This window comes from Bacillus sp. LBA3-1-1.1 (genome assembly GCF_040676495.1).
Classification (GTDB): domain Bacteria; phylum Bacillota; class Bacilli; order Bacillales; family Bacillaceae_G; genus Bacillus_A; species Bacillus_A nitratireducens.
On the sequence record NZ_JBEGIB010000018.1, the window covers coordinates 1 to 57526 of the forward strand.

At 35.4% G+C, this 57526-nt stretch carries 61 protein-coding genes and 8 pseudogenes (1 of these 69 cut by a window edge); 48 read left to right on the top strand and 21 right to left on the bottom strand.

The features are described 5' to 3' along the window. From MRBLBA3_RS14795 to MRBLBA3_RS14875, 17 genes and pseudogenes are all read left to right on the top strand, one after another. The coding region (locus MRBLBA3_RS14795; protein WP_363381862.1) for a gamma-type small acid-soluble spore protein at positions 1-210 on the top strand (210 nt) is incomplete at its 5' end. Positions 211-395: 185 nt separating this feature from the next. After that, positions 396-1553, top strand: a complete 1158-nt coding sequence (locus MRBLBA3_RS14800) for a phage portal protein (RefSeq protein ID WP_414646011.1) — start codon at positions 396-398, stop codon at positions 1551-1553. Beyond that, positions 1543-2325 (top strand): head maturation protease, ClpP-related, encoded by a 783-nt coding sequence (locus MRBLBA3_RS14805; RefSeq protein ID WP_363381864.1) that lies wholly within the window; start codon positions 1543-1545, stop codon positions 2323-2325. The genes MRBLBA3_RS14800 and MRBLBA3_RS14805 overlap by 11 nt, the downstream gene beginning before the upstream one ends. 19 nt (positions 2326-2344) lie before the next feature. Continuing rightward, complete coding sequence (locus tag MRBLBA3_RS14810) at positions 2345-3502, top strand: phage major capsid protein (protein ID WP_363381866.1); 1158 nt, start codon at positions 2345-2347, stop codon at positions 3500-3502. 12 nt (positions 3503-3514) lie between these two features. Further along, positions 3515-3808 carry a hypothetical protein gene (locus MRBLBA3_RS14815; RefSeq protein WP_363381867.1) on the top strand — a complete coding sequence of 98 codons (294 nt, stop codon included), beginning with the start codon at positions 3515-3517 and terminating at the stop codon, positions 3806-3808. A 1-nt stretch (position 3809) separates the two neighbouring features. After that, complete coding sequence (locus MRBLBA3_RS14820; protein WP_363381869.1) at positions 3810-4160, top strand: phage head closure protein; 351 nt, start codon at positions 3810-3812, stop codon at positions 4158-4160. A gap of 1 nt (position 4161) precedes the next feature. Continuing rightward, a complete protein-coding gene (locus MRBLBA3_RS14825) occupies positions 4162-4506 on the top strand; it encodes an HK97 gp10 family phage protein (protein WP_363381871.1) in 345 nt (114 codons plus the stop codon). Further along, complete coding sequence (locus tag MRBLBA3_RS14830; protein ID WP_363381873.1) at positions 4503-4832, top strand: hypothetical protein; 330 nt, start codon at positions 4503-4505, stop codon at positions 4830-4832. Before MRBLBA3_RS14825 ends, MRBLBA3_RS14830 begins: the two co-directional genes overlap by 4 nt. Then, positions 4833-5429, top strand: coding sequence for a major tail protein (locus tag MRBLBA3_RS14835; RefSeq protein WP_363381875.1), 597 nt, complete (start codon positions 4833-4835; stop codon positions 5427-5429). It begins immediately after the preceding gene. A 4-nt stretch (positions 5430-5433) separates the two neighbouring features. Further along, positions 5434-5796 (top strand): hypothetical protein, encoded by a 363-nt coding sequence (locus MRBLBA3_RS14840; protein WP_363381877.1) that lies wholly within the window; start codon positions 5434-5436, stop codon positions 5794-5796. Positions 5797-6026: 230 nt separating this feature from the next. Further along, positions 6027-7235 (top strand): annotated as a pseudogene (locus MRBLBA3_RS14845) (hypothetical protein); the annotation flags it as partial. A gap of 260 nt (positions 7236-7495) precedes the next feature. Further along, positions 7496-9895, top strand: a pseudogene (locus tag MRBLBA3_RS14850) (DUF2207 domain-containing protein); the annotation flags it as partial. 41 nt (positions 9896-9936) lie between these two features. Beyond that, positions 9937-11418 carry a distal tail protein Dit gene (locus MRBLBA3_RS14855; RefSeq protein ID WP_363381879.1) on the top strand — a complete coding sequence of 494 codons (1482 nt, stop codon included), beginning with the start codon at positions 9937-9939 and terminating at the stop codon, positions 11416-11418. Beyond that, entirely contained in the window at positions 11415-14450 is a 3036-nt protein-coding gene (locus MRBLBA3_RS14860; RefSeq protein WP_363381881.1) for a phage tail spike protein, read from the top strand. Before MRBLBA3_RS14855 ends, MRBLBA3_RS14860 begins: the two co-directional genes overlap by 4 nt. Before the next feature lie 58 nt (positions 14451-14508). After that, the gene (locus MRBLBA3_RS14865) at positions 14509-14745 is read left to right on the top strand and encodes a hemolysin XhlA family protein (RefSeq protein ID WP_016079283.1); all 237 of its coding nucleotides are present in this window, start codon (positions 14509-14511) and stop codon (positions 14743-14745) included. Continuing rightward, positions 14745-14984, top strand: coding sequence for a hypothetical protein (locus MRBLBA3_RS14870; RefSeq protein ID WP_016079284.1), 240 nt, complete (start codon positions 14745-14747; stop codon positions 14982-14984). Before MRBLBA3_RS14865 ends, MRBLBA3_RS14870 begins: the two co-directional genes overlap by 1 nt. Next, positions 14981-16033, top strand: coding sequence for an N-acetylmuramoyl-L-alanine amidase (locus tag MRBLBA3_RS14875; RefSeq protein ID WP_098010035.1), 1053 nt, complete (start codon positions 14981-14983; stop codon positions 16031-16033). Before MRBLBA3_RS14870 ends, MRBLBA3_RS14875 begins: the two co-directional genes overlap by 4 nt. A 45-nt stretch (positions 16034-16078) precedes the next feature. Here the strand turns inward: MRBLBA3_RS14875 and MRBLBA3_RS14880 are convergent, their stop codons facing one another. From MRBLBA3_RS14880 to MRBLBA3_RS14895, 4 genes are read right to left on the bottom strand one after another with little or no spacing between them, the layout of a single operon-like run. Further along, positions 16079-16381: a contact-dependent growth inhibition system immunity protein gene (locus tag MRBLBA3_RS14880; RefSeq protein WP_016079286.1), complete on the bottom strand. Its 303-nt coding sequence runs from the start codon at positions 16379-16381 to the stop codon at positions 16079-16081. Positions 16382-16393: 12 nt separating this feature from the next. After that, entirely contained in the window at positions 16394-18076 is a 1683-nt protein-coding gene (locus MRBLBA3_RS14885) for an RNase A-like domain-containing protein (RefSeq protein WP_016079287.1), read from the bottom strand. Further along, complete coding sequence (locus MRBLBA3_RS14890; RefSeq protein ID WP_000076133.1) at positions 18073-18435, bottom strand: DUF3958 family protein; 363 nt, start codon at positions 18433-18435, stop codon at positions 18073-18075. Before MRBLBA3_RS14890 ends, MRBLBA3_RS14885 begins: the two co-directional genes overlap by 4 nt. 40 nt (positions 18436-18475) lie before the next feature. Beyond that, the gene (locus MRBLBA3_RS14895) at positions 18476-18751 is read right to left on the bottom strand and encodes a TIGR04197 family type VII secretion effector (protein WP_197218987.1); all 276 of its coding nucleotides are present in this window, start codon (positions 18749-18751) and stop codon (positions 18476-18478) included. A gap of 262 nt (positions 18752-19013) precedes the next feature. On the opposite strand from MRBLBA3_RS14895, the pseudogene MRBLBA3_RS14900 reads away from it, so the two are divergent. Next, positions 19014-19349 (top strand): annotated as a pseudogene (locus MRBLBA3_RS14900) (N-acetylmuramoyl-L-alanine amidase); the annotation flags it as partial. A 147-nt stretch (positions 19350-19496) separates the two neighbouring features. On the opposite strand, the gene MRBLBA3_RS14905 reads toward MRBLBA3_RS14900, so the two are convergent. The 4 genes and pseudogenes from MRBLBA3_RS14905 to MRBLBA3_RS14920 form a co-directional block, all read right to left on the bottom strand. Then, on the bottom strand, positions 19497-19979 hold the full coding sequence (locus tag MRBLBA3_RS14905) for an antitoxin YezG family protein (RefSeq protein WP_363381885.1): 483 nt from the start codon (positions 19977-19979) through the stop codon (positions 19497-19499). Next, positions 19924-20163, bottom strand: a pseudogene (locus MRBLBA3_RS14910) (hypothetical protein); the annotation flags it as partial. The pseudogene MRBLBA3_RS14910 and the gene MRBLBA3_RS14905, both read right to left, overlap by 56 nt. Positions 20164-20349: 186 nt before the next feature. Next, positions 20350-20835, bottom strand: a complete 486-nt coding sequence (locus MRBLBA3_RS14915; RefSeq protein ID WP_363381886.1) for a DUF7018 domain-containing (lipo)protein — start codon at positions 20833-20835, stop codon at positions 20350-20352. A gap of 212 nt (positions 20836-21047) precedes the next feature. Continuing rightward, positions 21048-21375: pseudogene (locus MRBLBA3_RS14920) on the bottom strand (helix-turn-helix domain-containing protein); the annotation flags it as partial. Positions 21376-21401: 26 nt separating this feature from the next. Between MRBLBA3_RS14920 and MRBLBA3_RS14925 the strand changes: the two are divergent. Then, a pseudogene (locus MRBLBA3_RS14925) lies at positions 21402-21719 on the top strand (N-acetylmuramoyl-L-alanine amidase); the annotation flags it as partial. A gap of 163 nt (positions 21720-21882) precedes the next feature. Here the strand turns inward: MRBLBA3_RS14925 and MRBLBA3_RS14930 are convergent. Beyond that, positions 21883-22407, bottom strand: coding sequence for a DUF7018 domain-containing (lipo)protein (locus MRBLBA3_RS14930; protein ID WP_016079046.1), 525 nt, complete (start codon positions 22405-22407; stop codon positions 21883-21885). A gap of 221 nt (positions 22408-22628) precedes the next feature. Then, positions 22629-23459, bottom strand: a complete 831-nt coding sequence (locus tag MRBLBA3_RS14935; protein WP_363381888.1) for a helix-turn-helix domain-containing protein — start codon at positions 23457-23459, stop codon at positions 22629-22631. Between the two features lie 677 nt (positions 23460-24136). Between MRBLBA3_RS14935 and MRBLBA3_RS14940 the strand changes: the two genes are divergently transcribed. From MRBLBA3_RS14940 to MRBLBA3_RS14950, 3 genes are read left to right on the top strand one after another with little or no spacing between them, the layout of a single operon-like run. Then, a complete protein-coding gene (locus tag MRBLBA3_RS14940; protein ID WP_001102616.1) occupies positions 24137-24460 on the top strand; it encodes a PadR family transcriptional regulator in 324 nt (107 codons plus the stop codon). Beyond that, a complete protein-coding gene (locus MRBLBA3_RS14945) occupies positions 24453-24995 on the top strand; it encodes a DUF1700 domain-containing protein (protein WP_363381890.1) in 543 nt (180 codons plus the stop codon). Before MRBLBA3_RS14940 ends, MRBLBA3_RS14945 begins: the two co-directional genes overlap by 8 nt. Positions 24996-24998: 3 nt before the next feature. Further along, a complete protein-coding gene (locus tag MRBLBA3_RS14950; protein WP_363382389.1) occupies positions 24999-25799 on the top strand; it encodes a DUF4097 family beta strand repeat-containing protein in 801 nt (266 codons plus the stop codon). A gap of 103 nt (positions 25800-25902) precedes the next feature. On the opposite strand, the gene lexA is transcribed toward MRBLBA3_RS14950, so the two are convergent. After that, on the bottom strand, positions 25903-26523 hold the full coding sequence (gene lexA / locus MRBLBA3_RS14955; protein WP_128853760.1) for a transcriptional repressor LexA: 621 nt from the start codon (positions 26521-26523) through the stop codon (positions 25903-25905). A 141-nt stretch (positions 26524-26664) separates the two neighbouring features. On the opposite strand from lexA, the gene MRBLBA3_RS14960 reads away from it, so the two are divergent. The 13 genes from MRBLBA3_RS14960 to MRBLBA3_RS15020 all read left to right on the top strand — a co-directional run bounded on the left by MRBLBA3_RS14960 (position 26665) and on the right by MRBLBA3_RS15020 (position 41233). Beyond that, a complete protein-coding gene (locus MRBLBA3_RS14960) occupies positions 26665-27321 on the top strand; it encodes a YneB family resolvase-like protein (protein WP_000991795.1) in 657 nt (218 codons plus the stop codon). A gap of 45 nt (positions 27322-27366) precedes the next feature. Next, positions 27367-27606 (top strand): DUF896 domain-containing protein, encoded by a 240-nt coding sequence (locus MRBLBA3_RS14965; protein ID WP_001139098.1) that lies wholly within the window; start codon positions 27367-27369, stop codon positions 27604-27606. A gap of 731 nt (positions 27607-28337) precedes the next feature. Further along, a complete protein-coding gene (tkt, locus tag MRBLBA3_RS14970) occupies positions 28338-30338 on the top strand; it encodes a transketolase (RefSeq protein ID WP_000019764.1) in 2001 nt (666 codons plus the stop codon). A 156-nt stretch (positions 30339-30494) separates the two neighbouring features. Continuing rightward, on the top strand, positions 30495-30935 hold the full coding sequence (gene sirA, locus MRBLBA3_RS14975) for a sporulation inhibitor of replication protein SirA (protein ID WP_000860649.1): 441 nt from the start codon (positions 30495-30497) through the stop codon (positions 30933-30935). Between the two features lie 78 nt (positions 30936-31013). Further along, a complete protein-coding gene (locus MRBLBA3_RS14980; RefSeq protein ID WP_001132292.1) occupies positions 31014-31235 on the top strand; it encodes a YneF family protein in 222 nt (73 codons plus the stop codon). Between the two features lie 124 nt (positions 31236-31359). Continuing rightward, a complete protein-coding gene (locus MRBLBA3_RS14985; protein WP_363381893.1) occupies positions 31360-33111 on the top strand; it encodes an ABC transporter ATP-binding protein in 1752 nt (583 codons plus the stop codon). Further along, positions 33111-34874 (top strand): ABC transporter ATP-binding protein, encoded by a 1764-nt coding sequence (locus tag MRBLBA3_RS14990; protein WP_363382392.1) that lies wholly within the window; start codon positions 33111-33113, stop codon positions 34872-34874. The genes MRBLBA3_RS14985 and MRBLBA3_RS14990 overlap by 1 nt, the downstream gene beginning before the upstream one ends. A 200-nt stretch (positions 34875-35074) precedes the next feature. Next, positions 35075-36121 carry a GH25 family lysozyme gene (locus MRBLBA3_RS14995; RefSeq protein ID WP_001181407.1) on the top strand — a complete coding sequence of 349 codons (1047 nt, stop codon included), beginning with the start codon at positions 35075-35077 and terminating at the stop codon, positions 36119-36121. Between the two features lie 219 nt (positions 36122-36340). Continuing rightward, positions 36341-37375 carry an NERD domain-containing protein gene (locus tag MRBLBA3_RS15000; protein ID WP_000456950.1) on the top strand — a complete coding sequence of 345 codons (1035 nt, stop codon included), beginning with the start codon at positions 36341-36343 and terminating at the stop codon, positions 37373-37375. A 172-nt stretch (positions 37376-37547) separates the two neighbouring features. Continuing rightward, on the top strand, positions 37548-38117 hold the full coding sequence (locus MRBLBA3_RS15005; RefSeq protein WP_363381896.1) for a hypothetical protein: 570 nt from the start codon (positions 37548-37550) through the stop codon (positions 38115-38117). Between the two features lie 220 nt (positions 38118-38337). Then, positions 38338-40065, top strand: a complete 1728-nt coding sequence (locus MRBLBA3_RS15010) for an S-layer homology domain-containing protein (protein WP_363381898.1) — start codon at positions 38338-38340, stop codon at positions 40063-40065. A gap of 157 nt (positions 40066-40222) precedes the next feature. Next, positions 40223-40369 carry a BC1881 family protein gene (locus MRBLBA3_RS15015; RefSeq protein WP_000836278.1) on the top strand — a complete coding sequence of 49 codons (147 nt, stop codon included), beginning with the start codon at positions 40223-40225 and terminating at the stop codon, positions 40367-40369. A 108-nt stretch (positions 40370-40477) separates the two neighbouring features. Then, positions 40478-41233, top strand: coding sequence for a sulfite exporter TauE/SafE family protein (locus tag MRBLBA3_RS15020; protein WP_000974642.1), 756 nt, complete (start codon positions 40478-40480; stop codon positions 41231-41233). A gap of 310 nt (positions 41234-41543) precedes the next feature. On the opposite strand, the gene MRBLBA3_RS15025 is transcribed toward MRBLBA3_RS15020, so the two are convergent. Next, complete coding sequence (locus tag MRBLBA3_RS15025; protein ID WP_000624199.1) at positions 41544-41744, bottom strand: DUF3903 domain-containing protein; 201 nt, start codon at positions 41742-41744, stop codon at positions 41544-41546. Positions 41745-41883: 139 nt separating this feature from the next. On the opposite strand from MRBLBA3_RS15025, the gene MRBLBA3_RS15030 reads away from it, so the two are divergent. Continuing rightward, on the top strand, positions 41884-42297 hold the full coding sequence (locus MRBLBA3_RS15030; protein ID WP_000832852.1) for an NUDIX hydrolase: 414 nt from the start codon (positions 41884-41886) through the stop codon (positions 42295-42297). A 13-nt stretch (positions 42298-42310) separates the two neighbouring features. On the opposite strand, the gene MRBLBA3_RS15035 is transcribed toward MRBLBA3_RS15030, so the two are convergent. Together MRBLBA3_RS15035 and MRBLBA3_RS15040 are read right to left on the bottom strand one after the other, a co-directional pair. Then, the gene (locus MRBLBA3_RS15035; RefSeq protein WP_000578967.1) at positions 42311-42988 is read right to left on the bottom strand and encodes an LrgB family protein; all 678 of its coding nucleotides are present in this window, start codon (positions 42986-42988) and stop codon (positions 42311-42313) included. Beyond that, a complete protein-coding gene (locus MRBLBA3_RS15040) occupies positions 42985-43350 on the bottom strand; it encodes a CidA/LrgA family holin-like protein (RefSeq protein WP_000872360.1) in 366 nt (121 codons plus the stop codon). Before MRBLBA3_RS15040 ends, MRBLBA3_RS15035 begins: the two co-directional genes overlap by 4 nt. Before the next feature lie 152 nt (positions 43351-43502). Here MRBLBA3_RS15040 and alsR point away from each other — a divergent pair, with 152 nt between their 5' ends. Beyond that, complete coding sequence (gene alsR / locus MRBLBA3_RS15045) at positions 43503-44408, top strand: acetoin biosynthesis transcriptional regulator AlsR (protein WP_000423231.1); 906 nt, start codon at positions 43503-43505, stop codon at positions 44406-44408. A 63-nt stretch (positions 44409-44471) separates the two neighbouring features. Here alsR and MRBLBA3_RS15050 read toward each other — a convergent pair whose 3' ends face one another. Then, entirely contained in the window at positions 44472-45071 is a 600-nt protein-coding gene (locus tag MRBLBA3_RS15050) for a histidine kinase (RefSeq protein ID WP_363381901.1), read from the bottom strand. A gap of 174 nt (positions 45072-45245) precedes the next feature. On the opposite strand from MRBLBA3_RS15050, the gene MRBLBA3_RS15055 reads away from it, so the two are divergent. The 3 genes from MRBLBA3_RS15055 to MRBLBA3_RS15065 all read left to right on the top strand — a co-directional run bounded on the left by MRBLBA3_RS15055 (position 45246) and on the right by MRBLBA3_RS15065 (position 47763). Continuing rightward, positions 45246-45803 (top strand): ABC transporter permease, encoded by a 558-nt coding sequence (locus MRBLBA3_RS15055; RefSeq protein WP_363381903.1) that lies wholly within the window; start codon positions 45246-45248, stop codon positions 45801-45803. A gap of 108 nt (positions 45804-45911) precedes the next feature. Continuing rightward, on the top strand, positions 45912-46823 hold the full coding sequence (locus MRBLBA3_RS15060; protein WP_363381905.1) for an ABC transporter ATP-binding protein: 912 nt from the start codon (positions 45912-45914) through the stop codon (positions 46821-46823). Then, on the top strand, positions 46816-47763 hold the full coding sequence (locus MRBLBA3_RS15065) for an ABC transporter permease (RefSeq protein ID WP_000482781.1): 948 nt from the start codon (positions 46816-46818) through the stop codon (positions 47761-47763). The genes MRBLBA3_RS15060 and MRBLBA3_RS15065 overlap by 8 nt, the downstream gene beginning before the upstream one ends. Before the next feature lie 22 nt (positions 47764-47785). Here the strand turns inward: MRBLBA3_RS15065 and MRBLBA3_RS15070 are convergent, their stop codons facing one another. Continuing rightward, positions 47786-48946 carry a M20 peptidase aminoacylase family protein gene (locus MRBLBA3_RS15070; protein WP_363381907.1) on the bottom strand — a complete coding sequence of 387 codons (1161 nt, stop codon included), beginning with the start codon at positions 48944-48946 and terminating at the stop codon, positions 47786-47788. An 88-nt stretch (positions 48947-49034) separates the two neighbouring features. Beyond that, positions 49035-49943 (bottom strand): EamA family transporter, encoded by a 909-nt coding sequence (locus MRBLBA3_RS15075; protein WP_000947052.1) that lies wholly within the window; start codon positions 49941-49943, stop codon positions 49035-49037. Between the two features lie 322 nt (positions 49944-50265). Here MRBLBA3_RS15075 and MRBLBA3_RS15080 point away from each other — a divergent pair, with 322 nt between their 5' ends. The 3 genes from MRBLBA3_RS15080 to MRBLBA3_RS15090 all read left to right on the top strand — a co-directional run bounded on the left by MRBLBA3_RS15080 (position 50266) and on the right by MRBLBA3_RS15090 (position 51736). Beyond that, a complete protein-coding gene (locus MRBLBA3_RS15080; RefSeq protein WP_309442985.1) occupies positions 50266-50415 on the top strand; it encodes a peptidase T in 150 nt (49 codons plus the stop codon). Between the two features lie 16 nt (positions 50416-50431). Beyond that, complete coding sequence (gene ccdA, locus MRBLBA3_RS15085; protein WP_001152684.1) at positions 50432-51139, top strand: cytochrome c-type biogenesis protein CcdA; 708 nt, start codon at positions 50432-50434, stop codon at positions 51137-51139. 90 nt (positions 51140-51229) lie between these two features. Then, positions 51230-51736, top strand: a complete 507-nt coding sequence (locus MRBLBA3_RS15090) for a CcdC family protein (RefSeq protein WP_001028637.1) — start codon at positions 51230-51232, stop codon at positions 51734-51736. A gap of 62 nt (positions 51737-51798) precedes the next feature. On the opposite strand, the pseudogene MRBLBA3_RS15095 reads toward MRBLBA3_RS15090, so the two are convergent. Beyond that, positions 51799-52467: pseudogene (locus MRBLBA3_RS15095) on the bottom strand (DUF11 domain-containing protein); the annotation flags it as partial. A gap of 1 nt (position 52468) precedes the next feature. Here MRBLBA3_RS15095 and MRBLBA3_RS15100 point away from each other — a divergent pair. After that, positions 52469-52825, top strand: a pseudogene (locus MRBLBA3_RS15100) (hypothetical protein); the annotation flags it as partial. Positions 52826-52855: 30 nt separating this feature from the next. Here the strand turns inward: MRBLBA3_RS15100 and MRBLBA3_RS15105 are convergent. Together MRBLBA3_RS15105 and MRBLBA3_RS15110 are read right to left on the bottom strand one after the other, a co-directional pair. Then, positions 52856-53296 (bottom strand): DUF2621 domain-containing protein, encoded by a 441-nt coding sequence (locus MRBLBA3_RS15105; protein ID WP_000889392.1) that lies wholly within the window; start codon positions 53294-53296, stop codon positions 52856-52858. Between the two features lie 103 nt (positions 53297-53399). After that, positions 53400-53696 (bottom strand): hypothetical protein, encoded by a 297-nt coding sequence (locus MRBLBA3_RS15110; RefSeq protein WP_000262392.1) that lies wholly within the window; start codon positions 53694-53696, stop codon positions 53400-53402. 244 nt (positions 53697-53940) lie between these two features. Here MRBLBA3_RS15110 and MRBLBA3_RS15115 point away from each other — a divergent pair, with 244 nt between their 5' ends. Continuing rightward, complete coding sequence (locus MRBLBA3_RS15115; protein WP_242399292.1) at positions 53941-54528, top strand: AAA family ATPase; 588 nt, start codon at positions 53941-53943, stop codon at positions 54526-54528. Next, the gene (locus tag MRBLBA3_RS15120) at positions 54525-55097 is read left to right on the top strand and encodes a DJ-1/PfpI family protein (protein ID WP_363381913.1); all 573 of its coding nucleotides are present in this window, start codon (positions 54525-54527) and stop codon (positions 55095-55097) included. The genes MRBLBA3_RS15115 and MRBLBA3_RS15120 overlap by 4 nt, the downstream gene beginning before the upstream one ends. A gap of 13 nt (positions 55098-55110) precedes the next feature. Here the strand turns inward: MRBLBA3_RS15120 and MRBLBA3_RS15125 are convergent, their stop codons facing one another. Beyond that, positions 55111-56058 (bottom strand): class I SAM-dependent methyltransferase, encoded by a 948-nt coding sequence (locus tag MRBLBA3_RS15125; protein WP_363381916.1) that lies wholly within the window; start codon positions 56056-56058, stop codon positions 55111-55113. Between the two features lie 197 nt (positions 56059-56255). Between MRBLBA3_RS15125 and hutP the strand changes: the two genes are divergently transcribed. Continuing rightward, positions 56256-56696, top strand: a complete 441-nt coding sequence (gene hutP, locus MRBLBA3_RS15130) for a hut operon transcriptional regulator HutP (protein WP_000926519.1) — start codon at positions 56256-56258, stop codon at positions 56694-56696. A 103-nt stretch (positions 56697-56799) separates the two neighbouring features. Beyond that, positions 56800-57526: the start of a histidine ammonia-lyase gene (gene hutH, locus MRBLBA3_RS15135; RefSeq protein ID WP_363381919.1), read on the top strand. The gene runs 791 nt beyond the window's last position; the window shows 727 of its 1518 coding nt (coding positions 1-727); it begins with the start codon at positions 56800-56802; its stop codon lies off the right edge, out of view.

Sequence of the window (57526 nt, forward strand, 5' to 3'; positions counted from 1 at the left end):
GGTACAGAATTTGCAACTGAAACAGGTGTACAAGCAGTAAAACAAGCGAACGCACAATCAGAAGCTAAGAAAGCGCAAGCTTCTGGCGCTCAAAGTGCAAATGCTAGTTATGGTACAGAATTTGCAACTGAAACAGATGTGCATGCTGTGAAAAAACAAAATGCAAAATCAGCTGCAAAACAATCACAATCTTCTAACCCAAATCAGTAATGAAAGAAAAAACACTTCTCTAATTCGAGAGAGGTGTTTTTTCTTTGTGTGTATGTAATCGTAATGAAAATAAAGTGAACGGCAACAATCTATCTACAAGTAAGGGTATCTTACAACAGTTAAAATACCCTTGGGTTTATAGGTAAAGCCCTTTCCTAAAAAACCTAACTTAATCATACGAGGGGGTGGTAACCATTGGATGGTTGGATGCGGTGTTTAAAAGAAATAGTGAAGTAGGATTTATGTTTGATGTGGAAATGTTTATCGAAAAAGCAAACAGAGTCCATATGAAGAGACTAGCGATTGATACCTGTATATCTTTTTTAGGAAGAACAATTAGTCAGTCGGAATTTAGAGTGAAAAACGGTGAAACATTTGAAAAGGATGAACTATATTACCGATTAAATGTTAGGCCGAATAAGAATATGACAGCAAGTACCTTTTGGGAAAAGTATATTTACAAGCTCATTTATGATAATGAAGCCTTAATTATACAGGCTGATGATGGTGATCTACTTATTGCTGATGACTTTGAGCATAACGAATATGCTGTTTTTGAAGATACTTTTACGAATGTCACCGTAAAAGATTATCAGTTTAAGAGAAGCTTTAAGCAAAGTGAAGTCATTCATTTAAGATATCGGAATGACAAGTTATCACCGCTTATTGATGGTCTTTTTACTGACTATGGTGATTTATTCGGTAGGATATTAAGTTCTCAAAAGCGTAAGAATCAAATTCGCGGAACAGTTGATATGGACATGCTTGCTGCAAAGAGCAAAGAACACCAATCAAAGCTTCAAGAGTTCATCGATAACATGTATAAAGCAATTGGAGAAAAAGACGTTGCTATCATTCCACAACAACCTGGATTCAAATATGCTGAAACATCAGGTGGAGGAAACTCTGGTCAAAGTGTGGATGAAATCAACAAAGTAACTAATGGCTTTTTAAATCAAGTAGCAATGGCTTTTGGTATTCCAACGGCTTTATTGTATGGAGAAATGGCCGATGTAGAGAAGCAAACGAAGAATTACATGCTTTTCACAGTGAAACCTTTATTAAAAAAGATTTCAGATGAAGCAAACGTGAAATTCTTTGAAATGAATGAGTATCTTGAAGGACAAAAGATTGAAGTTAAAGCTGTTTCTTATCAGAACATATTCGACCTTGCGACAAGCATTGATAAACTTATTTCTTCTAGTGCATTTACAGGTAATGAAATGAGATTGGAAGCTGGATATGAAGCTTCCAATGATCCGAACTTGGATAAACATTATATTACGAAAAATTACGCTAAAATGAATACAGGCGAAGGAGGTGAGAAAGTAAATGACAGTTAAACTTGATATTAAAGGGCCAATTATTTCGAGTGATGAAGCTTGGATTTATGAATGGTTTGAAATGGATGCAACAAGCCCAGGCATGGTTGTAAAAGAACTTACTAATGCCAATGGTGATGATTTAATCGTATCAATTAATAGTCCTGGTGGTTATGTACACGAAGGATCAGAGATTTATACAGCATTAAAAAACTATCCAGGCCAGGTTGAGGTTCAAATTGTTGGTTTGGCTGCAAGTGCGGCTTCAGTCATTGCAATGGCTGGTGATAAAGTTCGAATTTCTCCAACTGCACAAATTATGATTCACAATGCTTCTATGTGGAATGGTGGAGATCATCGTGACATGGAAAAGGCTGCTGAGATGTTGAAAACAACAGATCGAGCAATCGTAAACGCCTATGTCATTAAAAGTGGTAAATCTGAAGAGGAACTACTTAATATGATGGCTGAAGAAACATGGATGGGGCCACAACAAGCATTAGAAAACAACTTTGTGGATGAAATCATGTTTATGGATAATTCAGTTAAAATGACTGCTTCAGGTTCCGTTTCTGCTATGATTCCACAGAAAGTAATCGATGGTTTTAGAAACGGAACACTTAATAAAGGTAAAACTGAAGGAATTACAAAAGAAGATTTAAACACTGCGTTATCAGGGTTGAAAAGTGAAATCCTGAATGATTTACAAACTAATACAGAACCAAAACCAAAAGAGCCAAATCCAAAACCTGTTAAAAACAGTGGGATTAAAGGGCTCTTTTTAAAATTATAAAAATTGGGGGAAACACATAATGACGATTAAATTTAATAAATCTGAAGCATTTAGCAAAGCAAAAGCAAAATTAACGGTTGCTTTAACGAACGCTGAAAGCACAGAACAAGAACAAACATCAGCATTTGAGAATTTCTTTGATGCACTACAAACGGATGTAGCGAACTCAGTTCGTGAGCAAGTAAACAATGATATGCTTGATCGTTCCATTCTGCAGCAACGTGGCCAAAACGTTCTAACTTCAGCAGAAACAAAATTCTTTAACGCTGTTGTGCAAGATGGTGGATTCAAAGATGATTCTATTCTTCCTAAAACTACACAAGAGCGCGTGTTTGAAGACTTAGTAACTGAGCATCCATTATTAGAAGCTGTAGGGTTACAAGATTTAGGAGCAGTGACGAAGTTTATCTATTCTGATGCAACTAAAGCTTATGTATGGGGGCCTTTATTCGGTGAAATCAAGGGTCAAGTAAATGCAGCATTCCGTGAAGAGCAAATTGGTCAACTTAAATTAACTGCATTCGCGGCTATTCCAAATGATATGTTAGAACTTGGGCCAGAATGGGTTGAACGCTATGTTCGAACTTTATTAGTAGAATCTTATTCTGTTGGTTTAGAATACGGTTTTGTTAATGGTACTGGGGTAAATCAACCAATCGGTTTAATGAAAGATTTTAACTCTACTACAAATGCAGTAACAGACAAAAAGTCATCTGGTACATTAACATTTGCTCCATCTGAAAATGGTGTAGTAATTGCTGATGAGCTTTATGAAGTAGTAAAAGCTTTATCTGTTGATGGTAAAGGGAAATCTCGCAAAGTATTAAATAAAATTGTGATGGTTGTCAATCCTGTGGATGCAATCGGTGTACAAGCACGTAATACAATTCAAACGGCAACTGGCCAATGGGTAATGGCATTACCTTATAACATTCAAACTGTAGAATCTGAAGAAGTGCCAGTTGGTAAAGCATTATTCTTTGTGAAGGGTCAATATCTTGCTGCAATTGCTGGTGGATACAAGCTTAAATCGTTTGATCAAACATTAGCAATTGAAGATGCTACGCTTTATACAATTAAACAGTTTGCTAATGGTAAACCAAAGGATAATAAAGCGGCAATTGTTTATGACTTAAAGATTTCATTTACACCACCAACACCACCAGCAACTAAATAAGGAATGATGTGAATGGACACAGTAATTTCAAATGAAATATTGCAAGAATTCAAAGATAGGATGCACTTAGGTGATGATGAAGATGATAACCTAAAACGCATCCTATCTACATCTAACAAGGCGTTACTTAGGGTTTGTGGGGATTATGATTTAAATAATAACGAGGAGTTCAAGGAATTAGTCTTTGAACGCTCTCGTTATGTTTATAATGATGCTCTTGAGTATTTTGATAAGAATTTTTTAAGCTATATTAATAGTTTGAGTGTAGATAAAGCATTAGAAGAAATTAAGTTGGACGGTGAGTAAAATGCGTCCTTTTCAATACAAAAAACCATTAAATACAGGTGATCTTAGGAATCGAATTATCATTGAACAACCTGTAGTAATAAAAGATGAATTAAACCAAGTAATCGAAACGTCTTGGCAGGAATTAAAAAAAGCCTGGGCGATGATAAAAACGGTGAAAGGGTCTGAGTATATCGAAGCTTCAGCTTCACAAGCTACTCGAATTTATCGTTTTGTAATTCCTTATACATCGGGCATTACAGAAGAAATGCGGATTAAAACGAAGGATCGTATCTTTGACATTATCGAACCGCCAATGAATGATGATGAAATGAATCAAACATTGACCATTATCGCAAAGGAGCATACTTAATATGAATGATTTTGCGAGCGATCTTGCTAGAGAATTACAAAGATATGCAAATGTTGTGGAAGACAAATTAGAAAATGAAATTGAAGAAATAGGGGATATTGCTGTAGGTAAATTAAAGCAAGGTAGCCCTAAAAAAACGGGTGCTTATCGTAAAGGCTGGCGCAAGAAAAAGGAAGGTAATGGCGTTGTTCTTCATAATACACAAGGACAACTAACACATCTTTTAGAAAATGGACATGCGAAAGTTGGTGGTGGACGTGTTCCAGCGCAAGTGCATATCCGCCCAGTTGAAGAATATGTAAATGACGAATTGCCAAGACGTATCGAAAGGGCGGTTCAACAATGACATTAGGTGAATTAATAAAAATTCTTGAGGCTACAGGTTATCCTGTGGCTTATTCACATTTCACAGCAACACCAAGCAATCCAGTTCCAGTGCCACCTTATATATGCTTTATTGTGGATGGCTCATCAAACTTGATGGCTGATAACAAGGTCTATCACAAGATTAATGATTTAAATATAGAGCTTTATACAACAAAAAAAGATTTAGTTGCGGAAGCAAAACTTGAAAAAGTCCTAGACGATCATGAAATAACTTATGACTCGTATGGGATTTTTATTGAATCTGAGAAATTATTTCAAAAAATATATGAAACGAGGTTGATGTAGATGAATAAAGAAAATAAAGTTACGTTTGGTTTGAAGAATGTACATTATGTCCCAATTGATATTCAAGATTTTTTAGTGAAGTTTGGTACTCCAGTTCCATTACCTGGTGGAGTTGAATTAACTTTTGAACCACGCGGTGATTTAATTGAGTTCTATGCAGATGACATGCTTTACTATGCAGCAAGTAATAACCAAGGTTATGATGGAACGCTATCCATTGCGACTATTCCGGAGCAATTTGCTATCGATGCATTAGGTGAGCAATTAGATGAAACAGACGGTGTATTAAATGAGTTAGCTGATGCCAAAGGAAAATCATTTGCGTTACTATTTGAATTCGATGGCGATGTAAACGCGACTCGACATGTTATGTATAACTGTGCAGCAAGTCGTCCAACAATCGTATCTAAAACAAAAACAAATTCAGCTGAACCAAATACAAATGAATTGAAGTTTGTATCTAGTCCAATTGTTTTAGCACCTGGTGGAAGACCAATGGTTAAAACAAAAACAACTTCTAAAACAACACCAGCAATCTATAATGACTGGTACAAAAAAGTGTATGTAAAAACACCAGCAGCACCAAAAGGAGCGTAAGTAGATGGAGAAGACAATTACAATAGATGGAAAACAAGTCAGATTAAAAAGCACAGCAGCAACAATCAAACGTTATAAAGCTCAATTTAGACGTAATTTATTTGCAGATTTGATGGGATTAGGAGCAATTAGTACATTAACTTCACCAGATGGCTCACAACAACCTATTGATATGTCTAATTTCGATTTAAGTAATGTGGATTTTGAGCTTATTTATGATTTGACTTGGTTATTCGCTAAAACAGCTGATCAAAGCATTCCTGATCCTATGGTTTGGCTAGATGGTTTTGAAGAATTCCCTATTGAAGAAATCATGCCAGAAATTATGGATTTGATTCAAGTCACTATGGGAGCAAAAAAAAAATAACAGGAAATGATGGAGAGCAAGGAACTTTCGGTGATGAAGAATTAACATCCGATACGTTCCTTGCTCTTTGCTATAAAGCGAAATTAACGCGTTGGGATTTAGAAGATATGACAATCGGTGATTGTTTTGATTACATTGCTGAATTCGCTGAAATGGAGAATCCGGACAAAGAAAAAGTTAGAAAAGCGAGTCAAAAAGACTTCGATACTTTCTAAGAAAGGGGTGAGAAAATGGCAGGAAGAATTAAAGGGATTACGATTGAAATCAATGGTAATACTCAACCGTTACAAAATGCCCTAAAAGATGTAAATAAACAAAGTGATTCTTTGGCTAAAGAGTTAAAAGATGTTGAGCGCCTTTTGAAATTTAATCCAGGTAATGTGGAAGCATTAGCGCAAAAACAAAAATTATTAACACAACAAATTGAGAATACAACTGAAAAACTAGATAAGTTAAAGGCTGCTGAACAACAAGTACAAGCACAATTTCAAAACGGTAAGATTTCTGAAGAACAATATCGAGCGTTTAGGCGCGAAATTGAATTTACAGAAGGGTCACTTAATGGTCTTAAAAATAAATTAGGAAGCATGAAAGCCGAGCAAGAAAATGTAGCAAGTTCAACCAGACAATTAGAAACATTATTTAGGGCTACAGGAAAAAGTGTTGATGATTTTGCAGGAGCGTTAGGAAATCGTCTTGTGAATGCAATTAAAAGTGGAACGGCTACAAGTAGACAGCTAGAACAAGCAATTGGAATTATCGGCCGAGAAGCCTTAGGAACTGAAGCGGATATTGAAAAATTACAACGAGCACTACGATCTGTTGATGCTGGTAATTCAATACAACAAGTACGAAACGAATTACGAGATTTACAACAAGAAGCCCAAAGGACGGAAAGGGAATTTAAAGAATTAGATATTGGCTTAGAAAACGTTCTTGGAGCAATGGTAGCTGGTGGCGGAATTGCCGGAACAATCGAAAAGGCACTTGATATGTCTAAGTTAAAAACAAAGATTGATATTACTTTTGATGTACCTGAGTCCTCCAAAAAGTCAGTAGAAGAAGCTATTAGAGGTGTCACTACTTATGGAGTTGATGCTGAAGCATCTTTAGAGGGTGTGCGCAGGCAATGGGCTTTAAATAAAAATATTAGCGATGAAGCTAACGCATCTATAGTAAAAGGAGCAGCGGTAATTGCAACATCTTATGAAGGTATAGATTTTACAGAGTTAATCCAAGAAACATATGAAATAGGAAATGAATTAGGGATAACTCAAGATAGCGCTCTTGGTATGGTTGATGCGTTGCTAAAAATGGGATTTCCACCAGAGCAACTAGATATCATTGCCGAATACGGTAGTCAGCTAACTCGTGCCGGTTTTAAAGCTGAAGAAGTCCAAGCGATTATGGAAGCAGGCGTTGAAACCGGAACCTGGAATTAGATTATAGTTCCCTTGTATGGTGACATACAATGAAAAACTCCTTTAATTCAGTGAAACTCTCAAACGAGACAATACTGAGCGAAGCCTTTTAATTAAGGAACGTGCAACGACTAGTCGCAAGACGTAGGGTGTAAGCAAATGACACTCGAAACGGGGAGCAACTCAAGTAGTTGAAGATATAGTCTAATCTATGCGGTGACGTATAGCAGTTCATAAACGAACGGGCGTGACGTTGCAAATCACGTTGAATATAAATGATTGATAATCTCTTAGATGGTCTAAAGGAAGGGCGGGTTCAATTAACTGAGTTTGCACAAGGAGCGGATAAAGCCTTAAAAGAAGCACTAGATGGTTCTGGAATTGCCACAGAACAAATAGAAAAGTGGGGTGCAGCTGTCGCTAAAGGTGGAAGTGAAGGTTCGAAAGCTATGGTAGAAGTAGCTAAAGCGATTGAAGGGATAGAAGACCCGGTAAAAAGGAATCAAGTAGGAGTTAAAGTTCTAGCAACGATGTTTGAAGACCAAGGGCAAAATATAACCAATACTTTGATAAGTGCTTCAGAAAAAATCGTAGATTTCCAGAAGAATCAGGATAAATTAAATGAATCCATAAAAAAAATGGATGCGAGTCCAGCTGTTAAGTTTCAAAAAGCAATGGAAGTTTTAAAGATGGCTCTTGAACCAGTGTTATCAGTTGTAGCGGATCTTGTTTCTAAATTTGCTGAATGGATTACTAATAATCCAGAATTAGCAGCGACATTAGCGACTATCGGAGTAGCTATAGGTGTGATTTCCGGTGCGATTATGGCGCTTGCGCCTATAGTCGTGACGGTCATGAGTATCTTCGGGATTGGAGCGGCTGCAGCTGCTGGATTTGTTGCGGCTATTCCCCTTATCATAGCCGCTATAGCAGCCATAGGTATTGCGATTTATAAAAACTTTGATGATATTAAACAATGGATTATAGATACTTGGGATTCTATTACGGAATATTTAGTAGGAGTTTGGGACGGTATAGTCCAATCATCTAGTGAAGCGTGGAATTCATTTTTAGAAACAATGCATGCATTTTTTGATCCCATTGGTCAATTTTTTAGTGATTTATGGACAGGCATAGGCGAGATATGTAGTAGTACATGGAATTCCATAGTTGAATTCTTTTCTGGGGCGTGGGCTTCATTCACAGAAATGATGCATAGTTTCTTTGATCCAATAGGTGAATTCTTTAGCAGCTTATGGTCTGGAATTGTTGAAACGGCTTCCTCTTGGTGGACATCTTTAGTTACAACGGCATCCGAATTGTGGGGGATGCTAACACAAGCATGGCAAGAAACGTGGAATACAATTCTAACAATCTTAGACCCTATCATTTCATTGATTTCAACAGTTTTAGAAGCAGGTTGGTTACTTATTCAAGCTGGAGCGCAAATTGCGTGGGCAGCTATATCTCGATATATTATTCAACCAATTCAAGAAGCTTATGATTGGGTAAGTGGAAAAATTGGCGAATTAGTTAACTGGCTAAGTCAACAATGGGAAATTGTGAAGTTAGCAGCACAAATTGGTTGGTCTTTATTTAAACAATATATTATTCAACCAGTCCAGGAAGCTTGGAATTTAGTAAAAGAAAAATTTTCTGATTTGGTTTCTTGGTTAAGTTCACAGTGGGAATTAGCCAAATCTTATACACTAGCAGGTTGGAATTTAATAAAACAGTATGTTATTCAACCGGTTCAAGAACTGTGGAATACAACAAAGCAAAAACTTTCAGATTTAGCTAACTGGATATTAGGAAATTGGGAATCTATAAAATCCTATACACTTTCAGCTTGGAACTTAGTGAAGCAATATGTAGTTCAACCAGCTACAGAGGCTTATAATTCAGCAAAAGAAAAATTTGAGAGCTTGTATAATTCGGCACGAGAAAAATTTGATGCTGTAAAGAATGCCGCTAAAGAAAAATTTGAAGCAGCGAAGAGTTTTATTATGGACCCAATAAGGGATGCAGTTGAGGGGGTAAAGGGATTCATCGATAAAATCAAGGGATTCTTTGATAATTTGAAATTGAAAATTCCAAAGCCAGAAATGCCAAAAATGCCACACTTTAGTTTGCAAACTAGTACGAAAAACGTTTTAGGGAAAGATATTACATTTCCATCTGGTCTTGATGTCCAATGGCGTGCTAAAGGTGGTATCTTCACTAAACCGACTATCTTTGGAATGAATGGTGGAAACTTGCAAGGCGCAGGAGAAGCTGGAAAAGAAGCGGTTTTACCATTAAATAAAAAGACACTTGGAGAAATTGGTGAAGGTATTGCTAAAACTATGATTGGTACTACCGGATCTATGAGTCAATTAATGGGCGACATGAGCCGCATGATGGATAGTTCTATGAGCCAGTTATCAGGATTAAAAACTGTTATGAGTGGTGTGTATGGCAGTATGGCTAATAGTAAGCAATCTATGAGTAGTGGTGTATCAAATCAAGTGTTTAATTACTCGTCTGGATCATCTGGTGGCGGAGCAACTCCAATGCTTGGTGGTGACTTGGTAGTTGAAGTTCCTGTTGTTTTAGAGGGACGAGATGTGGCACGTGGTACTTATCGATATACAACCGAGTATCAAGATAGAGAAACAGCAAGAAACTCAGCCTTTTAGGTTTGGGTTTCTTTTATTTTATAAAGAAATGAGGTGTTAACATGAGTTCTTTTACATTTAATAATCAACGTAAAGATTTTATTCAAATTGAAAATGGATGGAAAAGACCGACATGGGCACCATTGAAACGGAATTTTCTAAGTGTTCCAGGTTATCCAGGGGCAAGGTTATTAAACACACAAACTGATATACGTGTTCTTTCGATTCCTGTTGGAATTATCGTCCCCGATGGTGGCGACTTAGAACTATTAAAAGAAGAAATAGCAGATTGGTTAATTACAGAACAACCTGTTGAGTTAGTCTTTGATGTAACTCCTGATAGGACATATATGGCTGTAATTGATGAAGAATTTGATCCTGAGGAATTTGTTACTTTAGGTAAAGGTACTTTAAAATTCGTTTGTCCAATGCCCTATAAATTAGGGAAAGTACAGACTCACACATTCACCCAAAATTGGTCCACTGAGATTACTTCTTATTTTACGAATAAAGGAAGCGTAGAAGCTCCACCAATCATTGAAATAGATGTAAAAAAACCAAGTACATTTTTAGATGTATGGTTTGGTAAATACCCTTTAGAGAGAAACTATTTTCGTATTGGATATCCATTAACTGTGGAGGAAACAACGGTACAAGAGCGTGAGCGTGTACTATGGGATGAAATGATTTCGCCTATAGGTTGGACTCCTGTAACTGGACAAGTCGAGGGAATGAAGGGAACAGGTAGTTTTAAATCAAGAGGTGGTTATGCATTATATTGTGAAGATTACGGACAAGAGAAAGGATTCCATGGTGCAATAGCTAAGAGGAGCATTCCAGGTGGACCATTACAAGATTTTGAAATGGAGACATGGGTACGTTTGAAGTCTAAAGGTGTTGGGGAAATGGGGCGTGTTGAAGTACTTCTTTTGGATGATGCAAGTAATATTGTCACACGAATCAACATGAATGATTTATATTGGGATGCTGAAATGACCAAAGCGTATATGCGTATTGGAAATGCAGGAACACCTAACAGTATACGCAAATTAGTAGATACAAGTGGGGCACATCCTAATGCACTTAATCAATTTTACGGTAGGTTACGTATAGCTAGGCGAGGAAAACAATGGTCAGTATATGTTGCTAGATTTAAAGATGGAACAGAAATAGACGATGCATCATTTGTTGAAACTTGGATTGATGAGACAGGGAATCCAATGACAAATCGTAAAATTGCACAAGTTATGATTGCGATTTGCAAGTGGGACGACAATTTACCTGTTGATACTATACAAATTGATGATTTAAAGATTTGGAAGATAAACAAAGTCCCTTCCAATACAAAGCCTTATATTTTCGATACAGGAGATAAAGTAATTATTGATACAGAAAGAAGCCTTGTTACGATTAACGGAAAAGATGCTATTAATATTAAAGATATATTTAGTGAGTTTCCTAAAATCATACGTGGGGATAATCGTATTGATATTATGCCGCCAGATGTAAATGCAACGATCAGTTATAGGGAGCGATTTAGATGAGAACGCCAAGTGGTGAATTGCATGTTGTTGATTTTAAAACAGAACAAATTGTAGCATCCATTCAGCCTAAAGATTATTGGGATGATAAAAGACATTGGGAAATCAAAAATAACATTGATACATTAGAGTTTCGCGTATTTGATAATACAAGGTATTCATCCACACTTATGCAGCAAAACTTAGTATTAAAAGAAGTGCGTGATGGTCGTATCGTTCCTTATGTAATCACTGAAATTGAAAAAGAATCTGATGATAGATCGGTAATAGCTTATGCATCTGGTGAATGGGTTCAACTTGCTAAAGCTGGAATTATCCCTCCACAAAAACTAGAAGGTAAGACAGTTATTGAAATGGTGGATATCGCCCTGGCAGGTACGAAGTGGAAAAAAGGAAATTTGGAATATACTAGTTTCCGATCTATGACTATTGATGAATTTATTGATCCGTTATCTTTTCTTAAAAAGATAGCATCATTATTTGAATTAGAAATACAATACCGTGCGGAAGTTGTAGGATCTCAAGTCGTTGGGCGTTATGTAGATATGGTAAAGAAGCGCGGTCGAGAAACAGGGAAAGAAGTAACTCTCGGCAAAGATTTGATGGGAATTAAACACATTGAAAACTCTCAAAACATTTGTACAGCCTTAGTTGGTTTCGTCAAAAAAGAAGGTGACACTATCATCACAGTTGAGAGCATTAATAATGGTTTCCCCTATATTGTAGACAATGATGCATTTCAACGATGGAACGAGCGCGGTCAACATAAATTTGGCTTCTACACGCCAGAAACAGAAAAAGATATAACACCACAACGTTTAATGACTCTCATGAATACAGAGTTAAAGAAGCGTGTAAATACATCCGTTTCGTATGAAGTTGAAGCACAATCAATTGGTCGTGTGTTCGGCTTGGCTCACGAATTAATTAATGAGGGCGATACGATACGAATTAAAGATACTGGATTTACACCTAAGCTTTATTTAGAAGCAAGGGCAATTGCTGGTGATGAATCATATAAGAATCCATTACAAGATAAATACGTATTTGGAGATTATCGTGAAATCATTGACCCAAATGAGGAATTAAGAAAGATTTATAACCGTATCCTTAGTTCATTAGGCAATAAACAAGAAATGCTAGATCAGTTAGATAAATTAGTAAAAGAAGCCAATGAAACCGCTGGTAATGCACAAAAAGAATCAGAAGCAGCAAAAGTACTTGCTGAAAATGTGCAAGAGAATATTGAAAAAAATACCGTTGAAATTATAGAATCTAAGAATCCACCGACAACAGGGCTTAAAGATAGCAAGACTCTATGGTTAGATATTTCTAATGGTAAGCCTGGCATTTTAAAACTCTGGAAAGATGGCATTTGGGATTCTGTTGTTCCTGATATTGAATCAGTAAAAAATGAGGTTACTGGTCAATATAACGAAGTAAAAGAAACACTTCAAGGGGTTTCACGTACCATTGTTGATATAAAAAACGATCAGGGTACCATTGAAAAAAAGGTTACAGCAATAGAACAAACGGCAAGCGGATTATCTTCCACAGTTTCTGATTTAAATAATATAGTAGATGGACAAGGGAAAAAGCTTACTGATGCAAATTCTAAAATTGAACAACAGGCAACAACAATCAATGCAAAGGTTGAGCTTAAACAAGTAGAGGATTATGTTGCTGGATTTAATATACCTGATTTAAAGCAGACAGTTAATCAGAATAAAGAAGATTTATTAAATGAATTAGCTAACAAGCTAGCAACTGAACAGTTTGATCAAAAGATGACTCTCATTGACAATCGTTTTACTCTCAATGAGCAAGGTATCGATTTAGCAGCAAAAAAGACAGAAGTATATACAAAAGAACAAGCAAACGGTGAATTTGCTACATCATCATATGTAAGAGATATGGAATCACGTCTTCAATTGACAGAAAAAGGCGTTAGTATATCTGTAAAAGAAAATGATGTAATCGCAGCATTCAATATGAGTAAAGAGAACATTAAATTAAATGCAGCGCGAATAGATTTAATTGGTAAAGTTAATGCTGAGTGGATTAAATCTGGATTGTTAAGTGGTTGCCAAATCAGAACATCAAATACCAATAACTATGTAAGTCTTGATGACCAGTTTATACGCCTATATGAAAGTGGAGTTCCTAGAGCGTTCCTTGGATATTATAGAAGACGGGACGGTGCAGTGCAACCAACATTTATTTTAGGTTCAGATGAAAATACTAATGCTCCTGAAGGTACTTTATTTATGTCTCAAATGGGGGCTGGCTGGCCTCAAGCTAGTGCGAACATTGGTATTTCTGATGGTATAGTTGATGGTGAAATCAAAAAATCTGTGTATTGGGAGTTGCAGAGAAACGGACTGAGTGTTTTAAACGCCAATGACTCTCATGTTATTTATTCTGGAAGTGGAAATTGGTATTTCAGACGAGGAAAAACTGGACTATATCAATCGACACTAGCAATCGAGGATAATAGCTCAGATGCAGATTTAAGATTACCTAATATTATATTACGTAATAGTCGAGTAGAAGGATATACTGGTGTTCTCCAACTAAAATCATCTGTTACTCAAAACGGATGGGGCGCCGTTCAAGGGAACTTTATGAGTCCTTCTCTAAGAGAATATAAATCTAATATTCGTGATGTTTCATTTTCCGCTTTGGAAAAAATCAGGAATCTTAGAATCAGACAATTTAACTATAAGAATGCGGTAAACGAGCTTTACAAAATGAGAGAAGAGAAAGATCCTAGTGAGCCACCATTAACAACACAAGCTATAAAAACATATTACGGAACAATTGTAGATGAAACTGATGAAGAGTTCGTTGATGAAAGTGGCAAAGGAATTCACTTATATTCATATGCATCGCTTACAATAAAGGCTTTACAGGAGTTTGAAGTTAAGCATGATGCAGAAATCCAAGAATTGAAAGAAAGTCATCAAGCTGAGATGGAAAGTATGAGTAAGCGTGTGGAAGCACTAGAAACATTGGTTCAAAAATTAATTAGTTAAAACAGATGGAGCAGCCATAAGCTGTTCTTTTTTTAGTGCCTGAAAAGGGGTGGTCAAAGTGGAAGGATTACAAGATGTAAGGAACGATGTCCAAGAAATAAAGCAAGATATCAAGGACATTCGGTTAGAAATTAAAAGTTTAGAGATGCGAACAACAGGTAATGAAAAAGACATTATCAATATCAACAAACAGTTAGATAAAATTAGTGCCAATACTACCTGGATTTTACGACTTATTGTAGGTGGAATTATAGGCGCAGCACTCACTTTCTTAATGAAAGGAGGTGGAATGTAATGTTTGAAATTACTGTAATGATTGGAATTGTAGTTGGTCTTTCACAAATCGTAAAAACAATTGGATTACAAACAAAATATGTTCCGTTATTAAATTTAACGCTTGGCATTGTGCTAGGCGTTTTATTTTTGGGCGGAGATATCAAAACAAATGTATTTCAAGGTATCATCATCGGACTGTCAGCAAGTGGATTGTTTGACCACACAAAAATTATGAAAAAGGATGCTGATGTGAAATGAAAAAGACGTTAAAACATATTTCTTCTGTAGTCTTTGCTGTTATTTTAGTTTTATCCGTTACAACAAGTGCTTTTGCTGATAGAACGCTTATTATTCCTGATTTACCTAAACAACCATACCGTAATGGCGTAGGCATGTATGAGGGCGTTGTAGCACATAGTACAGCAACTCCTGAAGCGCCTGCTATTAATATCCGAAACTATGAAGCAAGAACATGGCGTTCCGCATTTGTACATTATGCAACAGATTGGGATGAAACAATTCAAATTGCTTCTACTAAGTATCAAGCATGGGGAGCAGGCCCAGCAGCCAATAAACGATTTGTTCATGTAGAGCTCTCTGAAACTAGTGACCCTATTAAATTTAAAAAATCCTATGAAAGATATGTAAAGTTACTTGCTAAGATTTTACGTGATAGAAACATTGATCCATCCATTGGATTGTGGACACATAAAGACATTACGTATAAGCTTGGTGGCACAGATCACGAAGATCCAATTGACTATCTTCGCAGTCACGGTGTATCGGAATCAAAATTCCGTGCGGATGTATTAAAAGCATATAATGGAGATTCTATTTCAGTTGAAGCGAAACCACAGCAACCAAATGAAGTACCTGGTGTTATTAACGAAGTGGGAGTAGCGTATGTTGATGGATACAACGTAAACCTTCGTTCTGGTCCATCCACAACAAATAGTGTTATTCGTAAATTACAAAAAGGTGAATCATATAAAGTTTGGGGTAAAGTAGGAAACTGGTTGAATCTTGGAGGGAATCAGTGGGTTTATAATGATTCATCATACATTCGCTATAAAGAAGAATCGTCAACTGTGGAAGGCAAACGTGTTGTTTCTAAAGTTAATAACCTACGTTTCTATGATTCTCCATCTTGGCAGGATAAAGATGTTGCTGGTACTTTAGATGCAGGAGTAGGATTTACAATCGACGCAAAGGTAAATGTCAATGGGTATCCGCAGTATCGTGTTTATAATTCGAAGGGGCATAAGTACTACATTACGGCTAGTGATGCGTATGTGAGTGTGAAGTAATAGTAAAGCCGACTCATATCAAGCTGAGTCGGCTTTGTTTAGTTTTTATTCTTTACTTTTTATAGCTTCTTTTAGTATTTCAAGGGTCTGCTGTAACCATTCTATAGCTGTTAAGTTTAATGCAGGGAAATAAATGTAAGCATTATATTTAATAAATTCCTCTTTTTCACTATCAGTTAGATTACTGTTTAAAAACAAAAGTATATCATTTTTGGTATTTTCGATACATATTTTAGTAACTTCCATTATAAATTCATTAAGAGCTTCCTCAGGTGATTCAATATCTTGGTGAAATGTTCCTGCTAAGAAATCACCTAATTCTTCATAATGGCTATATTTATTTTCCATACAAATTCTCCTCTACTTTTCTGGATATCCTGTAATAATAAAACTTCCTTGGTTATCTTTTTTCAAAACAATCACAGCATTTTCCACATCTAAAGCACCATTTGATCCTCTTTCGACATATCGTCCAAGTATACTATTACCGTTATATCTTAGCGGTAAGGTTGGTCTGCTATTAGGATTGTTTAACCACCTATTTATTTTTGCTATATTTTGTGGATTACTTAAAACTTCATTAGCTACTCTCTCGGCTATAGCCCTATTAGTGAAAGATGATGATGCTGGTATTCTAGGGTCACTTTGTAATCTTTGCAATAGTTCTGCATCCGTTTTTTCTACGTGTTTTTTGATTAAGTGACCACCTCTTCTTTGGCCAGGTTTTGCCTCATGGGCAATTAATCCTCCTCCTGGAGCTAACGGACTAGTATCTCCTGGCTTTATAGCATTAGTATTAGTATTTCCACCAGAATTAGCAAACTGATGAGTTGATAGCTTTTCTTCAGCTTGTTTAAAATCAGGTATATCAAATTTAGAGCGTATATTATTTCCGCCAGAGAAAGCATAAGAAACATCTTTCTTAACAGGTTGTAAAATATCAGATACTTGCTTCAATTCTTTTACTAGCGTTACGCCTTTAGCTAATGTACTTGCTCCACCTGCTCCTTTTGTGACGAGGCCTGCTCTACCTAGTCCCCTATCGAGAATTAGACCGATGCCTATTTGGGTTAATCCATAAGTAGTCCATTGTGTAATGCTCTCTGCATCTCCATCTATAATATCTCGTTTCACAGTACTTGAAAATGCATGCCACATATTTTTTGTCGTTTCATCCAAATGTAAAATCGCATATGTAACATTAATAAAAGTTCCTATATCCATATTACTTAAAGCTTCCATGGACTTGATTTCATCTTCAACAGCTTTCCCTGTTCCGATTACAGTACCATTCCACATCTTTTTTACTGTTTCGAACATTTTAACTACATCGTCTACCTTATCGTCCCAAGCCTTTCTAATCGGAGATTTCTCCTCTAGCCTACCGCACATTTCTCCATCTTTAATCGAATTGTCCGCTTTACGTGCCCTATCTTCTTCTATCGCTTGAATAGACGTTGCCCATTCCATATTCAACCCTTGTGTACTAAATGTACCACTTGTAGGACTAAAACCTTTTCCACTTTGTACTTCTGCAAGCCCCGTAGCAATACTAGTGGCTAGTTGGAGTGCTGTATCATAATTACTACTAGAAGTATAATTGAATTCATGCAGGTGTTCTAACTTTTCTTGCAGTTTCCGTTTCATCATATCAAAAATACCCATCATCGCTTGCATAGCTGGAAGGACATTACTAATCCCTTCAACACCTGCTCTCATTCGGTCAATCCCTCGAATTTGTTCTAGTATTTCTTGTTCGATGACATCTGTTGAAGCTACCTGTGATTGAAATTGACTTGGAAAGGCATCATTCTGACGGATTAGTTCTTCACACAAGTAAATGATTCCTTGTGCTAATGGACGAAAGGTTTGTGCAAAGAATGCTTTTGCACTGCTATATGTTTGTCCTTGTAGAACAGTATCAATTGCAAAAGCATCAATCGACTGAATAGCTTGTTCCATACCTTGAATGGTAGCGGTACATACAGCGTTCATGCTTTGTGTTTGCGTATGTACTTCCCCTAGATACATATTCAAACTCATGAATTGACCTCCTTTGCTAGATTCTGTTTTTGATAGTAAAGGTCATTTTCTAAGTCACTAAGATTTCGTTTTTCCTTAAGCAATGTTTCTTTTTGATTTTCCAATTCGAAAGTAAGTTTTCGCTCAATATATTGTGCATCTTGACTCATATTCATAAAAAACAATGACATTTCTCTATCTCTATGCCAAGTTCCTAAAATACGGTCAAACAAACGATGGTTTTGATTTTTCCATACATGAAAATCCTCTTCTACTTGTTCCTGTGTTTGAATCGCAGATTGATTCCGATTCTGTTCTTCAAATACACTTCGTAATTTTTGATTTAATTGATTCATTTGTTTTTCAATATCTTGACTCATCTTTTTCCTCCTACCGTTTTACTTTACGTAGGTTATCACATTAGCGAAAAATATTTTGAAGTTCTTTATCCATTCTCTCAAACTCGTTAGCTACCGAATGAATATTATCAACCGCTTGTTGAAAGGCTACAGAAAATTGTTTCGTCAAATCTAAAACTTGTTGGCTCGCTTCTTGTGCTTTGGAGTTAACAGATAGTGTTGTACGCGTCGCCTTTGTTATAGAACGACTTGTTGCACTTTGAATCCTGTCAGAAGCTGATCCCATTTTCGTAGCAATTTGTGTTGCTGTTTGTAAATTACTTTGGAATTTTCCCATCGTATAAACCCTTTCTATATTTCTATGAACGTATTAAAGAAGGGGAGTGCCTAGTATGTATGTCCATTATCCTATTGTTCTGTATAGGAACCCTCCTGGAAAAATATTGCGGATATAATTATAACAATAAATGGTTAAAGTTTCCTCAAAAAAATATATTTTCCAACATATGTGTTTGTTATAGTTCTCAAAAGGTAATGTAGTATAACATAGAAGTAAAACACGAATGGGAAAGTAATAAATTGATGCTAATGATTTATATTATGCTGTATGGGCTGAAAAGGGTGGTTGGTTAAATCTTTGCGGTGAACAATGGATTAAGAACAATCCATCTTATGTGAAGTTTAGTAAGAAAGGCACAGTAGATTCCTCTATTATAGGGAAGCGTGTTGTTACTAAAGTGGACAACCTACGTTTCTATGAATCTCCATCTTGGCATGATAAAGACGTGGCTGGTACTTTAGATGCAGGACTAGGGTTTACTATTGATGCAAGGGTAAATGTTAATGGTTCGTCGCAATATAAAGTGCATAATCATAATTCACTTGAGCAAACTTTCTACATTACAGCAAATTCAGCTTATGTTTTTGTGAAATGATTAATAGCCGGCTCTTATGAATTGGCTGCATAATAAAGGAAATATAATTAAGTATGAGAATTATTTATTTTTAACCATTGAATCTTATAAAAAACCCCTCTATGAATGTTAATTCATAGAGGGTAACATGAAACACAATTATCAATATTATTTATCTTCTATATTTTTAAGATAATTCGCTAAACGAACCTTATCATTTTCATTATCGGGAGTAATACCAAGATATTTGTATTTCCATATTATTTCCCTTTCTGTAGGGTTATGTTCAGGGGATAACACATCTGTATAATCATATTCTATTTTGAATTTTCCTGAATCATGTAGAATTAATGTTAAGTTTGTCCATAATTCTTGTTCGTTTTCCTTAAATTCTTCACGTAATTTCTCTAATGCATCGTATAGTTCGAATAATAAGTCATCATAAATTCCCTCATCTACATCATATACTTTTGGAATATTATTCGAATAAATAAAACCATCTTTTTTAGGGGTAGTAAAGAAGAAATACGCTTCTGTTGAATCTTCTAATAATTCAGCATATAGATAAATCTCGTTCCATTCCCCAGGTATAATTTCATCTATTTTTGTACCTATTTCTTGATAGATGATTTCCATTTCTTTTGTTTCCACCTTGTTTTTCTGTCTTCTTGAAATTCTTCTTGTACTGTTTGAAGTCTTGTTTATCCACATGAAACTTCTCTCCAGTTGCTACATTCTTCACTAAGTATGTTTTAGTTGTAAGAGATTTAATTATGTAGTAAATAGCGAATAATATAAGAGAAAGACTAAATGTTGGAATAACAAATACGATAGCAAGTGTTAGTGCTTTTCGCTTCATTTCTATCCCTATTTTCTATTTGAAAACTCATAGACTGACAGTCTTATTAGTTAAACTACCAGTCTACAAGTTTACTTGTCTATTTAATTATTTACCCATCCAACCTTCTGTGAATAAATCCCACCAACCATAAGTTTGCATTCTGTTCACCTCCTTATAAGTTTAATAACTTTCTCCCATGTCTTTCAACATCTGATGTGCTTCTGTTATCTTCTTAGAAGCCTTTATTACTGTTTCATTCCCTTGAGTCATTAAATTTCGGTCTTTTAATTCTAATCCGTCTCCAATTAATTTAAGGGATTCTTCTAATAAACCCATACCTGTATTCATAGTTTCTTGTACGTCTTTATACTTTTTACCAGGTTCTAATTTCTTTGCTTTGTCAGATATTGCAAGTAACTCCTTAGAAACTTCATCAAATTCTTTCTTCTTTTCTTCCACTGGTTTCTTACTCATTAATACGTCATTCATGACTATAGACTGTTCTGATATATCTTTCATCAGATAAGCTAAATCCATCTTATAGTCTGTTTTTTTTTCTTGTTTAGCTTCAACTTTACTGTCTACTTTCTTATCGTTTGATTCACAACCTACCCCAGTTACTAATAACATTGGAATTGCTAACGTTACGAGTTTCTTTGCTTTCATTATGTATCCTCCTTTTAGAAAGTATTGTAATTAATTAACATATTGTACCATAACATAAATTATATAAATGAGATATGAAGTTTTCTCATCCTTAAGAGGAATTTTGAGTGTTTTAACAATATGAAAACATGTATTACGGTTGTAGAAAATCCCGCTCCTTCTGCTTTTTGAAAATATCCCCTTATTGGTTCATCAATGTTTGGGAGCTTTTTTTACGCTCTCATAAACTCTTTATCAAAGTAGAACTTGTCCATTAAGTTGTTTACAATCCCGTTGAAATAAGCGAATTTACCCTTCTTCATTTTTGCTCCGGATTTAATTTTTATAACAACCTCTTTAATAGCTTTTAAGCCATTAGTAAGCTCCTGGGCTGTATTAAATGCTTTATCACCTGTAGTATTGGTTAATGATTATAGTACACTGTCTTACGACCTTCCACAGTTCTTGAATTGTCTTTGAGTCACTGTAAAAAGAGCGAACTAAAGAAATAAAACATTTTGGTACCCAGTGAGCTACGGAATCAGCTTCTTTAATGTTTTCCTAGGTATAGTGTTATTCTTGTTGCTGTATGGGGTAAATTAGGGAACTGGTTAAATCTTGGTGGTAACCAATGGATTTATTATGACTCCTCATACATCCGTTATAATGGGACGGAAACTTCTACTGTAGCTGGTAAAAGAGTTGTTTCTAAAGTGGACAATTTACGTTTCTATGAATCTCCATCTTGGCAGGATAAAGATGTTGCGGGTTCTGTAGATGCAGGATTAGGATTTACAATCGATGAAAAAGTAACTGTCAATGGATCACCACAATACAAAGTACACAATTCGAAAGGGAATACGTACTACATTACAGCTAGTGATGCATACGTAAACGTACGTTAACATAAAAGAAACCGGGAACTACGACTACTAGTGTTTTTCGTTTTATGATTAAATACCCCTCTTTATTGTTTATATGTAATACAGGTTACCTATCAAAAGTAACCTGTTCACCAATTATTGCTTTACCGTCTTTTGATAAAGTTATAGGGTCATACGATTGACTCTATCTTTTGGTATGTTCTACAGCTCCCTCGATTGGTGTCATACCTTCTTCTAAGTAGTCATTACCTTTATACATTAAGTCTTTTAATTTTTCCGTCTCCTTCTTTGTTACAGAACCACTTTTTGCTAGACTTAATTGTGTGTCAAATGCTTCTTTATAACAGTCTATTGCTTTTAAAACAGATTTGTGTTGTTCTTCAAACTCTTTTGGTGGGTCTACCTTGTAAAACTTAACGAATATTTCTTGTAGTTCATCTACACTTTTAAGGGTTTTCTTGTTTTGCTCTTTTACATCCTTGTCTTTACTTCCTGCTATTGCAGTTACTTCTTCCATCTTCATCTTTAACTCATAATGTAAGTTTGACATTTTTGAAGGGTATGCTTCTAATGATAGTTTTTCCTTATCCTCTGCTTTTACTTCTATCTTTGCTACCTTCGTGTCTGCTTTCTTATCTACATTGTCTGTTCCACAACCCCCTAGTAACATGATTGGAAGTGCTAAACTTACTAGTTTCTTTGCTTTCATTATGTATCCTCCTTTTAGAAAGTATTGTAATTAATTAACATATTGTACCATAACATAAATTATATAAATAAGATATAAAGATTTTCCATCCTTAAGAGAAATTTTGAGTGTTTTAACAATATGAAAAAATGTATTACGGTTGTAGAGAATCCCTCTCTGCATGTTTTTCTTCCAAATTTGCCCTTATTCACCCCCGAACGTTTAGTGTTTGGGGGCTTTTTTTATGCTCCCATAAACTCACTATCAAAGTAGAACTTATCCATTAAGTTATTTACAATACCGTTGAAGTAAGCGAATTTACCCTTATTCATTTTTGCTCCGGATTTAATTTTCATAACAAACTCTTTAATAGCTTTTAAGCCTATAGTAAGCTCCTGGTCTTTAGTAAATGCTTTATCACCTGTAGAGAAGTTAGTAGTTTTATTACACTGTCTTACGACCTTCCACAGTTCTTGAATTGTTTTAGATTCAGAATAGAAAGAGCTAACTAGAGAAATAAAACGTTCTGGTACCCAATGGGCAACAAAATCAGCTTCTTTAATTTTTTCTTCAGGTGTAGTGATATTTTCATTACTATTACGTTTGTTTTTATCTTTTATATTTTGTTTTAAGGAAACAGGGGTTGTTTTAATGGTAGGACACTTTGTAGGACTTTTTACCACTACCTTGTCGGACACTTCTTCCACAATTGGTTTGATAATAATAGCATTAGAAGTTTGTAGCATATCTTTTGTACGCTTCATTGCTACCTGTTTAATCATCTCTAGATCCACAAGTTTCTTCATTAAACGTTGTACAGTTTTATATGAAACTTCCATCTTTGCAGCAATTCTATTTTTGCATAGGAAACTAACACCTACATATTTACAGCTGTGGCGCTTTAAAATTTCAAGTAATGTAATGAGTTTAGATTGTACATCGGTACGCTTAATAGACATACGGATATTGTCACGGTATGTACGTACAGTTTTATTTAGTTCTTCCACATCTGTGAATGAGGATAAGTTGTGGAAGGATACTTCATTTGCGATAACATCGATACGTTTCTTCATTATATAGGCCCCTTTGTATAAACAAAAAAGCAACAGAATGCCGTGTGTAAGCAAACTGTTGCTAAGGAGCTCTTACGTACTGTAGAATAGTTCGTAAGAGTACAGCAAGTGTTTGCCTATCCTGAGTAGGCAGACGGTATAAGAGTGCTACCAACACTACTTATACACGCTGTGCTTTTTTGTTTTTTTTGATTTATAGGTGCCCACAAAAGTACCCACAAAATGCCCACGAAATATTGAAACCATATGATTTGTTTTGAGTTTCAAATTAAAAAGATTCCCTATAAATAGTGGTTTCGTGATTATTTTGATTTGTTATTAGGGTGTGAAGCTTGATTAGAACACAAGTTCACCAATGGGAACGCGATCAATATATGTCTCTATACTAAGAGGTAAAAAAGCCTTGATACTACGGTATCAGGGCTTTTTTTATTTGTGGGCAACATAGGTGCTGGCGGAATAAATTGAATAGCTGTCATCACGGAGATTATTTAAAATACTATTGTATTTCTTCAATATTGTATGCTTTGCTCAGTGTTTGATGTTGAGGGTGTGTTTAGTGACAAATTAAATCGCGAAAATATAGTACCTTGCAATGAATAGTACTAAGTGGTATATTATGGATATAACAGGTACCATGTATTGAACAGTACTGAAATAAGAAAGGGGGATTGTCCTTGAACGTTCAATTTAAAAAAGGTGTGTTAGAACTGTGCGTATTGGCGCTTGTAAAACGTAAGGATTGTTATGGTTATGAACTTGTTCAGCAAATTTCAAATAAATTTTTAATATCGGAAGGTTCTGTATATCCGCTATTACGTCGTTTAACGAAAGAGGAATATTTTCAAACATATTTAAAAGAATCCACGGAAGGACCGCCCCGTAAATATTATCAACTAACAGAGCAAGGGGAGATGCAACTTACGTTATTAGTAACAGAGTGGCGTGATTTTGCTAAAGGTGTTCAAGAAATTATTGAAGGGGTGGAATGGGATGAGTAAAGAGCAGTTTCTTAAAGAATTATCAAGTCATCTTAGAAAGTTACCAGAAGAAGAGCGACAAGATATTTTATTTGATTATGAAGAGCACTTTCAGTTTGGGATGGAAGAGGGGAAAACTGAATCAGAAATAATAAAGGGACTTGGCTCTCCAAAGGTAATTGCGAAAGACTTGCTTGCTTTGTATCGCTTTGATGAGATGAAAAAGGATCCATCGACTTCGAATATAACAAGAGCTGTCATGGCAGCGATTGGACTTAGTTTGTTTAATTTTATTATTGTGTTAGGCCCGTTAGTTGCAATTATCGGTTTTATATTTTCTTTTTGGGTCGGTGGGATTGCTAGTGTAGTGACACCATTTTTCGTTGTTGTAAAAGTATTTATGGGCACTTTTATATGGCTGGAACTTTTCGTTAGTATAACGTTTGTTGGAGTAGGTTTGTTGTTATGTATTGTAGCTTATTATAGTACGAAGTGGTTTAAAAGATTATGTGTACGCTATGTAGTATGGAACTTCAAAATGATAAAAGGGGAGTAGATGATGAAAAAGATATTATTAGTAGCTATCGCTTGTATCATTATTGGAGTAATAGGGATTTCACAAACATATGAAAAAGCAGTAAAAACTGCAGAAAAAGGAGATAAAGAGGACGTAATTAAGAACGAAACGCTAAAAAATGTAGAAGTTAAGTTAGATGCAGGAGATATTGTTGTCCAAAAATCTCCTGATTCCTCTTTTTATGTAAAGCAAACAGGAGACGTAAGTAAACAGGAGATTCGTATTGCTGAAGATGGTGATACATTAAAAGTCATAGGCGAAATAGAAAAAGGTGTTTCATTTGATTTTTCATTTTACAATTTTGGATTTCAAACGCCTACATTGACTATATTAGTACCTGAACGTTCTTATCAAGAGATAAAAGTAAATTCATCCGCTGGACAAATAGAAATAAGTAATGTGAAAAGTGACCGGGTAAGTGTTGAAACACTCGCCGGAGAAGTGGATTTGAAACATGTAACAGCAAAGAGTGTGGAAGGTTCTGCAAAAGCTGGTGAGGTGAATTTTAAAAAAGTCATAGGGAAAGCAACAGCAAAAACGGCTAGTGGGGATGTATACATTATGGATCATGATCCTAAATATGATGTAGAGGCAAGTTCAACTGCTGGCGATGTAGATATTACTTTGTTGGAAAAACCACAAGATGCAGTTATAACGGGGCAAAGTGCTGCTGGCGACGTGACAATTTTTAATGAAGAAAATCAAAATATAACAGTTGGTAATGGGAGTAAAAAAATTAGCGGTAAAACAGCTGCTGGAGATGTTACTATTGAAACGCGTTGATAATTAAGGTAATGCATTCTTTTGAGTGAACGGAAATCTATCAAAATATAAAAAGAAGATAATGCCCTATATAAATAAGGGGATTATCTTCTTTTTATTATTTTTAATGTAAATCACGATATACGCCAATTACTTTTCCGATAACTGACACTTGTTTTAAAATGATAGGTTCTAGAGAAGAGTTTTCCGGTTGTAGACGGAAGTGGTCTTTTTCTTTGTAGAAACGTTTAACAGTTGCTTCGTTATCTTCTGTTAAAGCAACTACAATTTCACCGTTGTATGCAGACTGTTGCTGGCGAACAACAACTAAATCACCATCAAAGATACCAGCTTCAATCATGCTATCTCCAGAAATGCGTAACATAAACACTTGATCTGCTCCGGCAACGATACTAGCCGGAAGTGGGAAGTGATCTTCTACACTTTCGACTGCTGTAATCGGTAAACCGGCAGTAACTTTTCCGACGATTGGAACTTGAATAACAGATTGTGTTTCTGTTTCCATTCGGTTGTCACCTAAAATTTCAATTGCGCGTGGTTTTGTTGGATCGCGTCGAATATATCCTTTTTCTTCTAGTCGTGATAAATGTCCGTGCACTGTAGAACTAGAAGCGAGGCCGACTGCTTGACCGATTTCACGTACGGAAGGTGGATATCCTTTTTCTTGTACTTTTAGCTTAATAAAGTCGAGAATGTCTTGCTGGCGTTTCGTTAACTTTTCCATGTTTTCTAACACCTCGTTTTCTTTCGTTTTTCTTATTAATAAGTATAACATGCGAAAAAACATTCTACAAACATAAGTTCGAACAAAAGGAAGATTTATGATACACTAGAGGGAAAATAAAGCGAGAAAGAAGGGTTCAAAATGAATGCAATTGTTTATGCGCGTGTCAGTACAACAAAAGAAGCACAAGAAACATCATTATTGCGTCAAAAGGATGAATTATTGCATTTAGCTGAGCGCTATCAAATGAATGTGACAAAGGTGATTGAGGAGCAGGCTAGTGGCTATACAATTGAACGTGATGGCATATTAGAAGTATTAGATACAATTCGAGATGAACAAGTTGATGTACTTCTAATACAAGATGAAACGCGTCTTGGTAGAGGGAATGCGAAGATTGCATTAATGCATTGTTTACATAAAGAAGGAATAAAAGTATATACACATACGCATAATGGTGAATTACAACTTTCAGATTCTGACTCGATGGTATTGGATATCATTGGAATCGTGGAAGAGTATCAAAGGAAGATTCACAATTTGAAAATTAAGCGTGGCATGCAAAGAGCGGTAGAGAAAGGATTCCGTCCAGAGAATAATTTAAAAAATCGTCATTTAAGCATAGGACGCGAGAAAAAAGAAGTACCTATTGAGGAAATTGTACGTTTGCGCCGGAATGAATTAACTTTTGAAGAAATTGCAGCAACACTTCGTGGTTTTGGTCATGATGTTTCAAAAGCAACTGTACATCGAAGATATGTAGAATATACAAAGCAATTGCTTGATAAAGAGGACTAACTATTGTATGATAATAATCAGTTTTGAGTAGAAGGGGGATTCGAGATGCCAAGTCACGAACTCATTGAACGCATTAACTTCTTAGCGAAAAAAGCAAAAGCTGAAGGCTTAACTGAAGAAGAACAACGTGAGCGCCAATCGCTACGTGAACAATATTTAAAAGGATTTCGTCAAAATATGTTAAACGAATTAAAAGGAATTAAAGTCGTTAACGAAGAAGGCACGGATGTTACACCGACGAAATTGAAAGCTTTAAAAAAGCAAGATAATGCAAAATTAAATTAAAAGATGGGCATAGCCCGTCTTTTTTGATATTAATAGAAAGATACGTGAGTAATAGCTTTCCAGTTGTAATGATACTTCAATCGTTTCAATACATAGTGAGTGGTGAATTTAGACATATCAATTGATATGTCTTTTATTATGCACTTGTTGCGAAGGTAATATGTGAATAAATCGAATTGGTTGACATAGCGTTATTAGAAGCAATGATTGCAATTGGATTGTATATACAGTAATTCTTTAGGCAGGATAAAATAGATGCGAGGAGAATATGCGTGTGAAATTTGTTTTATGATTAGTAGGAGTGCGTGGTTGAAATTAATGTGCTCTTCATATTTGCGCTAAGCTTAAAATATGGTCTTGTGCATGTGTTACTTTGATGGTAATTATTATTGATTTTATTTCGATTCAAAGGGAGAACAATCTTCTTTATTTTTAGTTAGAGCCTTCTATTCATTTGCCACGCGCAGTAATGAAAGGTTAAATATACATTTTTTATTTTTGGATTTAATGATATTGCATAAAAATACAGATAATTCCCTTTCTTTTTAAAATAAAAACAATAAAAAAGTATGTCATATTGAATGCCCATACATTCCCGGAAACATTGATTTTTTTATAAAATATCAAAAAAACATCAACATATTTGTCGATACATGTTGTATAATCTTGCGTGGGAAGCTATCATATAAATGTATAAAACGTTTACTAACATACGCGAAGGGAAGAATAGCATGTCACATTCAATCGAACAACTTTCTATCAACACGATTCGCACATTATCCATTGATGCGATTGAAAAAGCAAACTCTGGTCACCCAGGAATGCCAATGGGTGCAGCACCAATGGCTTATACATTATGGACTCAATTTATGAAACACAATCCAAATAACCCAACGTGGTTTAACCGCGATCGTTTCGTATTATCTGCAGGTCATGGTTCAATGTTATTATACAGCCTACTTCACCTATCTGGTTATGATGTAACAATGGATGACTTAAAGAACTTCCGTCAATGGGGAAGCAAAACTCCAGGACATCCTGAGTACGGTCATACAGCAGGTGTAGACGCAACTACTGGTCCACTTGGACAAGGTATTGCAACTGCTGTAGGTATGGCAATGGCTGAAAGACATTTAGCGGCTAAATACAACCGTGATGCGTATAATGTAGTAGATCATCATACATACGCTATTTGTGGTGATGGAGATTTAATGGAAGGCGTTTCTGCTGAAGCATCTTCATTAGCTGCTCATTTACAATTAGGTCGTCTTGTTGTGCTTTACGATTCAAACGATATTTCATTAGATGGCGATTTAAATCGTTCATTCTCTGAAAGTGTAGAAGATCGTTACAAAGCATACGGATGGCAAGTAATCCGTGTTGAGGATGGAAACGATATTGAAGCAATCGCAAAAGCAATTGAAGAAGCGAAAGCTGACGAAAAACGCCCAACGCTAATTGAAGTAAGAACGACAATTGGTTTCGGCTCTCCAAACAAATCAGGAAAATCAGCTTCACATGGTTCTCCACTTGGTGTAGACGAAACAAAATTAACGAAAGAAGCATACGCTTGGACTGCTGAACAAGACTTCCATGTAGCAGAAGAAGTATATGACAACTTCCGTAAAACAGTACAAGATGTTGGTGAAACGACGCAAGCTGCGTGGAACACGATGCTTGGTGAATATGCACAAGCATATCCAGAATTAGCAAACGAACTGCAAGCAGCAATGAACGGTCTTCTTCCAGAAGGTTGGGAACAAAGCTTACCAACTTATGAATTAGGATCAAAAGCAGCAACACGTAATTCTTCAGGTGCTGTAATTAATGCAATTGCAGAGTCTGTACCATCATTCTTCGGTGGATCTGCTGACCTTGCTGGTTCTAACAAAACATACATGAATAACGAAAAAGACTTTACAAGAGCTGATTACAGCGGAAAAAACATTTGGTACGGTGTACGTGAATTCGCAATGGGTGCAGCAATGAACGGTATCGCACTTCATGGCGGTTTAAAAACTTACGGTGGTACGTTCTTCGTATTCTCTGACTACTTACGTCCAGCAATTCGTCTTGCAGCATTAATGCAATTGCCTGTAACGTATGTATTCACACATGATAGTATCGCTGTTGGTGAAGATGGTCCAACACATGAGCCGGTTGAACAATTAGCAGCACTTCGTGCAATGCCAAACGTTTCTGTTATTCGTCCAGCAGACGGTAACGAATCAGTTGCAGCTTGGAGATTAGCTCTAGAATCAACAAAAACACCAACTGCATTAGTGTTAACTCGTCAAGATCTTCCAACATTAGAAGGTGCAAAAGACGACACTTATGAAAAAGTAGCAAAAGGTGCATATGTAGTTTCTGCAAGCAAAAAAGAAACTGCTGATGTAATCTTAATTGCAACTGGATCTGAAGTAAGCTTAGCAATTGAAGCGCAAAAAGCTCTAGCAGCAGACGGCGTTGATGCAGCTGTTGTTAGCATGCCATCTATGGATCGCTTTGAAGCTCAAACTGCTGAGTACAAAGAATCTGTACTACCAAAAGCGGTAACGAAACGTTTCGCAATTGAAATGGGTGCTACAATCGGATGGCACCGTTACGTAGGTCTTGATGGAGATGTACTAGGTATCGATACATTCGGTGCTTCTGCTCCTGGTGAGAAGATTATGGAAGAGTATGGATTTACTGTAGAGAACGTTGTTCGTAAAGTAAAAGAAATGCTTTAATGATTTTAGAAAAATCTCTCCAGCATGGGGAGATTTTTCTATGTAGTTGAGTTTTTTCGACAGAAAAAGTTTTTTCTCTCTCCGTAGTCAGACAATCATTGCAAATTTTCTCTTATATAATGTAGGGAAAAGGTTGTCCAGATTGGGAGGGGAAAAATGAAAACGTATGAATTGTATTTAATTCAAGAGGATATTGCGAAAGCTTACTTTGGTCGTGAATATTTGTTTTTTGATTTATTTGCTCGATTTTCAGAATCTGGGTCCCTTTCGGAGAAGAAAGTATTATATAAACAAATGACGTATATTACGATGCCGTTACAAGTAATGAAAATTCATCATAAATTAGAACAAGCTTTGCGTGTTCTTGGCAAATATGAAAGAACGAATTATACTCATACGCTTTATACAGGAGCTGAATACGGCGAAATAGTCGTGAAATCACAATATATTCGAATGAATACTTCTGGAAATGTATCCATGGAAACAACTTTCTTTGAGGTGCTTAGAAAGTGTGAGTTAACATTTTTAGCGATGGATTATGAAAATAAAAAGTACGGCTGGTTAAATCCTCTCAAACAAGTACGAACATATGTGTAAAAAATGTCGAATAGTATCTTGTCTTATTGAAAAGGTTTTAGTACACTGTAAGGTAGACAACATGAAGGAGGAAAAGATATGCCAATGTGGTTAGGTATTCTAGTGGGCGTAGTAGCACTAGTAGCAGGCGTGGCGTTAGGATTTTTCATTGCCCGCAAATATATGATGAATTACTTACAAAAAAATCCACCAATTAACGAACAAATGCTAAAAATGATGATGATGCAAATGGGGCAAAAACCTTCCCAAAAGAAAATCAATCAAATGATGAGCGCGATGAACAAGCAACAAACGAAATAAGCGCTAAAGGGCACTCTTACCGAGTGTCCTTTTCTTTTGGATATAATAAGTGTTTAAAACTTTTAAAAATTCTGTGTTTTTGGTAAACTGAAAACATCGCTCATTTTAAGGGAGGAGGATAAATATGAAAGTGTTTTTTAATTTAGCTTGGTTTTTTAAGCAAGAAAAACGAGCGTACATAATCGGAATCATTATGTTATTTGGTGTCGCGCTTCTTGAACTTGTAGCGCCAAGAGTACTAGGGATTGTAGTAGATGAAATTAATAATGGAACATTAACGTCTGAAAAATTGTTGAACTGGGTTATTCTATTAGTAGCTGTGGGAATTGCGATGTATATATTACGTTACTTATGGCGTATTATGATTTTTGGATCTTCTTTAAAACTAGCTCGTCAACTGCGAAAGAATCTATATGAACATTTTACTAAGATGAGCCCATCCTTTTATCAATCACGTCGCACAGGCGATTTGATGGCACATGCGACAAATGATATTCAGGCGATTCAGCAAACTGCGGGGGCAGGTGTTTTAACACTCGTTGATTCATTAGCTGTTGGAGGATGTGTACTCGTAGCGATGGGATTTACAATTAGTTGGAAGTTAACGTTATTAAGTTTAATTCCGATGCCAATTGTAGCTATTTCTACAAATTATTATGGAACTTTATTGCATAGAAGATTTCATAAGGCACAGCAATCGTTTTCTGAAATCAATGATAAAGTACAAGAAAGTATGAGTGGGATGAAGGTAATTCGCTCACTTGGACAAGAGAAAGAGGATTTACAAGCGTTTCGGAAAAAATCTGAAGATGTCGTACATAAAAATATGCTAGTTGCACGTATTGACTCGTTATTCGATCCAACGATTTCCTTAATTGTCGGATTTTCATTTTTGATCGCAATTTGTTACGGATCATTATTAGTCGTACGGGGTGAATTAACTGTAGGGGAATTGGTAACATTTACAACGTACTTAGGGACACTTGTATGGCCGATGTTAGCGTTTGGATGGCTATTTAATATTATGGAGCGTGGACGTGCTTCGTATGATCGTGTGGAGAAAATACTTTCACAAACTTCAGATGTAGTGAATAGGGAAAATGCTATAAATACTATAGCAAGTGGTGATGTTTCGTTCGCTGTTGATTCGTTTTCTTATAAAAAGAATGAACTATTAAACTTAAAAGATATTTACTTTAATGTAAGAAAAGGTGAAACGTTAGGAATTGTAGGACGTACCGGTGCAGGGAAGACGACGTTGTTAAAATGTTTAATTCGAGAGTATGATCATTTTAATGGTGAATTAAAAGTTGGGGAGCGGGATATTCGAGATTTAACACTTCACGGTGTGCGTTCTGCAATTTCATATGTACCGCAAGATCACTTTTTATTTTCAGCGAGTATTGGGGAGAACATTGCTTTTGGAAAGGCTGATGCTACATATAAAGAAATTAGCCGCGCTGCTGATATTGCTTGTATCCATAATGATATATATCAATTTCCAGAAGGGTATGACACTGTAGTAGGTGAAAGGGGCGTTTCACTATCAGGAGGTCAAAAACAGCGAATCTCTATTGCGCGTGCATTATTAACAAATGCTGAAATTTTAATATTAGATGATTGTTTATCAGCCGTAGATGCAAAAACAGAAGAAACTATTTTAACTGCATTGAAACGAGAAAGGGCAGAGAAAACGACGATTATTACTGCTCATCGTTTAAGTGCTATTCAGCATGCAAATCTTATTCTTGTTATTGATGAAGGTAGGGTTATGCAGCGAGGGACACATGAGCAATTAATGAAAGAAAATGGTTGGTATAAAGAAATGTACGAAAGCCAGCAGTTAGAGGCATTAGTAGAGAAAGGAGGCGTATGATGGTTGAGAAAAAACGGAGTGATTTAAGAAGGTTGCTTTCTTATATGAGGCCGTATAAAGGGTTATTAGCGTTAGCATTTTTATTTCTAGTTGGTGCAACTGTAACTGAAATGATGGGTCCTTTTTTAATTAAACAATTTCTTGATGAACACTTAGTGCCAGGTAACTTTGAACAATCAGCACTTGTAACCCTATTTGTAGTGTATATTATTGCTCATTTATTAAAGGTATTATTTACTTATTTAGACTTATTGTACTTTCAAAATATCGCTTTTAAGATTGTCCAAGATATGCGAATTGAAGTGTATGAACATGTTCAAAAATTGTCATTAAGCTTCTTTGATCGTACGCCGATTGGTACGCTCGTATCCCGCATAACGAATGATACAGAAGCGATTAAGGATTTTTATGTTAGTGTACTATCAACATTCGTGAAAAATGTAGTCTTTTTAGTAGGGATTTTAGTAGCGATGTTTTTATTAGATGTAAAATTAGCGCTATTTTCGCTCATATTAATTCCGATAATGTTTGCAATTATGGTGTTGTATCAACGGAAAAGTGCAGCTTTTTATTTAGAGGTTCGTAATCAGCTGAGTATATTAAATGCAAAGTTAAATGAGTCCATTCAAGGTATGAATATTGTTCAGGTGTTCCGGCAAGAAAAGCGGATGAGAAAAGAATTTGAAGAAGTGAACAATAAACATTTTAGTGCTGGACGTCGTACATTGAAATTAGATGCATTACTTTTACGTCCAGCAACAGATCTTGTTCATATTGTAGCAATTGCGTTAGTACTTGGTTTATTCGGAATCGATGCTTTAAAGAGTCCTGTTGAAGTAGGGGTTTTATATGCTTTCGTTAATTATATTCATCGTTTCTTCCAGCCGGTAAATGAGATGATGATGAAACTATCTTTCTTCCAGCAAGCGCTTGTTTCATCATCGCGTGTATTTCATTTAATGGATGATAAAGATTTAGCTCCTGTTCAAATGGGGAGTGAACAGCCAAGAGTAGCTAACGGAGAAATTCAGTTTAAAGATGTTACTTTTTCATATGATGGAAAGCGTGACGTTTTAAAAAATGTATCTTTTCACGTAAAGCCAGGGCAAACGGTTGCTTTCGTAGGGCATACTGGTAGCGGAAAGAGTACGATTATGAATTTATTAATGAGATTTTACAATATTAAATCAGGAAATATTGTAATAGACGGAGTAGATTTAGAGAAGTTTGAAGAACAAGAGATTCGAAAGAAAATTGGTCTTGTGCTGCAAGATGCATTTTTATTTGCTGGAAATGTAAAGCAAAACATTCGTATGTATAATGAAGAGATTACGGATGAAGAGATAGAGGAAGCAGCAAAGTTTGTGCAAGCGAATACGTTTATTGAAAAATTACCAGAGCAGTATGATACAGAAGTTGTCGAAAGAGGAGCTGCATTTTCTAGTGGTCAAAGGCAATTAATTGCTTTTGCTAGAACGATAGCAACCAATCCGAAAGTATTAGTGTTAGATGAAGCGACGGCAAATATTGATACAGAAACAGAGGAGGCTATCCAAACGGCATTGCAGCAAATGCGAAAAGGCAGAACAACGATAGCGATTGCGCACAGATTGTCTACAATCCAAGATGCGGATCAAATATTTGTTATGCATGAAGGGGAAATTGTAGAAAGTGGAACACATCAAGATTTACTTAGTAAACAAGGACTTTATTACAATATGTACTTACTGCAAAATAAAGGTAGTTTGCAAAAGGCCTTGTAATTACAAGGTCTTTTTTGCGGTGTTAAAAGTGTATTAATGGAGTTTCTGGTGTACAGTGTAGTTTCAATTTCACTTTTTTCTTAAACATCTCGACAAAATAAATATATTAGAACTTTATTACTATAGCATAAAAGTCGTGTCCACTAACTGAAGTTATACATATTGTATACGGAATAAAAAAATTTGATAGGAGCTTTTATATGCAAAATAGATCCAGTTCAAATGTTACGTTTATCGATGTGTCTCATTGGGAAGGAAACATCGATTGGAATGCTGTGAAGTCATCTGGTATTCCAGCGGCGTATGCAAAAGCGACGGAAGGTGTGAACTATATTGACCCTACTTTCGTTCAAAATGTACAAGCCGCGAGAAATGCGAATGTATTAATTGGTGCATATCATTTTGCGCACCCAGAACAAAATGATGCCATTTCAGAAGCGAAATATTTTGTGAATATATTACAGAGTAATCAGACGGACTTAATTCCTGTTTTAGATTTAGAATCGCCAACGGATACTAGCAATAGTAGTTTAACGGGTGCGATGATATCGAATTGGGCAAGAAGTTTCGTAAATTATGTGAAACAAGCTACTGGGAAAAATGTAATGTTATATACAGGAGTTTGGTATATTAATGAATTTGGAATTAGCGGGTTAAGTGACATTCCACTATGGATTTCCAGATATTCTAGTATACCGCCTGCTGATGCTGGTGGATGGACAGAGTGGACAGCATGGCAGTACACAGATTCTGGTCAAATTTCAGGTGTAGGAAATTGTGATGTATCAGCAGCTGTTTCATTAGAAGCTTTACAAGGAAATGGAGCAAGTGGTGGAGGTAATGTTCCCACGCCTAATAATGCGACTCCAGTATACGGAGTTGCTGTAATTAATGGAGATAATGTGAATTTACGAAGTGGACCATCTTTACAGTCTAGTGTAATTCGCCAATTGCATCGTGGCGAATCATATGAAGTTTGGGGAGAACAAGATGGATGGCTCTGTTTAGGGACAAATCAGTGGGTATATAATGATTCAAGTTATATTCAGTATAAACATTATGTGGCAACTATTACTGGCGATAATGTGAATCTGCGAGACGCTCCATCATTAAACGGGAATGTAATAAGACAGTTACATCATGGTGAATCATATCGAGTGTGGAGTAAGCAAGATGGATGGCTTTGCTTAGGTACAAATCAATGGGTATACTATGATTCAAGTTATATTCAATATGGTGTGCAATAAAGTGAAACTTTAATTGATGAGGATTGTCCACACTGATTATTAGACAATTGACCAATACCAATTGTTTTTCACCAGCAGTTTTACTATAAAAAGGCATCTTATTTGAGAAGCCTTTTTATAAAAAATATATTATTTTTACAAATTGTATATTAAAAGCATAGTATAATATAATCGATATATTTATAAAAATAATCGGACGTGAAATAAAGGAGAAAAAATATGGAGTATGTGCTAATAGGTGGGATTTTAATATTATTAGCTGCAGTGTTTGTACTGTTTTATAAAAATAAACAGTTAGAATCAGAAAGTCAGCAAGTGGAATTTGAAAAGAAACAAGCGATTGAAACGTATGAAAGTGAAATTGCAGCTACGATTACAGAGCATAAAGAACAACAAAGTACTTTGAAGAATATGGAACAGAAAAAATATAATGATTTACAAGTGAGTACAGCTAAAGAACTTGAAAATATGCGTATGATGAAAAATCAACTAGCTGTTCAACATAGTAAAGAACGTAGTGAAATGCAAGATAAACATATTAACGAAATACATATGTTTCAAAATTTAATTGCAGATTTACGAGAGTATACAAAAACTGGTGCTGAAATGAGTACGCACGAAACGTTACATTATATGAAGCGAGGCTTTGTTGAGCAAGGAATCATACTAGAAGAAGAACTTCATATTATGCCAAACATTTTTATGAGAAGTAATAAATATAGAAACAAACGTGAAATAAACGATAATCGAATCCATCACCTCATCTTATGTAAAGCTGGCATGTATTTACTTGAGACGAAAGAATGGACGGGGAAATTAATCCATGGCTTAACGAGAGAAAATGCGGGTATATATTCATTTATGATTGATGAAATCGGCAAGTATCAACATGAAATTGAAAAGGAAGAGACATTTGAATTTATTACGGATCAAACTTCATTAACTTTGCAAGTAAGAAATGAAGGGAATCCAGTATATAAAGCGGAAAAATTAGCTCAAACTGTATATGATTATTTGGAAGAAATACAAGTAGATATTGTAAAGGAAAAAGTGAAACCGGTTGTATATTTTGAAAATGAGAGTGGCAAAGAAGTTATTGATCTTTCTAATGAAAAATTGCCGAGATTAAAAGATAGAGAGCAAATTGTAACATTTTTCAGAAATGAAATTTTAACAGGTAAAGTAATATATACAGTACAAGAACTACAAAAGATTAGAGATATAATTGGCCAGATGAATTATGTTACGAAGTGAAAAGTAAAGTGAGACTTTAGTCAATGGGGGATCAACCCCACGCCGACAATTGGTTATATCAATTGGGCGTTTACAGGCAAACTGATTTCCACTTAATTTCTTTGCTGTACGGCCGAATTTTGAGGTGCGAGTCATACTGATCGTAAATAGCGTGATAAAGTAGGTGCGTTAGGTGGAGAAAGGTAAAAGCTCTATATTTTGGGGAATATTGTACATTTATTTTTGTTTGTATATATTAATGTATCTTGTGTTTATTTTTGTTATTGATATGGTTCATGTGTCATTGAGTGTAATGAGTATTTTTGTAGTAGCAATGCCTTTTATTCTACTAGTTATTATTCAAAAGGCTGTCTTACATGTATCAGCAAGACGTGATAAAGATAAGAAACAGCTGTTCACTGTAATGATGGTTGCTCTCATTCCATTGATAGTATGCACTTTACAATTAAGTTTAAATAAATACACTTCAAATTTTAATCAGGATCGGTGGTTAAATGATGAAGAAAAACGGGTATATATGATAGATGACTTATTAAAGCGGCATAAATTGATAGGGAAATCAAACGAGGAAATCATAAAATTGTTAGGGGCCCCTACGAAAACAAGCAGTTTGGAAATGGGAATTACTACACTATACTATCTTGGGAATGAACGTAGTTTCATTCCTATAGATAGTGAATGTCTTGTTTTGCAATTTGATAAAGATGGTAGAGTTATAGAGTATAAGGTACAACGAGATTGAAATAGTGAGAGGAGAAGCTATATCTTTTATAGCTTCTTTTCTATATTCCAATATAGAAAAGACAGGCAAATAGTAGTCATTCCTATCTATACGAATGAGATAGAGTTTGTTATATTGTAAAGGGTTATTTAGTTTAGAAGTTTGCTAGATAGCCTTAAAGATTTTAGATTAGGGAGGGAAGTTAACACGAATTAAGATATAAACGTGTTAAATAATTAGTATGAAAAAAGGATTTTATAATGTTTTAGCTGCATCAATTGTATTTAGTTTGGCAACGATTCCAAGTTCTTCCTATGCTGACACAGTAGAAAAGACTGTAACAATTTCAACTGACGAGCAAGCTTTAAAAAGTATTGAAACCCATATGAAAGATGAAGATGGACGTGGAGAGGACAAAGGAATAACAAATGAAGCGCAAGGAGATTTTCTTGTACATATAATAAGTTCAGCATCTCTATTTGATTCTGCTGATTTACAAAAAGCGACAGGTGTTCAGCTTTCTAATCAAGTAGTGAAAGCCGAAAAACGAAAAGGAAACGCTTACTATGTACAAACAGAATCTGGAGCTGGGTGGATACAAAGTAGTGAAGGAAATGTAGAGGTTAAGGAAGTTTATCGCTTGGCAAACGAAAAGTTAGTAATTAATGAAGAGACAGCTACATATTCCGCACCATTTAATTCATATAAAGATGAGAAAATGTTACTACCGCAAACAATTATTGCAATTGGACAAGTTGGAGAGTGGTTCCAAGTCCAAATAGATAATGAGGTGAAATGGATTTATTCACCTTCAGCAAAATTTGAGGGTACAAAAGCATCTCTTATTCAAAGCGCAACTCCAACTCGTACGAAACGTGCAGCGGTTATGTATGCAGCGCCATCAGCAGAGAAAACAACGGATATTTACGGTGTACCATTAAAGGAAATGATTGTACCAACAGGTAATGAAAATATTCGTCCAGGTTATGCGATGAAACCAAAATACATTACAATTCATGAGACAGATAATTATAGTGTTGGAGCAAATGCTAGCAACCATGCACAATATTTATACAGTCAAGCAACAGGAACGACTGATCGTTCAGCATCTTGGCATTTTACAGTAGATGATAAAGAAATTTATCAACATCTACCATTAAATGAAAATGGTTGGCATGCTGGAGATGGAGCGGAAGGAACTGGTAATAGAGAATCAATTGCAATTGAAATTGCTGTCAACCAAGATGGTGATTATAATAAAGCTGTGGAAAATGCTCGCAAACTAGCAGCATATTTAATGGGGGAATTAAATATTCCTTTAGAAAATGTGAAAAAACATCAATTTTGGAGCGGAAAGAATTGTCCGGCCATTATGATAAAGAATAATGCATGGGAGCCATTTTTACAGGGAACGAAAGCTTATTATGATGCGAATCATAAAGATGATATAACTGGTGGTTGGTATGAAGCAGATATTCGTGAATTAGATAAAAGAGGTATTATGGTTGGAGACGGAAAGGGTTCTTACTGGCCAGAACGCCTTGTAACACGTGGTGAATTTGCGAATTTAGTTTCAAGATCATTGCAATTACCAGAGGGAAAATCGAATTTCAAAGATTTAAGCACAGCTCATCCATCGCTAGTAGATGGTATTAATCGTGCAGCTAGTGCTGGGATTATAAGTGGACGAGGAAATGATATATTTGCTCCGAATGATACGATTAAACGTGATGAAGCTGTCATTATGATTGATCGTGCATTGCAATACAAAAATATAAAAGGTAATTTAGTTCCATTACCATTTAAGGATCAAAATTTAGCGTATGATAAACAGGCGGTTCAACGTGTTTATGGGTTAGGTATCGTAAAAGGGAATGAGAATAATGAGTTTATGCCAAAAGGTTCTGCAACACGTGGGGAATCCGCAGCATTTATTAATAGAATGTTAAAAGTAATAGAGAGTAAATAATGGAAAGGCATTCGCTTTGGCGAGTGCTTTTTTATTTTTCAATATGTTATAGAAAGGGGATGTGAATTTTGACTGGAATAAGGAATGAAAGTGGAGGTGATGCATATATTTAGAGGCATTGGGTAGTTTTTGTATAAAATGAAAAGGAGGTAGGACGGTGAAATCAATACCGACTGAAGTCCTGAGTAAGGAATTGATGGAAAGAGAAGGGGTTATATCTATTACAGTGATGGAATTTGAAAAGATAGAAGTGGCCGGGGTAGTTGTTTCTGGTCCCGCTGTTATTTTGATTAATCAAGAGTAAGTACATATTATTAATATAGAAAAAGTAGAAAAAGCATCCATTTAGGATGCTTTTTGTTTGTATAGAGGTGCGCATGTGATAGATAATTGGAATATTGGAGGGGAATATGTGGCAATTATTATAACAATGTTATTAATGGGAGTTTTATTAGGGTTTGTCGGAGCAGGAGGAGCTGGATTTATCATCGCGATACTCACTTTAGTATTCCATATCCCTATTCACGTTGCTCTTGCAACATCTCTAACTGCTATGGCATTTACGACATTATCTGGGGTAGTAAGTCATTATAGAGAAGGGAATGTTGTATTTGTAATAGGCGGAATTGTTGGGGGATTTGGAGCGATTGGTTCCTTTATTGGTTCAAAGTTTGGTTCGCTAATACCAGCGAATCTTCTACATTGGTTTACAGCGGGAATGTTATTTTTATCTGCAATTTTTATGTTTATTCGATTAATTATATTTCAAAAAAAGGAACGGTCGTCTTTAAAAGGGCATAACGAACTTTCGAAAGATAACTTGATTAAATGTATATGTCTCGGACTGGTTACTGGAATGTTGGCTGGTTCATTTGGGATTGGTTCAGCACCCTTTATCCAACTTGGATTAATAGTTCTATTAGGATTAACAATTCAGCAATCTATAGGGACGACAATGCTTGTTATATTACCAATCGCAATTGGAGGTGGGCTTGGATATAGTTCGGAAGGGTATTTAGATTATGTATTATTAGTACAAGTTTTAATTGGAACAATGTTAGGGGCGTATATAGGAGCTAAGTTTACAAATTATGCACCTCGGATGCTTTTAAGGTTTTCAATGATTATGACACCGATACTAGCTGGATGTATGTTGTTAGTAGAGTAAAGAAAACTATTAATATATTTTACGAATGAATTATGTAAGTAATTCATATTTCTCATATAAAAGGATTTGCTTTAATATAATGAGTGTAAAGTTCGAGTATTCGAAGTATTACTTGAATTATATCCCTATCCCTTTTCTAAAAAATGCGAACAAGTTTTGCTCTATTCTATTCAATAGTTTATTGTATAGAAATATATTGTTCGATGACCATTATGGAACGCACATAATGGGCAAATCCCGATCCTTAAAGAGGATGCCCCTAATCTTCATGTGAAAATATGATCGGATAAGAAAGCTGGCCAATTTATGGTCAGCTTTCTTTTTGTTCAATGAGTAATTCTTCTTTAATTTCTGTTTGCAATAATAAAGTTTTTCCGAAGCGCCGTGTGCATTCAGCCCGTACTTTTTGGATTGCTAGTAGCTGAGAAGTGGCGGGCACTGTGACGATAGCCTGCCGAGGTTCTCGATTTTCTTCACAAAAAACACATTCCACAACATATTTAGAAATCATAATTTCATCCTTCCGGTTTGAATTTCTAAGAAGGGACTGCTCATGAAGTTGATGTAATCTTTCGTCATCGTTTTACTTTATTCCTCTTTTTTCAAGGATATATATAGAAAGATCGAAATTTAGTATGGGGGGAGATAGGATGAAAAGATGGATTGGTACGGCAGCTATATGTATGAATGAAAAGAATGAATTTTTAATGGTACTACAAGGAAAAGTAGATGAAGAAAAACGATGGACTGTGCCAAGCGGGGGACAAGAAGAGGGAGAAACACTTGAGGACTGCTGTGCTCGTGAAGTGTGGGAAGAAACGGGTTATGAAGTGAAAATTATAGAAAAACTATGTGAAAAGAAAGGGATAACATATGGGGTGCCAGTTCATGTGCATTACTATATTGTAAAGTTAATAGGCGGTAACATGAAAATACAAGACCCTGATGAGCTAATACATGAAATAGCTTGGAAAGGAATTGATGAAGTAAAAGAATTATCTTTATCTTTTCCAGAGGACCAGGAGCTTTTAAATAAATATATAAATAAAAAAGCAAGTGTTTAACCACTTGCTTTTTTTAGTGTAACCAAGATAAAAAAAGCGGAACGATAACTAAACTAGCTCCAGCTGTTAAAAGCATTGATAAACTTGCAATTGTACCTTCTACAGGGCCGATTTCAAATGCTTTTGATGTTCCGGTGCCATTCGCGCTAGTACCTAGCATTATACCTTTTGCGAGCGCTGTTTTAATACGACATATGCGTATGAGCGTAGGACCGAGTAACGCTCCAGTTAAGGCAGTTAATACGACGAAAACTGCTGTTAATTGTGACATGCCGCCAATCATTTCTGAAATAGCCATTGCAATAGGTGTTGTTACAATGTGCGGTGCTAAACTTTGTTCTATTGTAGAGTCAATTTGAAAAAAATTAGCTAGTAGTGCTGAAGTAATAACTGAAAGAAAAGAACCGACAATGACATTAATTAAAATAGCAGTGCCATGTTTTTTTAATAGATCAAAATACTTATAGATTGGCCACGCGAAAGCAACCGTTGCAGGCTTTAATAATTCTGTTAGCCAATGACTACCAGATTCGTAGGTTTCGTATGGTGTATCTAATCCGAGCAATAAAGCAATTAAAATGATTGGGCATACAAGCAGGGGAGAAAGTAAGCTCCAATTCCAACGTTGATACATTTTTTTAGATACCCAATATGTGAATAGTGTTAATAGCAAACAAAGAAAGCCGATCATTGTGTTGATCCTTTCCGCTTTAATAGCAATTCCGTTAATAGTCCTGTTACGAGAGTGACACAAAGTGTACTAATCACGATAATTAAAATGAGATCGATTCCATATTGTGATAATGTATCTTTGTAACGAATGACAGCGACTGCAGAGGGGATGAAAAATAAAATAAGTTCTTTTAATAAAAAGTCTGCACCGTCTTGTATCCATTCTTTTTTCACTATGTTAAATTTTAATGAGATTAATAATAGAAAAATACCGATTATACTTCCTGGAACCGGGAGGTGTGCCTGTTTTGCAATCCATTCACCTGTCCAAGCGAAACAAAATAATAATAATATTTGTCCGCTTAACTTCCACCATTTCATACAGTAACCACCTCTTTCTTTTTTTACATAAAAATTGTAAAAAAGAATTAACAATTTCTACTATACGTTCATTCGAAATATTTGTCTAATATATAAATTATATGTTATTAATATATTAGATGTATTAATCGAAAGTGAAAAGGGTGTCCAAAATGGAATTACGGCATTTGCAATATTTTGTTGTAGTGGCAGAGGAATTACACTTTGGACGAGCAGCTGCTCGTTTACAAATGACACAACCACCGCTTAGTCAACAAATTCAGCAATTAGAAAAAGAAATGGGAGTTATGTTATTTTCAAGAACAAAGAGAAAGGTTGAATTAACAGAAGCAGGAGAAATGTTTTTAAAAGAAGTAAAAAAAGCGTTTGAACAAATTGAAAAAGCAGTAGAAGTTGCACAAAGTGCGCAAAGGGGAGAAGTTGGATCACTTTCAATTGGTTTTGTAGGTGCGGCGATATATGATATTTTACCGTCAATCGTCAGAGAGTATAGAAAGAAATTTCCGAGAGTGTCTGTAGCATTACATGAATTGTCAACACCGGATCAGGTGCATGCACTTCATGATAATCGAATTGATATTGGATTTTTACGTCCACCAATTCCAACGCAATTACTTGAGTTAGAACCAATTCAAAAACTTTCGTGTACGTTATGTTTACCAAAGGCACATCCGCTTGCTGAAAAGGACGAAATACATATCGAAGATTTAAGGGATGAACCGTTCGTATTTATTACGAGACCAGTATGGCCAGCGTTATATGATACAATTTTATCACTTTGTCGTGATGTAGGTTTTAGTCCGCACATTGTACAAGAAGCAACGGAGTATCAAACTGTCATGGGTCTTGTAGCAGCAGGTATTGGAATTACGGTGATACCTGTATCAGCAAATAAATTGTATAAAACAGAAGTTGTGTATAAGGAGCTATGTGACTCTAATTTTGTAGCAGAAATGTCGGTGGCTTACAAAAAAATGAATACTAATCCAGAACTGTTAGAGTTCTTGAAAATTGCAAGAGAGAAAAAAAGAATAGAAGTTGAGGATGAGATTAATTAAGTTATTAAAAAGTACACCTTATTAAACACTAAAGCGGAAATGCAATATAATTGCATTTCCGCTTTAGTGTTCTTTTTTTAGTTCTATACTAAAGAGATAAACATGTTCGTTTTCTTGTAATAGTTGGTCAATAGCAGTTTTTTCCTCAAGCATTGGAACTCTTACGGTTTCTTTATTCGTTTTTATTATAGCCGCTAAAGTCGTCTTTTGATTGTATGTTAAGTTTATAGCAGATTGAAGAGTAGTAGAGGTAGAGCTATTTACGATTGGAGGTGCTTCTTCAGTAGCGAGCATGGAACTACCTTCAATATTAATATACCAATGTTTTTGCACTTGTACATCTTTATCGAGTTGGGATTGAGGTGGTAAAAAAGAAAGCTTTACTTTCTTTTTTGGAAAATGTGAGGTAGCTATATTCGCAATTACGTTTGTTTTTTTACCATTTTGATAATAATCAATCGTAGCATGTATTACATCTTTTTCATTTTTTAGGGTAACGTTATAAAACATGCTGTCTCCTTCTTGAAAAGGAGTCATTTGTAAAATAGAAGATTGCTCTTCTGTTAATTTGTATGGCTCAACAATGGCGATCTCATTGTTTTTAAGTGAGCTACAACTTGTGAGAAATAATAAAAATAAGATTGATAGTAATTTCATGCGCATGCAACCCCCTCCTTTTTACAATTATATTCTGAATATGATTTTTTTACCATTTTATTTTCTAGGACTAAAGACTTAGAAAAAATTCAGATTGTAGTGCGATGTTTAAAATGTCATATTTTTATACACTAGTAGTATAGAATGAGTATGGTATGAAGTAAGGTAGGGGAAGAATATATGTCTTTATGTCAGTTAGTGAGAAAAAATATAAGAACATTTGCTGCCAAAAGGATGAAGCAATTCATGTGGGTTGCTATGAGTACTATGATTTTATTTTTTATGATATCGCTCCAATTTAATGAAGGAGCTATTGGGAAATTAGAGACTACACTTTTATTTCAAATGAGCTTTTACATGCTGTTTATTGTATTCATTTTTATTTGTATTTTTACTACATATAAAATAACGTTTTCTCTTTTGCAAGTGAGGAAAGAGGAAATTAAATCTTATGTAGCAGAGAATAGGAAGAGAAATGACGTACTATGTTTATTATGTCAGGAGCAATTATTTATTTATGGAGCAGCGTTTGTTTTTGGATTAGTGAATGGGATGTTATTTTTGAAATTATTTACGATTATCTTTATGAAAATAGCAGGAATACAAGGGGTAAATAGTGCACCGATTACAATATATGCAATAGTAGTTGTTAGTATAATTATGATCGTTATCGTCCTATTATCGATGATGCAATGTTTTCGATTTGTTCAAAGTTTACAAGATGAAAATTCATTTTAATTCAAGGAAAAGGCATGAGAAATCATGCCTTTTCCTATTTTACACATAAAAATAATCATGTTACAGTGTAAACACCTGACAAAGAATGGGAAGGAAAGGTTGTATAGTATGACAAATGAACAATCAATTGTAAAGGTTGAGCGGTTAACGAAGCAAATCGGTTCAAAGACACTTGTAGAAAATATTAGTTTTGAAGTGAAAAAAGGTGAAGTAGTTGGCTTATTAGGACCAAATGGTGCTGGAAAAACGACTTTAATGAGAATGATGGTCGGCATGATTCGTATGACAGAGGGCGAAGTTTGGATTGACGGTCAATCTGTAAAACAGCAATTTGAGAGTACTGCTGCGAAAATTGGAGCAGTAATTGAGACACCGGAATTTTATCCTTTCTTAAGCGGCTATGAAAATTTAACATATTTCGGACGAATGAATGGCAACGTAACCGAAGAACGTATCGATGAAGTAGTGCAATTGCTAGGGATGGGACAAGTAATTGATCGTAAAGTAAAAGCATATTCACTCGGCATGAGACAACGTTTAGGAATTGCTCAAGCGCTTATTCATGATCCAGATGTATTGATATTAGATGAACCAACGAATGGATTAGATCCTAGTGGAATACATGAAATGAGAATGTACATAAAGAAAATTGCACATGAACAAGGAAAAGCGGTACTCGTATCTAGTCACTTACTTTCAGAAGTTGAATTAATGTGTGACAGAGTTATCATTATTCAGCACGGAGAATATGTCGCGACGCAAAATATTCAGCATAATCAAAGCGAAGAGATGGAGACAATCCGTATACGTGTAGATGATGCGAAGAGAGCGGCAGAAATGTTAGACCAAGATGTTTTAATAAAAGGTAATGATCTACTTATTAATGTAAACGATGAAGAAATCCCGAATGTTATTCGTACATTGCTTGAGAAAAATATTCAAGTGTATCGTGTATATGAAGAAAGAAAAACGTTAGAAGAGCAATTTTTAGAATTAACAGGGGGAAAAGATATTGTTTAATTTAGTTTATAACGAGTTGTATAAAATATTTAAGCGAAAGCGAACGATTATTCCTTTTGCAGTTATTGCAGTATTAATTATTGGATTAGGATGGGTTACGGTAAAGTATTTAGAGCCAGAAACAAAAGGGTGGAAAGCCGATTATACAGAACGAACTGTAGAAATTGAGAAAAAACTAGGCATGAAAAAAGAAGCTATTTTAGCAGAACGGTCTGGGGATGAGCTGGTAAAGGAATATCAGCTTAAGATGAAGCATTTAGATACAGATACAGCACCGGCAAGCAGCTCTCCGCTTTCTTTCATGAGAGATACAGGTTTTATCGTATTTCCAATTTTGCTTCCGTTTATTCTCGTGTATGCAAGTACAATTTTTGCGAATGAATATAGCTGGGGAACATATAAATTTTTAACGATCCGTCCGGCAAATCGATTTAAAATATTAACAGCTAAATTTTTAGCAATCGTTATATTTGCAGCGTTATTGTTTATATTTAATATGATTTTCTCCGCTTTATGTGGACTTGTTATTTATAAATTCCAACAGCCTGCATGGAGTGAATTTATTTTCCAAGATGGAAATATTATAAAACAAAATATTTTTATGGAAGCAAGTAAGTATTACGTTTTATCGTGGCTACCAACTCTTGTGTATGCTGCATTTGCCTTTATGATTTCCGTTTTAACTAGATCGAGCGGAGGTGCAATCGGGATTTCTCTATTTCTCGCATTATCAGGGGGGATAGCGCTAATTCCGGCAGCAAGATATGAATGGGCGAAATATTTATTACCAGCGAATACAGATTTATATGGGCTTTCAAAGGGTGGGAGCTTTATTGATGGGGTAACATTCCCATTCGCTTCTTGTATGCTTCTTCTGTATTTAATTGTATTTCTAGGGATTTCCTATACAGTATTTATAAAACGAGATTTAACCGCATAAGCAAAAGCCGTTAAGGATTAACTTAACGGCTTTTTGTATGTGCTAATTGATGAATAGCCTTTTCGGCTAATAAGGCGAAATACTCCGCGCTAATAGGTAATGCTTGCTCATCTACTGTAAAAGCTGGATGATGCCATTCATGTGTACCACTCGTTCCCATAAAAACGAATGAACCAGGTATTTCTTGTTGATAAAAAGAAAAATCTTCTCCGGCCATTGATGGTGTAGGAGAGATAACGTTTAGCTTCATTTGCTCTGCAATTTGAATAGAAAGATTAGTGAGTGTTTTATCGTTATGAGCAGCGGGAGGTCCTGGGTAAAATCGGAATTCTGTTTTTACACCTAGTGCATCAGAAACCCCTTTAATAATACGCTCCATTAATGCTGGAATCTTTTCGCGTGTTTCAGCTTGGAATGTACGTACAGTTCCTTCTAACGTAGCTTTTTCAGGAATAACGTTCCACGTATTTCCTGAATGGATATTTGTAACACTAACAACTGCATTATGAGATGAACTTATATTTCGACTTACAATTGTCTGCAGTGCCATAACAATTTGAGAGGACGCGACAATAGGGTCTACCCCAGCATCTGGTACAGCTGCATGTGTACCAACTCCGTGAATTTCAATTTCAAATCGATCGACCCCGGCCATCAGTGGACCATCTTTAATACCGATTGTACCTACTGGTAAATCCGGTTTATTATGCATACCGAAAATAGCTTGCACACCATGTAAATGCCCGGCTTCAATTACTTTGCAAGCACCATTGCTACTTTCTTCAGCTGGCTGGAATATAAAGCGTACAGTTCCGCTAAGAGAAGATTCTTTTTCTTTTAATAAATAAGCGGCACCTATAATAGCAGCTGTATGAAAATCATGCCCACAAGCATGCATTTTACCAGGAATTTTTGAAGTGTACGGTAAATTTGTTTCTTCTTGAATAGGAAGGGCATCAATATCAGCACGGATTGCTATAATTGGTCCGCTATTATTCCCTGAAATTTCAGCAATAACGCCTGTTTCTAAACTAGAATTTATAATCGTAATGTTTTTCTCGTCTAACCAATTTTTTATAGTCTTCGTCGTTTCAAATTCTTCGTATGATAATTCTGGATGCTCATGTAAATTTCGACGAATAGAAATTAGCATCTCAGTTAATTGCTCTAGATTTGCTGCCACGTATAATGCCTTCTTTCTTAAATAAAGTATTTACATTAAGTATACAATAAGAAAAGAGAGGATTCTCAAATGAAAATCCTCTCTCGTTTTATGCTGCCAATTTTTTGTGTGTATGATGTTTACGATAACGTCCACGCATTGCATAGGCAATTTGCGGGATTGCAATACCGATTAAAATAAGTGATACACCGATCCATTGTGAAGAGAGCACCGCTTCTTTTAAAACGAATACAGACATAATTGTTGTAACTGGTAGTTCTGCTGCACCAAGAATAGTTGCTAATCCAGAACCGATTTTTGGAATGCCAATTGTAAAGGCAATAGATGGAATAACGATACTAAATATTCCTAATCCTAAGCCATATTTCCAAAGCCCTTGAGAAATGGAACCGTTCATAATAAATGTTGGCGGGAATACGAGCATTACTAAAGTTAAAGCACCAGCCATTAAAAGAACACCGCGCGGTAATGAAGGCACTTCAACAGCAACTTTTCCGCTCACGAAAATGTATGTTGCGAATGTAACGGCAGATAATAAACCTAGTATGATTCCAGTCGTATCGAAATCACCTGCTGATTTTTCTAGTAAACCACTTGATAAAAATGTACCTACAAGTAAGAAAATAACCGAAATAACTTTTTCTCTTGAAGGTAATGTTTTCGTTGCGACTGCTTCAATGATAATCCCAACCCAAACGAACTGGAATAAAAGTATAATTGCAATAGAAGCTGGTACAGTTTTTAATGAAGCATAATAAAAAATTCCAGTAAAGCTTGCCGATGTTCCTGCAACGAATAAAATTAACGCTTGTTTTAATGGAACACGGTGTCTAGAAAATAGAAGTGTAATAGTAAGCAAAATAATCCAGCCGAACAAATATTGGCTACCAATTACCTCTCCGAGTGAAAATCCTTCTGCATAAGCAAGTTTAACAAAAATAGCTAAAATCCCATAACTACACGCTCCTAATAGAACTAAAAGAGAATAACGAAGCATGAAAAATTCCTCCCATCTATATGAAATTGTTCCGTAACGGACATATATAACTAGAGGGAAGTATACAAAATTAAAAATAAAGGGTCAACTGAAAGAAAAGTGCGACATTTTATAGAATAATAATAAAAGTATGATATTTATGCATAATCTTGAAATTAATAATAATTAAAGTATTGTAAAATCAGTGTTGCATTGTATAAAGACAGCATTTGAAAAAAATATTTTTTTAGGTCAATATGTGTGAAGTTAATTGTAGTGTGCTAAGTATTTGAGAAACTGTGAAACCTTTGTTATGTTAGTAACAATTAGAAAGAGCTTCATCATCCAATTGAGATTGTTCTATATAATAGAAGGAAATGAAAACGTTTTATTAGAAACTGTTTGTATGGGTAGTTTTTCTTATTATCACGTTGTTAAAGTGAGTTCACGAATTGTTCATAGTATTTTTATGTGTTTTTGCTACAATATGTAAGGAGAGGAGTGGAATCATGCAAGATATTAGTATTTTTTTAGCGTTTGGTGCTGGGTTTCTATCATTTATTTCCCCATGTTGCTTACCGCTTTATCCGGCATTTTTATCATACATAACAGGTATGTCGGTTTCTGAATTGAAAGAAGAAAATGCAATGCTTCGTAAAAGAAGTATGATACATACAGCGTTTTTCTTACTTGGATTTTCAATTATATTTATTGCAATTGGGTTTGGTACAAGTTTTATTGGAGGCATCTTTACAAATTATAAAGATTTAATTAGACAGTTAGGTGGTATATTTATCATCGTGTTCGGTCTTATTATTGTCGGTGTGTTTAAGCCAAAGTTTTTAATGCAAGACCGTAAATTTACTTTTAAAAATCGTCCGAGTGGCTATTTTGGATCCGTTCTAATTGGATTGGCCTTTGCTGCAGGGTGGACGCCTTGTACTGGACCTATTTTAGTGTCTGTCATTGGATTAGCAGCAACAAATCCAGAATCAGCAATGATTTATATGATAGCATACATACTTGGGTTTGCTATCCCATTTTTCGTGCTATCATTCTTTATTACGAAAATGTCTTGGATTAAAAGAAATAGTATGAAATTCATGAAAATCGGGGGATACGTTATGATTGTCATGGGTATCTTCCTATATTTTAACTGGATGACGAAAATTATCGTATATTTCTCAAGTTTATTTGGTGGTTTTACCGGTTTTTAGTATTATTCTGTGAAAATGTTGGAAATACTAACGGAAAAGCATATAATGAAAGTATATTTTGCATATAGCCACAAAAAAGGATGAGAAAATATGAACATAGTTGTTTTATCCAGTATCGTTGCTGTTTGTATGGCTGTTGGTGCGATGTTTATTCGTTTAAAAGCAGCTAAGAAACCGGCAACATTGAAAAAAATTATACTTCCACCATTTTTTATGAGCACGGGAGCGTTGATGTTTGTTTTTCCTGAATTTCGATTAACTCCAGCAGAAATGTTAGAAGCAATTGGCGTCGGTTTGTTTTTCTCTATTTTTCTTATTAAAACATCTAAATTTGAAATTAGAGGACAAGAGATTTATTTGAAGCGTTCAAAAGCATTTGTTTTTATATTAATTGGATTACTTGTCGTGCGGATTGTATTTAAAACATACTTAAGTCAATCTCTTGATTTAGGACAACTTAGTGGCATGTTCTTCTTACTGGCGTTCGCGATGATTGTGTCATGGAGAATTGCTATGTACCGTTCCTTTACGAAATTACAGAAGGAAATGGAAAAAGAAGATGGTTTTTATAATGAAAAAGATATGAAACTAACTTAAAAACTGTATATGTATAAAATAAAAAGACAGCGTTTTTTGACGCTGTCTTTTTATTTATATTGTTAACATCTTCTGTCCCAGCCGCGGCGTATAAAACGTTCCCCATTAAAGAAACAATTCAAATTTGGCGAGACGAATGGACCGATAAACGGAATAATATTTGGTTCCGAAGTCTCATCAACAGGAATCGGTGGTTTAGTAGGATCTGGTCTCACTGTATATCTAACTCGCGCTGTATTTCGGATAAGCCCGTTTTGTGGCGTACTTGTTACTTGCACGATGAAGCGAACGATAACCGATTCACCTGGATTAACAGTTTCAATAAGAATACCAATAGTTGGATTACTTCCAGGACGTGAAACACCGTTTACTGTTACTGAATTTGGATAGAAAGTAACTTCGGGAGGTAGTGGATCGGTAATGAGTACATTATTTGCAGGGGTAGCGCCATTGTTAGTAAAGGTAAGTGTATATGTGATGAAGTCACCGAGCTCCACACTATTTACATTTGCGGTCTTAATGAATGTGTTTGGCACATTAGGGTTTACTTCTATCGTAATTGGTGGTGTTGTTGTCGTTGTTGTGACAGGTGGTCTAGTAGGATCAGGTTGAGAAGTATACGTAACTGTTGCGATATTTGTAATCACTCTATTAGCTGGAAGTGTAATAGCCTGTACTTGGAATGAAATAGTTACTGATTCTGATGGATTCAAGGTTCCAACTGGAATTCCTAATGGTGATACAGATGCGACTGCGGATACATTTGTTTTAAATGGTAGAGCACTTTCAGGACCTAACAATGCTAATCCAAATTTTTTCGCCTCACAAGTTAATAATTATTTAGGGAATTTAGATACAGTAGGTAGCTTCGCAGACCGAAATATGCCTATTGGAACTGCTGCAACGAATCGGCGTGCTGAATTTGATGTGACGAATGTTCCTGCGAACGGTGTATTAACAGCGGGATCAACTTCTACGTCAGTTAATATTCCAAATACATTTGATTATATTTATGCTGGTGCTGTAGGCTTGCAAATAGAGTTGGGAGAGGCTCGTCTAGTTGCTACAAAATCAGTAACTGTAAGTTAAAAAAGATTGCCATAAGCTAGCAATCTTTTTTTACGAAGGGTATTTTGTTAGTAAAGATTGATAATGAGAATAATCAATCTCTTTTTCTTGTAGTTTTTTAACTAAAAATTTATGATCACGCTTTGGTGTGGCGATGATATATCCTTTAATAATTAAATCTTGTGTAATTTTAGAGGCATTTTCTTGTAATGCTAGTTCTCCGATTTTGCCAGCAATTTTTGATTTGGCAACATCGCGAAACAGTTCTGGAACAGGACTTACGAGCTCTTCTAACAATTGTTTTTGTTCGTCATTCCATAAATGTCTCGTTTTATTTATGTAATGCTCTTCCCAATCTAAAATGGACATACCGTCTTCTTTCGGTAATCGTTTTAAAAATTTTCTGAACATAAAGTATCCACCGATAGACATAAGTCCTAATAAAATAACAGTCCATAATACAATAAACCAACTGAACCATCCTTCGAGCAAGTATATCCCCCCTTAATGATTGCGGTTTTCTTTTATTCATATTATAAACAGTGAGATTCATAGAAAGCAAGAACGCTTGGTCAATTTGACCAAGCGTTATAGTTTAAACGAAGTATAGTTGTTCAACACATAAATTATTATTATCGTCTTCAACGTACTCAATAATAAGTGTGCCAACTTTACGATCTTTATCTTCAGTTGTGAAAATAGAGTAAGAAGTAAAACGCGCTGTTGATAGGCCGCTTATATGTGTAGGTAAAGAAATGTAGTCGTTATCGCGGAAGAATTCCATTAGTTCAATATCTTCAAATTCTTTTCGGTCAACTTGTTTGTTTGTATAGCGGCGTTGAAGTTGTTTTAAAGATGCATTCCAAGAAATTGCTTTTGTGTCGTATACCATTGTTCTATCTCCTTACTGTATGTAATTATTAAGAACATACGTTCTAATCTAGTATACTCTTTTTATAAGAAAAGGGAAAGCAAAAAATAATGTAAGCTTGGATTTCCAAGCTTACATTATTTTGCGTCCGTCATAATCTCTATTTTTTATTATAAGTTACATAAGAATAAGAAACAAGATGCTATATATTATGTTGATAGTTTTCAAAATTCTGTATATTATCAATGTATTATAAGAAAAGGGAATGAGAGGGATGGTATACGTAATTTCACTTCAAGGACCGATGGCAAGTGGAAAAACAACATTGGCCAAAAGCTTAGAGCGATGTGGGCTTTCAGTTATATATGAAAATCCTTATCCAATTGTAGAAAAGCGAAAAAAATTAAATTTGGATATGTGTACAAAAGAGGGGTTTATTACAAATCAAAAAATGTTTATTGAAGCAAAAATAAAAGAATTTCAAAATGTGAAAAGTTCAGTCGTGATTTTTGATCGTGGGCCAGAAGATATTGAATTTTATACACTCTTTTATCCGAAAGTTATAGGGAAAGAGTGGGATATAGAAACAGAATTAAAAGATGAATTGTATAAATTAAGAGAATGCCGTTCGGATGCAATTTTTTATTTAGATGTTTCGAAAGAAAATTTATATGATAGAAAAAATAATGACAGGGCAAGAAATCGAAGTACATTCGAGGAACAATTTAAATTAGTAGAAACTGAAAAAGAATGGTATAAACAATTTCCTGTAACTTATGTGGACACGAATACATTAACAGTGGATGAGTTAGAAGCATATTTTATGGGCTGGCTAAAGGAGAAAGGACTATGAAAAAAATATTATTATTCGTATACCCAACATTTGCGGAGTTTGAAGTTACAGTAGCGACAACATTGCTGAAAAATAAATATGAGATTATTACAGCGGGTTTAACAAAAGAAATGGTTATAAGTGAAACAGGCTTGCAAGTACAGCCGCACATAGTACTAAATGAAGTGCGTGTAGAAGAGTATGAGGGGATTCTTATTCCAGGTGGAGATGAAATACATATGGAAGAGGCAGAACTGCTTTTTTCAGTTATTCGTCAATTTTCTGAGCAAGAAAAATTAGTGGCCGCGATTTGTGCTGGACCGTATGCGTTAGCAAGAGCAGGTTTATTAAAAGAAATCTCTTATACAGTCACCATAGATTATCAAAAATTAGATTGTTTTTCAGTAGAAAATTTTGTGTATACAGAAGTTGTACAGCACGCAAATATTATTACAGCACAAGGACATGCATTTGTACCATTTGGACTAGCGATTGCCTCTTATTTTGGAGTGGCGAATGAACATGATACAAATTTTTATCGTGGAAAGGGCAATATAATGATGGAGAACCTTTTACCGGAAAACGTGTAAAAGCTAGCATTTGCTAGCTTTTTTCTTTTTTACATTGATAAATCGCTATCGTTTTCGGATCGCGCCATATACCGTTGTGAAGTGATAATTCATTTTCTATTTCTTCTTTTAGCCATTTCTTCATTTCAGTGTGAAGATATATATTATCAGGTATATTTAGCGACGGAAACATGCTAGAAATATAGTTTATAATTGGAGAGGCATGATGGAAAACGAGTGCATTATGAATAATTGTTTCTTCAACAGTTGAAAAAACAGATTGTAGTATCTCTTTACCATTTTCTAAACAAAATGGAGCTACTGTTGGTGATGTTTTTGGTAAGTCAAATGCGTCTAGCATGCTGTTACACATTTCAACTATACGAGGCATTGAAACTTTAGAATTTGTTGTAGCTAAAAGTGAGCCGCCGGGACGAATTACTTTATGGAATCCTTGAATTGTTTTTTCGACATCTTTCATGTGATATAACATATGTCTTGCGACAATCCAGTCATAGCAATTAGCGTCGAAAGGAAGTTTACTAGCATCTCCCAGTTTCCATTCAATTATGTTATTCTTTATTGCAGCTTCAGAAAGCATAGTTTCCGATTGATCAAATCCGGTTAGATGTCCTTTATGACCGTTCGTTTGTAAAAGGGAAAGGAATTTTCCATTAGCGCATCCGACCTCTAATATTTTTTCTTCTCCTTGAAGTTGTAAATGTTCCATGACGACTTCATCTACATTCACTCGTTTCTCTTCAAAATGTTTATGTGTATCGATACGTGTTTGTAAATGGTTGCTTACGCTGTATTGGCGTTTTACATCATTCATTTTTTCACATTCCACCTTCGTGCAAAATTGCTGGACCGCATGTGTTAATACGTCTGTTTTATTTAAACCTTCGTAATGGAGTGCCGATTCAAATCTTTCAAGTAATTTTTCTTCAATTCGAAAATGAATATCTTTACGCTTTGCCACTGAAATCTCGCTCCTTTGCATCTGTTAGTGAGACTATAGCACGTCTGAAAAAAATCTGTAAATAAATTGTGTACACAAGTATGAGAGGGATAAAAAAATTACTTGAATACTATTTTAAACTATTGACGATTTAAACGTTTTCATATATTCTTAAATTAAGTAATATTCAAATAATTCAAAAGAAATGAGAGAGTCACATGCTTCTTCAAGGAACACATCGAATTGGTCGTATGGCCATGTTGTTGGCACTTGCGGATGAGAATGAAAGCCCTGTATTATCTATTCCAAAAGGTTGGAAATATTGTACGGGGAAAGTTGGTTCGATGAATTCGCAAAAAGTTGTAGCAGCAATGGAAACAGCGGCTAAGAGCAACCGAGTTATTGAAACAGACGTTTACAGAGAAACACATGCACTTTATCATGCAATTATGGAAGCTTTGTACGGAGTGACGAGAGGACAAATTCAGTTAGCAGACGTTCTTCGTACAGTAGGACTTCGCTTTGCGATTGTGCGCGGTACACCATACGACGGAAAGAAAGAAGGCGAATGGGTTGCTGTTGCATTATATGGAACGATTGGTGCACCTGTAAAAGGATCTGAGCATGAGGCGATTGGTTTAGGAATTAATCACATATGATTTGCCCATAGTCTATTAGTTAGAAGGGGGCCTTACTTTTTTAGGACAGAAGTCTGTCTTAAAAAGATAAGGTCCCCTTTTGCCTTTATAAGGAGGAAAAAGAATGATTACGCTAACAGGACACACATTGACAGTTGAAGAAATGAAGAGGTTGTTACTTGAAGGTGAAGGTGTAACAGCTTGCCCAACTAGTATGCAAAAGGTGGCAGAATGCCGCGAAGTTGTCGAGAAAATTGTAGAGGACGGAAAAATCGTTTACGGTATTACAACTGGTTTTGGAAAGTTTAGTGATGTGCTTATTCAAAAAGATGATGTAAAGGCACTTCAGCACAACTTAATTCAATCACATGCATGCGGGATAGGCGATCCATTTCCTGAAGAAGTATCACGCGGTATGTTAATTTTACGAGCGAACACGATGCTTAAAGGAGTATCTGGTGTTAGACCGCTTGTTGTAAATATGCTTCTTGAGTTTGTAAATCGTAAAATTCACCCAGTCGTTCCGCAACAAGGTTCACTTGGTGCGAGTGGCGATTTAGCACCTCTATCTCATCTTGCTCTTGTTTTATTAGGTGAAGGTGAAGTGTTCTATAAAGGGAAAAGAGTTCATGCGATGGTTGCTCTTACAGAAGAGGGACTGGAGCCGATTGAACTTGAAGCAAAAGAAGGTCTTGCATTAATTAATGGTACACAGGCGATGACAGCGCAAGGAGTACTATCTTATATAGAAGCAGAAGCAACGGCTTATCAAGCTGAATTAATTGCCTCTATGACAATTGAGGGATTACAAGGCATTATTGATGCATTTGATGAAAATGTGCATAAAGCAC

Coding starts and splice junctions, on each gene's coding strand:
- MRBLBA3_RS14835 (WP_363381875.1), top strand. CDS start 4,833: ATGAATAAAGAAAATAAAGTTACGTTTGGTTTGAAGAATGTACATTAT.
- MRBLBA3_RS14820 (WP_363381869.1), top strand. CDS start 3,810: ATGCGTCCTTTTCAATACAAAAAACCATTAAATACAGGTGATCTTAGG.
- MRBLBA3_RS14825 (WP_363381871.1), top strand. CDS start 4,162: ATGAATGATTTTGCGAGCGATCTTGCTAGAGAATTACAAAGATATGCA.
- MRBLBA3_RS14830 (WP_363381873.1), top strand. CDS start 4,503: ATGACATTAGGTGAATTAATAAAAATTCTTGAGGCTACAGGTTATCCT.
- MRBLBA3_RS14985 (WP_363381893.1), top strand. CDS start 31,360: ATGAAAGTGTTTTTTAATTTAGCTTGGTTTTTTAAGCAAGAAAAACGA.
- MRBLBA3_RS14980 (WP_001132292.1), top strand. CDS start 31,014: ATGCCAATGTGGTTAGGTATTCTAGTGGGCGTAGTAGCACTAGTAGCA.
- MRBLBA3_RS14840 (WP_363381877.1), top strand. CDS start 5,434: ATGGAGAAGACAATTACAATAGATGGAAAACAAGTCAGATTAAAAAGC.
- MRBLBA3_RS14810 (WP_363381866.1), top strand. CDS start 2,345: ATGACGATTAAATTTAATAAATCTGAAGCATTTAGCAAAGCAAAAGCA.
- MRBLBA3_RS14890 (WP_000076133.1), bottom strand. CDS start 18,435: ATGAGTCAAGATATTGAAAAACAAATGAATCAATTAAATCAAAAATTA.
- alsR (WP_000423231.1), top strand. CDS start 43,503: ATGGAATTACGGCATTTGCAATATTTTGTTGTAGTGGCAGAGGAATTA.
- tkt (WP_000019764.1), top strand. CDS start 28,338: ATGTCACATTCAATCGAACAACTTTCTATCAACACGATTCGCACATTA.
- MRBLBA3_RS14960 (WP_000991795.1), top strand. CDS start 26,665: ATGAATGCAATTGTTTATGCGCGTGTCAGTACAACAAAAGAAGCACAA.
- MRBLBA3_RS14950 (WP_363382389.1), top strand. CDS start 24,999: ATGAAAAAGATATTATTAGTAGCTATCGCTTGTATCATTATTGGAGTA.
- MRBLBA3_RS14995 (WP_001181407.1), top strand. CDS start 35,075: ATGCAAAATAGATCCAGTTCAAATGTTACGTTTATCGATGTGTCTCAT.
- MRBLBA3_RS14990 (WP_363382392.1), top strand. CDS start 33,111: ATGGTTGAGAAAAAACGGAGTGATTTAAGAAGGTTGCTTTCTTATATG.
- MRBLBA3_RS14875 (WP_098010035.1), top strand. CDS start 14,981: ATGAAAAAGACGTTAAAACATATTTCTTCTGTAGTCTTTGCTGTTATT.
- MRBLBA3_RS14945 (WP_363381890.1), top strand. CDS start 24,453: ATGAGTAAAGAGCAGTTTCTTAAAGAATTATCAAGTCATCTTAGAAAG.
- sirA (WP_000860649.1), top strand. CDS start 30,495: ATGAAAACGTATGAATTGTATTTAATTCAAGAGGATATTGCGAAAGCT.
- MRBLBA3_RS14855 (WP_363381879.1), top strand. CDS start 9,937: ATGAGTTCTTTTACATTTAATAATCAACGTAAAGATTTTATTCAAATT.
- MRBLBA3_RS14930 (WP_016079046.1), bottom strand. CDS start 22,407: ATGAAAGCAAAGAAACTAGTAAGTTTAGCACTTCCAATCATGTTACTA.
- MRBLBA3_RS15060 (WP_363381905.1), top strand. CDS start 45,912: ATGACAAATGAACAATCAATTGTAAAGGTTGAGCGGTTAACGAAGCAA.
- MRBLBA3_RS15025 (WP_000624199.1), bottom strand. CDS start 41,744: ATGATTTCTAAATATGTTGTGGAATGTGTTTTTTGTGAAGAAAATCGA.
- MRBLBA3_RS15030 (WP_000832852.1), top strand. CDS start 41,884: ATGAAAAGATGGATTGGTACGGCAGCTATATGTATGAATGAAAAGAAT.
- MRBLBA3_RS15120 (WP_363381913.1), top strand. CDS start 54,525: ATGAAAAAAATATTATTATTCGTATACCCAACATTTGCGGAGTTTGAA.
- MRBLBA3_RS15090 (WP_001028637.1), top strand. CDS start 51,230: ATGAACATAGTTGTTTTATCCAGTATCGTTGCTGTTTGTATGGCTGTT.
- MRBLBA3_RS15000 (WP_000456950.1), top strand. CDS start 36,341: ATGGAGTATGTGCTAATAGGTGGGATTTTAATATTATTAGCTGCAGTG.
- MRBLBA3_RS14880 (WP_016079286.1), bottom strand. CDS start 16,381: ATGGAAAATAAATATAGCCATTATGAAGAATTAGGTGATTTCTTAGCA.
- MRBLBA3_RS14870 (WP_016079284.1), top strand. CDS start 14,745: ATGTTTGAAATTACTGTAATGATTGGAATTGTAGTTGGTCTTTCACAA.
- MRBLBA3_RS15110 (WP_000262392.1), bottom strand. CDS start 53,696: ATGGTATACGACACAAAAGCAATTTCTTGGAATGCATCTTTAAAACAA.
- MRBLBA3_RS14935 (WP_363381888.1), bottom strand. CDS start 23,459: ATGAAGAAACGTATCGATGTTATCGCAAATGAAGTATCCTTCCACAAC.
- lexA (WP_128853760.1), bottom strand. CDS start 26,523: ATGGAAAAGTTAACGAAACGCCAGCAAGACATTCTCGACTTTATTAAG.
- ccdA (WP_001152684.1), top strand. CDS start 50,432: ATGCAAGATATTAGTATTTTTTTAGCGTTTGGTGCTGGGTTTCTATCA.
- hutP (WP_000926519.1), top strand. CDS start 56,256: ATGCTTCTTCAAGGAACACATCGAATTGGTCGTATGGCCATGTTGTTG.
- MRBLBA3_RS15040 (WP_000872360.1), bottom strand. CDS start 43,350: ATGAAATGGTGGAAGTTAAGCGGACAAATATTATTATTATTTTGTTTC.
- MRBLBA3_RS15055 (WP_363381903.1), top strand. CDS start 45,246: ATGTCTTTATGTCAGTTAGTGAGAAAAAATATAAGAACATTTGCTGCC.
- MRBLBA3_RS15035 (WP_000578967.1), bottom strand. CDS start 42,988: ATGATCGGCTTTCTTTGTTTGCTATTAACACTATTCACATATTGGGTA.
- MRBLBA3_RS14885 (WP_016079287.1), bottom strand. CDS start 18,076: ATGAGTTTGAATATGTATCTAGGGGAAGTACATACGCAAACACAAAGC.
- MRBLBA3_RS14805 (WP_363381864.1), top strand. CDS start 1,543: ATGACAGTTAAACTTGATATTAAAGGGCCAATTATTTCGAGTGATGAA.
- MRBLBA3_RS15075 (WP_000947052.1), bottom strand. CDS start 49,943: ATGCTTCGTTATTCTCTTTTAGTTCTATTAGGAGCGTGTAGTTATGGG.
- MRBLBA3_RS15115 (WP_242399292.1), top strand. CDS start 53,941: ATGAGAGGGATGGTATACGTAATTTCACTTCAAGGACCGATGGCAAGT.
- MRBLBA3_RS14895 (WP_197218987.1), bottom strand. CDS start 18,751: ATGGGAAAATTCCAAAGTAATTTACAAACAGCAACACAAATTGCTACG.
- MRBLBA3_RS14965 (WP_001139098.1), top strand. CDS start 27,367: ATGCCAAGTCACGAACTCATTGAACGCATTAACTTCTTAGCGAAAAAA.
- MRBLBA3_RS15010 (WP_363381898.1), top strand. CDS start 38,338: ATGAAAAAAGGATTTTATAATGTTTTAGCTGCATCAATTGTATTTAGT.
- MRBLBA3_RS14860 (WP_363381881.1), top strand. CDS start 11,415: ATGAGAACGCCAAGTGGTGAATTGCATGTTGTTGATTTTAAAACAGAA.
- MRBLBA3_RS14815 (WP_363381867.1), top strand. CDS start 3,515: ATGGACACAGTAATTTCAAATGAAATATTGCAAGAATTCAAAGATAGG.
- MRBLBA3_RS14915 (WP_363381886.1), bottom strand. CDS start 20,835: ATGAAAGCAAAGAAACTCGTAACGTTAGCAATTCCAATGTTATTAGTA.
- MRBLBA3_RS15050 (WP_363381901.1), bottom strand. CDS start 45,071: ATGCGCATGAAATTACTATCAATCTTATTTTTATTATTTCTCACAAGT.